46 protein-coding genes and 1 pseudogene (1 of these 47 running past the window's edge) are annotated in these 49,460 nt (G+C 64.2%); 15 read left to right on the top strand and 32 right to left on the bottom strand.

What is annotated here, in order from left to right:
* Positions 1–99, top strand: a pseudogene (locus tag ACZBJS_RS24445) (IS5/IS1182 family transposase); the annotation flags it as partial.
* 9 nt (positions 100–108) lie between these two features.
* Here the strand turns inward: ACZBJS_RS24445 and ACZBJS_RS24440 are convergent.
* Together ACZBJS_RS24440 and ACZBJS_RS24435 are read right to left on the bottom strand one after the other, a co-directional pair.
* Positions 109–1,146 carry a hypothetical protein gene (locus tag ACZBJS_RS24440; protein WP_463439395.1) on the bottom strand — a complete coding sequence of 346 codons (1,038 nt, stop codon included), beginning with the start codon at positions 1,144–1,146 and terminating at the stop codon, positions 109–111.
* Positions 1,147–1,474: 328 nt separating this feature from the next.
* Entirely contained in the window at positions 1,475–1,741 is a 267-nt protein-coding gene (locus tag ACZBJS_RS24435) for a hypothetical protein (RefSeq protein WP_018270931.1), read from the bottom strand.
* 387 nt (positions 1,742–2,128) lie between these two features.
* Between ACZBJS_RS24435 and dinB the strand changes: the two genes are divergently transcribed.
* Together dinB and ACZBJS_RS24425 are read left to right on the top strand one after the other, a co-directional pair.
* Positions 2,129–3,376: a DNA polymerase IV gene (gene dinB, locus ACZBJS_RS24430; protein WP_463439394.1), complete on the top strand. Its 1,248-nt coding sequence runs from the start codon at positions 2,129–2,131 to the stop codon at positions 3,374–3,376.
* 114 nt (positions 3,377–3,490) lie between these two features.
* On the top strand, positions 3,491–3,700 hold the full coding sequence (locus ACZBJS_RS24425) for a hypothetical protein (protein ID WP_092084574.1): 210 nt from the start codon (positions 3,491–3,493) through the stop codon (positions 3,698–3,700).
* 81 nt (positions 3,701–3,781) lie between these two features.
* On the opposite strand, the gene pyk is transcribed toward ACZBJS_RS24425, so the two are convergent.
* The 6 genes from pyk to ACZBJS_RS24395 all read right to left on the bottom strand — a co-directional run bounded on the left by pyk (position 3,782) and on the right by ACZBJS_RS24395 (position 10,269).
* On the bottom strand, positions 3,782–5,197 hold the full coding sequence (pyk, locus tag ACZBJS_RS24420; protein ID WP_463439393.1) for a pyruvate kinase: 1,416 nt from the start codon (positions 5,195–5,197) through the stop codon (positions 3,782–3,784).
* 3 nt (positions 5,198–5,200) lie between these two features.
* Positions 5,201–6,508, bottom strand: coding sequence for a glycerate kinase type-2 family protein (locus ACZBJS_RS24415; RefSeq protein WP_463439392.1), 1,308 nt, complete (start codon positions 6,506–6,508; stop codon positions 5,201–5,203).
* 30 nt (positions 6,509–6,538) lie between these two features.
* A complete protein-coding gene (oxlT, locus tag ACZBJS_RS24410) occupies positions 6,539–7,897 on the bottom strand; it encodes an oxalate/formate MFS antiporter (RefSeq protein ID WP_229190205.1) in 1,359 nt (452 codons plus the stop codon).
* A 65-nt stretch (positions 7,898–7,962) separates the two neighbouring features.
* Positions 7,963–8,745 carry a fumarylacetoacetate hydrolase family protein gene (locus tag ACZBJS_RS24405; protein ID WP_463439391.1) on the bottom strand — a complete coding sequence of 261 codons (783 nt, stop codon included), beginning with the start codon at positions 8,743–8,745 and terminating at the stop codon, positions 7,963–7,965.
* Between the two features lie 5 nt (positions 8,746–8,750).
* A complete protein-coding gene (locus tag ACZBJS_RS24400; RefSeq protein WP_253624013.1) occupies positions 8,751–9,770 on the bottom strand; it encodes a 2-dehydropantoate 2-reductase in 1,020 nt (339 codons plus the stop codon).
* A gap of 85 nt (positions 9,771–9,855) precedes the next feature.
* The gene (locus ACZBJS_RS24395) at positions 9,856–10,269 is read right to left on the bottom strand and encodes a CBS domain-containing protein (protein ID WP_463439401.1); all 414 of its coding nucleotides are present in this window, start codon (positions 10,267–10,269) and stop codon (positions 9,856–9,858) included.
* 238 nt (positions 10,270–10,507) lie between these two features.
* Here ACZBJS_RS24395 and ACZBJS_RS24390 point away from each other — a divergent pair, with 238 nt between their 5' ends.
* From ACZBJS_RS24390 to ACZBJS_RS24375, 4 genes are all read left to right on the top strand, one after another.
* Entirely contained in the window at positions 10,508–11,356 is an 849-nt protein-coding gene (locus ACZBJS_RS24390) for an IclR family transcriptional regulator (RefSeq protein ID WP_253640158.1), read from the top strand.
* 181 nt (positions 11,357–11,537) lie between these two features.
* Positions 11,538–13,325 carry a glyoxylate carboligase gene (gcl, locus tag ACZBJS_RS24385; protein WP_168856846.1) on the top strand — a complete coding sequence of 596 codons (1,788 nt, stop codon included), beginning with the start codon at positions 11,538–11,540 and terminating at the stop codon, positions 13,323–13,325.
* Positions 13,326–13,361: 36 nt separating this feature from the next.
* Positions 13,362–14,147: a hydroxypyruvate isomerase gene (gene hyi / locus ACZBJS_RS24380; protein ID WP_141341031.1), complete on the top strand. Its 786-nt coding sequence runs from the start codon at positions 13,362–13,364 to the stop codon at positions 14,145–14,147.
* A gap of 126 nt (positions 14,148–14,273) precedes the next feature.
* Positions 14,274–15,161 carry a 2-hydroxy-3-oxopropionate reductase gene (locus ACZBJS_RS24375; RefSeq protein WP_253624012.1) on the top strand — a complete coding sequence of 296 codons (888 nt, stop codon included), beginning with the start codon at positions 14,274–14,276 and terminating at the stop codon, positions 15,159–15,161.
* Positions 15,162–15,305: 144 nt separating this feature from the next.
* On the opposite strand, the gene ACZBJS_RS24370 is transcribed toward ACZBJS_RS24375, so the two are convergent.
* The 21 genes from ACZBJS_RS24370 to ACZBJS_RS24270 all read right to left on the bottom strand — a co-directional run bounded on the left by ACZBJS_RS24370 (position 15,306) and on the right by ACZBJS_RS24270 (position 39,381).
* Positions 15,306–17,666: a xanthine dehydrogenase family protein molybdopterin-binding subunit gene (locus tag ACZBJS_RS24370; RefSeq protein ID WP_463439390.1), complete on the bottom strand. Its 2,361-nt coding sequence runs from the start codon at positions 17,664–17,666 to the stop codon at positions 15,306–15,308.
* A gap of 15 nt (positions 17,667–17,681) precedes the next feature.
* On the bottom strand, positions 17,682–18,140 hold the full coding sequence (locus ACZBJS_RS24365; RefSeq protein ID WP_141341052.1) for a (2Fe-2S)-binding protein: 459 nt from the start codon (positions 18,138–18,140) through the stop codon (positions 17,682–17,684).
* Between the two features lie 16 nt (positions 18,141–18,156).
* Complete coding sequence (locus ACZBJS_RS24360; protein WP_316397234.1) at positions 18,157–19,044, bottom strand: FAD binding domain-containing protein; 888 nt, start codon at positions 19,042–19,044, stop codon at positions 18,157–18,159.
* A complete protein-coding gene (locus tag ACZBJS_RS24355) occupies positions 19,041–20,054 on the bottom strand; it encodes an ABC transporter permease (RefSeq protein ID WP_141341033.1) in 1,014 nt (337 codons plus the stop codon). The genes ACZBJS_RS24360 and ACZBJS_RS24355 overlap by 4 nt, the downstream gene beginning before the upstream one ends.
* On the bottom strand, positions 20,047–21,063 hold the full coding sequence (locus ACZBJS_RS24350; protein WP_463439389.1) for an ABC transporter permease: 1,017 nt from the start codon (positions 21,061–21,063) through the stop codon (positions 20,047–20,049). Before ACZBJS_RS24350 ends, ACZBJS_RS24355 begins: the two co-directional genes overlap by 8 nt.
* Entirely contained in the window at positions 21,060–22,598 is a 1,539-nt protein-coding gene (locus ACZBJS_RS24345) for a sugar ABC transporter ATP-binding protein (protein WP_316397237.1), read from the bottom strand. The genes ACZBJS_RS24350 and ACZBJS_RS24345 overlap by 4 nt, the downstream gene beginning before the upstream one ends.
* 72 nt (positions 22,599–22,670) lie before the next feature.
* The gene (torT, locus tag ACZBJS_RS24340) at positions 22,671–23,771 is read right to left on the bottom strand and encodes a TMAO reductase system periplasmic protein TorT (protein WP_316397238.1); all 1,101 of its coding nucleotides are present in this window, start codon (positions 23,769–23,771) and stop codon (positions 22,671–22,673) included.
* Positions 23,772–23,868: 97 nt separating this feature from the next.
* Positions 23,869–25,830, bottom strand: coding sequence for a hydantoinase B/oxoprolinase family protein (locus ACZBJS_RS24335; RefSeq protein ID WP_463439388.1), 1,962 nt, complete (start codon positions 25,828–25,830; stop codon positions 23,869–23,871).
* Between the two features lie 3 nt (positions 25,831–25,833).
* Positions 25,834–27,861, bottom strand: a complete 2,028-nt coding sequence (locus ACZBJS_RS24330; RefSeq protein WP_253587231.1) for a hydantoinase/oxoprolinase family protein — start codon at positions 27,859–27,861, stop codon at positions 25,834–25,836.
* Between the two features lie 165 nt (positions 27,862–28,026).
* Entirely contained in the window at positions 28,027–28,986 is a 960-nt protein-coding gene (locus tag ACZBJS_RS24325; protein ID WP_057017110.1) for an AraC-like ligand-binding domain-containing protein, read from the bottom strand.
* Between the two features lie 105 nt (positions 28,987–29,091).
* A complete protein-coding gene (locus tag ACZBJS_RS24320) occupies positions 29,092–30,057 on the bottom strand; it encodes a LysR family transcriptional regulator (protein ID WP_253587230.1) in 966 nt (321 codons plus the stop codon).
* 219 nt (positions 30,058–30,276) lie between these two features.
* Positions 30,277–31,254: a 5-oxoprolinase subunit C family protein gene (locus ACZBJS_RS24315; RefSeq protein WP_229189496.1), complete on the bottom strand. Its 978-nt coding sequence runs from the start codon at positions 31,252–31,254 to the stop codon at positions 30,277–30,279.
* Complete coding sequence (locus ACZBJS_RS24310; protein WP_225646064.1) at positions 31,244–32,119, bottom strand: 5-oxoprolinase subunit B family protein; 876 nt, start codon at positions 32,117–32,119, stop codon at positions 31,244–31,246. Before ACZBJS_RS24310 ends, ACZBJS_RS24315 begins: the two co-directional genes overlap by 11 nt.
* Positions 32,120–32,161: 42 nt before the next feature.
* On the bottom strand, positions 32,162–33,562 hold the full coding sequence (locus ACZBJS_RS24305) for an acetyl-CoA carboxylase biotin carboxylase subunit (RefSeq protein ID WP_463439387.1): 1,401 nt from the start codon (positions 33,560–33,562) through the stop codon (positions 32,162–32,164).
* A 16-nt stretch (positions 33,563–33,578) separates the two neighbouring features.
* Positions 33,579–33,821 carry an acetyl-CoA carboxylase gene (locus tag ACZBJS_RS24300; protein WP_018270951.1) on the bottom strand — a complete coding sequence of 81 codons (243 nt, stop codon included), beginning with the start codon at positions 33,819–33,821 and terminating at the stop codon, positions 33,579–33,581.
* A 40-nt stretch (positions 33,822–33,861) separates the two neighbouring features.
* On the bottom strand, positions 33,862–34,590 hold the full coding sequence (gene pxpA, locus ACZBJS_RS24295; RefSeq protein WP_463439386.1) for a 5-oxoprolinase subunit PxpA: 729 nt from the start codon (positions 34,588–34,590) through the stop codon (positions 33,862–33,864).
* An 89-nt stretch (positions 34,591–34,679) separates the two neighbouring features.
* The gene (locus ACZBJS_RS24290) at positions 34,680–35,867 is read right to left on the bottom strand and encodes an ABC transporter substrate-binding protein (protein ID WP_028345052.1); all 1,188 of its coding nucleotides are present in this window, start codon (positions 35,865–35,867) and stop codon (positions 34,680–34,682) included.
* 31 nt (positions 35,868–35,898) lie between these two features.
* The gene (locus tag ACZBJS_RS24285) at positions 35,899–36,972 is read right to left on the bottom strand and encodes a branched-chain amino acid ABC transporter permease (protein WP_016846056.1); all 1,074 of its coding nucleotides are present in this window, start codon (positions 36,970–36,972) and stop codon (positions 35,899–35,901) included.
* A gap of 3 nt (positions 36,973–36,975) precedes the next feature.
* Entirely contained in the window at positions 36,976–37,890 is a 915-nt protein-coding gene (locus ACZBJS_RS24280; RefSeq protein WP_057017115.1) for a branched-chain amino acid ABC transporter permease, read from the bottom strand.
* Position 37,891: 1 nt separating this feature from the next.
* Positions 37,892–38,614 (bottom strand): ABC transporter ATP-binding protein, encoded by a 723-nt coding sequence (locus ACZBJS_RS24275; protein ID WP_463439385.1) that lies wholly within the window; start codon positions 38,612–38,614, stop codon positions 37,892–37,894.
* Entirely contained in the window at positions 38,611–39,381 is a 771-nt protein-coding gene (locus tag ACZBJS_RS24270; protein ID WP_253624002.1) for an ABC transporter ATP-binding protein, read from the bottom strand. The genes ACZBJS_RS24275 and ACZBJS_RS24270 overlap by 4 nt, the downstream gene beginning before the upstream one ends.
* A gap of 100 nt (positions 39,382–39,481) precedes the next feature.
* Here ACZBJS_RS24270 and ACZBJS_RS24265 point away from each other — a divergent pair, with 100 nt between their 5' ends.
* Positions 39,482–40,402 carry a LysR substrate-binding domain-containing protein gene (locus tag ACZBJS_RS24265; protein WP_057017118.1) on the top strand — a complete coding sequence of 307 codons (921 nt, stop codon included), beginning with the start codon at positions 39,482–39,484 and terminating at the stop codon, positions 40,400–40,402.
* A gap of 103 nt (positions 40,403–40,505) precedes the next feature.
* Here ACZBJS_RS24265 and ACZBJS_RS24260 read toward each other — a convergent pair whose 3' ends face one another.
* Together ACZBJS_RS24260 and ACZBJS_RS24255 are read right to left on the bottom strand one after the other, a co-directional pair.
* Positions 40,506–40,868 carry a hypothetical protein gene (locus ACZBJS_RS24260; RefSeq protein ID WP_063790083.1) on the bottom strand — a complete coding sequence of 121 codons (363 nt, stop codon included), beginning with the start codon at positions 40,866–40,868 and terminating at the stop codon, positions 40,506–40,508.
* Positions 40,869–40,876: 8 nt separating this feature from the next.
* Positions 40,877–41,407, bottom strand: a complete 531-nt coding sequence (locus tag ACZBJS_RS24255; RefSeq protein WP_463439384.1) for a hypothetical protein — start codon at positions 41,405–41,407, stop codon at positions 40,877–40,879.
* 66 nt (positions 41,408–41,473) lie between these two features.
* On the opposite strand from ACZBJS_RS24255, the gene ACZBJS_RS24250 reads away from it, so the two are divergent.
* Complete coding sequence (locus tag ACZBJS_RS24250; RefSeq protein WP_463439383.1) at positions 41,474–42,085, top strand: exopolysaccharide biosynthesis protein; 612 nt, start codon at positions 41,474–41,476, stop codon at positions 42,083–42,085.
* 109 nt (positions 42,086–42,194) lie between these two features.
* Complete coding sequence (locus ACZBJS_RS24245) at positions 42,195–42,467, top strand: DUF2312 domain-containing protein (RefSeq protein WP_016842183.1); 273 nt, start codon at positions 42,195–42,197, stop codon at positions 42,465–42,467.
* Between the two features lie 216 nt (positions 42,468–42,683).
* Here ACZBJS_RS24245 and ACZBJS_RS24240 read toward each other — a convergent pair whose 3' ends face one another.
* A complete protein-coding gene (locus ACZBJS_RS24240; RefSeq protein WP_463439382.1) occupies positions 42,684–43,277 on the bottom strand; it encodes an alpha-ketoglutarate-dependent dioxygenase AlkB in 594 nt (197 codons plus the stop codon).
* Positions 43,278–43,786: 509 nt separating this feature from the next.
* On the opposite strand from ACZBJS_RS24240, the gene ACZBJS_RS24235 reads away from it, so the two are divergent.
* The 5 genes from ACZBJS_RS24235 to ACZBJS_RS24215 form a co-directional block, all read left to right on the top strand.
* Entirely contained in the window at positions 43,787–44,773 is a 987-nt protein-coding gene (locus ACZBJS_RS24235; RefSeq protein WP_057017121.1) for an ABC transporter permease, read from the top strand.
* Between the two features lie 59 nt (positions 44,774–44,832).
* Positions 44,833–45,855 carry a sugar ABC transporter substrate-binding protein gene (locus ACZBJS_RS24230; RefSeq protein ID WP_028334112.1) on the top strand — a complete coding sequence of 341 codons (1,023 nt, stop codon included), beginning with the start codon at positions 44,833–44,835 and terminating at the stop codon, positions 45,853–45,855.
* A gap of 115 nt (positions 45,856–45,970) precedes the next feature.
* Positions 45,971–48,082 (top strand): ABC transporter permease, encoded by a 2,112-nt coding sequence (locus tag ACZBJS_RS24225; protein ID WP_463439381.1) that lies wholly within the window; start codon positions 45,971–45,973, stop codon positions 48,080–48,082.
* Positions 48,083–48,085: 3 nt separating this feature from the next.
* Positions 48,086–49,204 carry an SMP-30/gluconolactonase/LRE family protein gene (locus tag ACZBJS_RS24220; protein ID WP_463439380.1) on the top strand — a complete coding sequence of 373 codons (1,119 nt, stop codon included), beginning with the start codon at positions 48,086–48,088 and terminating at the stop codon, positions 49,202–49,204.
* Positions 49,201–49,460 carry the beginning of a sugar ABC transporter ATP-binding protein gene (locus ACZBJS_RS24215; RefSeq protein ID WP_463439400.1) on the top strand. The gene runs 1,282 nt beyond the window's last position, so only the first 260 of its 1,542 coding nucleotides appear in the window; it begins with the start codon at positions 49,201–49,203; its stop codon lies off the right edge, out of view. Before ACZBJS_RS24220 ends, ACZBJS_RS24215 begins: the two co-directional genes overlap by 4 nt.

The raw sequence follows: 49,460 nt of genomic DNA, 5'->3' as shown, positions 1-49,460 counted from the left end.
CTCAAGCACTTTCGCGCTATCGCGACCCGCTACGACAAACTCGCCAGAAACTTTCTCGCCGGCATCCACTTGGCCTCAGCTTTCATCTTGCTCAACTGAGGACAGGCTCTAGTTCGGCATCAGCACGACATCGATGCGGCGGCTGTTTCGCGTGCTGATGATGATGGCACCGTTACGGGTCGCAAATCTCGCGCCGACAAGGCGCGGCACCTTCTCCGTCAGCGATGAAGGCAGCGGAATCATTCCGCCGGTGATGGGATCGCCGACGTTGATCGGCGCGACAGCTGCGCCGGCCGAAGGCGCCGCCTTGATGTACTCCCTTATCAACTGAATCTCTTCACGCGAGAGACTGAGCGCGGCCTGTTCGCCTGCGCCGTCAGTCAGCTTCCTTTCCGCCTCGGCCTTGTCTTGCGCATCTTGCTGCTGGGCAGCCTCGCGTTTTGCGACTTCGACCTGTTCGAGTCTGGCGAGGCGTTCCCTCAGCGGCGCGAGCTCCCGCCGCAACGCGGCAATGTCCGACTTCAGCGAAGAGAGCTGACCAAGTGCAATCGCGGCGGCAACGCAAGCGACGACCGAGATCAGGCTGAGGCACGCCACCGCCAGCCCCGTCAATCCGCCTCGACGATCGGCACGACGATCCGGGACATCATCGGCGGATCGTCGTCGCCGCGCGGCGGCGAATTTCGGCTTGATCGTGCCGAGGAAGCTGACCAGACCGGACAGCCGCGCAGCCACCATGCGGTTCGCCTCTTGAAAGGCGCCGAATGCAGGCGCAGGGACGATCGGAGAGTGCGCCGAGGGGATGGCGGGAGCAGTAGCCGAATGACCCGCGCCGGATCGCTGGCCGTCGTCGCGGTCCTCGCGCGTCATGCCGGAGAGCTCGAGATCAACGTCGTCGGGGTGGTCGATCGCAGCATCCGCAAAGTGGCGCGTGTCGGCCGCAGCGGCGTCCAATCGCTCCGTTTCCTGTCGATCGGGTCCTTGTTCGATGCGGGCGGCTTCAAGCGAGCGCCACAGCGAGAGCCCCGAATCGGTGATCTGCAGGCCCGCGTCGTTGATCGATGCCCATCCCGATTGGAAGACGTCGGCGTCGCCAAGCTCGGACGGCCGCTTCGACTGTGTGGCTTCATCGCCGGCCGCGATCATGCGCTTGACCTCGCGGCTGACCTCGTCGATTGCGATCCGCTGCCCGGGCCTTGCGGCCAGCACACTCAAGATCGCCAGATTGAACCTCATGCGGCGCCTCGCGATGCCCCATCAACCGGCCGTGCCGCCGTTCCGCTCCCGTGCAGGCGACGTGCGAGCCTCGGCGGGGTCGAAGCGGATCAATCATGTCGGCACGGACGTCGGTCAGTCAGGGAGTCGAGCAAGTGTACCGGCTCCCCAAAGGGCAAACAATCCGGCACCAGACCTACGACAGATGGATAAGTCGCTCCGCAAACGACACGCGTCGGGATCACGTTCGCCGTGCGCCTCAGAGAAACTCGCGAAGCCTGGAGAGCTCAATCACATGCTCGGGTGACAGCACGTCGGGAACGAGGGGAGGCTGCGACTTGGTCCGGATCTCGTAGAGATGTCGCGTCTTCTCGGGCTTGCCCATGAAATCCCGAATGCATTGGTCGAGCGTTCCGTTGACGACCATATAGGGCGCGCGATCCTCTCGCCTCGCGTTGTTGAGAGAAGGCCATTTGTAAAGGTGGGCCGCAGCTTGGAAGTCCACCTGATGAGATTGGTCGGTCATTGCAAAATATCTAGCCGAAAAAGCCCTGCGCGGCAAAGTCAGCCGGCCGATGAGTGAGCCGGTGCGGCAATACGCGCAAGCTGCGTGCGGTCGTCCATCGCAGAAGCCGCCGACGTGCCGCGTCGACGCCTCGCAGCAACTCCCACTTCGATTTCCCGCGGACCGAGATCGGGGGCGATCGGGCGAAGCCGGCTGAAGGGAACGCCGGCAGATACCCTCGCGCAGTGTGGCAACGCGCGTTGACGACCTCGCTCGTTCGCGGCGCCAGCGGCCGCGACGACGCGTGCTGGATTGACTCGATTCCAAAATGTTCCTATTTTGTTCTATTGTCAATTTCCACGTCCGGAGACGGGCGGCTTCGGTCAGGTCAGGGATGAACGGGTCGAGATGGCAGCCGCAGCCACCATCCTTCATGCGGACCTGGATGCATTTTACGCATCGGTCGAGCAGCTGCTCGAGCCGTCGCTGCGTGGCAAGCCGATCGCCGTCGGGGGCGGGGTTGTGCTGGCGGCGTCCTATGAGGCCAAGGCCTTGGGAGTGCATGGCGGCATGTCGGGGCGGGAAGCGCGCCAACTGTGCCCGCAACTGGTTTTCGTCGGCGGCCATTTCAGCGATTACCAGCGGCTGGGTGACGCGGCCATCAAGGTGATCGGCGACTTCACGCCGCTGGTCGAGCGAATTTCGATCGACGAGGCGTTTGCGGACGTTGCCGGCTGCACTCACCTGTTCGGAACGCCTGCCGAAATAGCCGCGTCGATCCGGTGGCGCGTACGCAGCGAGCTCGGCCTTCCGATCTCGGTCGGCGTCGCCCGCACCAAGCATCTGGCGAAGATCGCCTCGCAGGTCGCAAAGCCCGATGGACTTGTCGTCGTTGATCCCGACGCCGAGCTGAGCTTCCTTCACGAATTGCCGGTTGAGTTGATGTGGGGAGTAGGGCCGGTCACGAGGACCCGGTTGGACGCGATCGGCGTCGCGACGATCGGTCAGCTCGCCAAACTGTCGGAACGGTCGCTGACGCACTTGCTCGGTCCGGCAGCGGGCGAGAAACTCGCCGCGCTGGCCTGGAATCGTGATCCGCGACAGCTCAAGCCACACCGGCGCGCACGATCGGCGGGAGCACAATCGGCGCTTGGCCGAAAGCCTGCGATCGAGCAAGTCATTCGGCCCACGCTGCTTCATCTCGCCGACCGCGTCGCCACGCGGCTTCGGGCGAAGTCGCGGCCCGGACGAACCGTGACGGTGCGCGTCCGTTTCGCCGACCTGAAGTCGGTGACGCGCTCGATGACGCTCGATGCGCCGGTGTGCACGACCATCGTGCTGGCCCGGCTCGCCGAGAATCTGGTGCGCGCGGCTCTTGCCGACCATCCCGGCGAGAAGATCATCTCGCTGCTGGCGATCTCGGTGTCGCATCTCGAGGAGCATTGGGATCTTGCACTGGAGCTTCCGCTCGGGCTGAAGGACGAAGCGCTTCGGCCTGGAAGTCCGACAGGGATGGCCCGCTGGGCGGCGGACCGTGCGATCGACAAGATCCGCGATCGCTTTGGCTGGGAGGCGATCGGATATGGTTCAGCGGCGCTGGAGGCGGTTCATTCGGTGCCCGACGCGTTTCGCAAGCTTGCCGAGAAAGAGCTCTAGCGTTCGCCGGTTCACGTATCCGTCACTGCATTAAGAAAAGGCAATTTGGAATCGCGCGCTTGTGAGTAGCGACCCTGTACGGCCGGCTTATTTTGAGCCCGCGGAGGGACAGCCATGAAGCACAGCGCCGAACTGATCCAGACGATGCGCGATGCGTTGGATGCGGTCATGGCAAGCGTACCGGCGGATCAATCCGTGTTCGGTCTCAAGGCCGCTGTTGCGGAATGCATCCTGCGAGCCGCAGCTCACGGCCAGACCTCGTTCGACGGGCTCGTGACGTCGGCATCCGATCAGCTTCAGTCGATCATCTCGATGCTGACCTAGGCGATCGGGAGGCGCGCGTCCGTCGCGCTCACCTTGCCGCGCGGTGCGCTGATGATGCAATCGCTCGGGCTGACGGTTCTCTCAGGGCAGCGATACGACCCGTAGATTGTTGGTCGTTCCCGCTTGTCCAAAGGGAATGCCGGCGACCACGACCAGCAGATCGCGGCTTGATGCAAACTGCTCTGCATGCGCGAATGTAGTTGCGCGCTCGACCATCTCCTCATAGCTCTGAACGTCGTCGGAAAGCACGCTGTGAGCGCCCCAAAGCAGGCACAGGCGGCGGGACACTTCGCGGCTTGGGGTGATGGCGAGGATCGGGCGGCTCGGCCGCTTGCGCGCGACGCGTGCGGCCGTGGTGCCGCTCGACGTATAGGCCACAATGGCTGCGGCGTGAACGACGGAGGCGAGATCGGCCGCTGCCGTGGCCACGGCATGCGGTGGCGTCTGCTCTTCGCCGGGCTGGGTCGCCTCGACGATCGAGCGGTACATCTTGTGTTGTTCGGTGCTGCGGATGATGCGGTCCATCATCTCGACCGCCTCGCGCGGATATCGGCCTGTCGCGGACTCCGCCGACAGCATCACGGCGTCTGCGCCGTCATAGATGGCGGTCGCAACATCGGAGACTTCCGCACGTGTCGGCGTCGGGGCTGCGACCATCGAGTCCAGCATTTGCGTGGCGACGATCACGGGCTTCACCGCGAGACGGCAGGCCCGCACCAGCTCCTTCTGGCGCCCCGGCACGTCCTCATGCGGGATTTCGACGCCGAGATCTCCCCGCGCAACCATGATGGCGTCGCACAGCTGGATGATATCGTCGATCCGTTCGAGCGCGGCCGGCTTCTCGATCTTGGCCATCAGGCCGGCACGGTCCCCGACGAGGCCTCGCGCCTCGATGATATCCGAGGGCTTCTGCACGAACGACAGCGCAACCCAATCCACGCCAAGTTTCAGGCCGAACTCCAGATCGAGGCGATCCTTCGCGGTCAGCGGTGAAAGATCGAGGACCGTACCCGGCAGATTGACGCCCTTGTGATTCGAGATCGTGCCGCCGACGATCACCTTGGCTTCGATGAAATCGTCACCGAGCCCGGTAACGCGAACGCGGACCCTGCCGTCGTCGATCAGAAGGTCATGGCCGGGGGCAACGGCGGCAAAGATCTCCCGATGCGGGAGGGGAATTGCGGTTCGGTCGCCTTCCGATCCGGACAAGACGAACCGAATGGTCTCTCCGGCCATTGCGGTGATCTTTCCATCGCGCAAGGTGCCGACGCGGATCTTCGGGCCCTGGAGGTCCATCAGGATGCCGATCGGCCGGCCGACGTCCTGTTCCAGCTTTCGGATCGCCGCGTGAATGCGTGCGTGATCGCTCTGCGTTCCGTGACTGAAGTTCAGGCGGAACGTATCGACGCCAGCCAGCAGCAGCGCCTCGAGCATCTCGGGGGAACTGCTTGCTGGACCGACGGTTGCGACGATCTTGGCGCGTCGATGACGGCGCATGGGTCACCTCATTGCTGGCTTGATTCCCGGCTTGCCGGCTGCAATCAGCACGGCGCGGATATCGTTGACATTGGTAAGCGTTGGCCCGGTGCGCACGAGGTCTCCAAGGCGGTCGAAGAACGTGTAGCTGTCATGAGCAGCCAGGTACGCTCGTGCGTCAAGCAGATTCGCGGCGGCGCGCCGCAGCGTATCCGGACCGATCAAAGCGCCAGCCGCATCTTCCGTTCCATCAATTCCATCGCTGTCGCCCGCAACGGCCCAGATATCGGATGCGCCGGACAGGGCGACGGCAAGCCCCAGCAGGAATTCGGTGTTGCGGCCGCCGCGTCCCGCCGGCCCGCGCCCGATCGTCACCGTCGTCTCGCCTCCGGACAGCAGTACCGCGGGGGCAGGGCCCGGCTGCGCATGTCTCGCGACCGACCGGGCGATGCCGGCCATCACGGTTCCGAGTTCCCGTGCCTCGCCCTCGATCGCGTCTCCAAGGATGATCGGCGTCAGGCCTTCGTCCCGGGCGGCGCTGGCCGCAGCGTCAAGCGCATGGAATGGAGCGGCAAGGATGCGGACATCAGCATCGATCTCGCCGGGCTTGGGTGTCTCGTCCGCTTGTTCGAGCACAAGCCGCGCCGCTTCCGGCAGGTCGATTGCAAAGCGGCCAACGATCTCCAGCGCAGCGGCTTTCGTGCTGCTGTCCGGCAGCGAGGGACCGGAGGCAATCGCCGCGGGATCGTCGCCGGGAATGTCTGAGATCACAAGGGTCGTGACGCGGGCGGGACGGGCGGCCAGCGCCAGCCGACCGCCCTTGATCGCGGACAGATGTTTGCGGACGACGTTCATCTCGGCAATCGTCGCGCCGCTTGCAAGGAGTGCCCGGTTGACCGCCTGCTTGTCGGCGAGAGTCATCGGAAATGCCGGCAGGGTCATCAGCGCCGAGCCACCGCCGGACATCAGGGCGATGACGAGATCGTCTGCAGAAAGCCCCTCGACGGCGCGCAGCATGCGAAGGGCCGCGGTCCTGCTCGTGTCATCCGGCACGGGGTGAGACGCTTCGAGCACTTCGATACGGCCGGCTGGAACCGAATGGCCGTGGCGCGTGACGACGACGCCGGAAAGCGCGACGTCAGGCCATGCCGCGTCGAGGCCCGCAGCCATTGCCGCCGACGCCTTACCCGCGCCGACGACGATGCATCTGCCCCTCGGCTTTGCCGGCAGGGCGTCGGCAATCGTGATCCTCGGATCGGCGCTCGCGATGGCGGCGTCGAAGATTCGCCGCAGGGCGGTCCGAGCCCGCACATCCGTCCATCTGTCGTTCAATCGCTTGCGCTCCGGCCGATAGGTCTCTTGTTATGGCGCCTTCTCGAGACGGTCGTAAGACATGGGTGCCTCAAGTCGACCGCCTTCACCGGGAAAGACCTTTGCGCGAGCGATTGCGGCACTTGCCGTCGCTTCACTGCCGAGAATGAACGCGCGCCGCATCGGCTTGATCAGGAACAACGCGGTGAGGGCAGCGGTCGCATTGAGTGCAACCGCGACGATGAACACGGCCTGCCAGCCGAGCTGGGAAGAGATGATGCTCGCGAGCGGCACGAGCAGCGCCGCCGTGCCCTTCGCCGTGTAGAGCATGCCGTTGTTGGTGGTTGCATATTTGGCGCCGAACGTGTCGCCCGACGTCGCGGGAAACAGGCTGTAGATTTCGCCGAAGACGCCGAAATAGATCGCCGTGGCCAGCACGAAGACAACCGGAATGTGACCGTAGGTGGACAGCGTCAGCAACATCAGCGCCGCTGTCGCGAACGCGATGAACATCGTGTGCTCGCGCCCGATATTGTCGGAGACCCAGCCAAAGAGCGGACGGCCGAAACCGTCGAAGACGCGATCGAGCGAGATGGCAAACGTCAGTGCCGCCATCTGGAAGCCCGCCAAGGTGACCGGCGTGTCCGCGATCTTGAAGTCATGGGCGATCGGCCCGATTTGCGCGGCGGTCATCAAGCCGCCGGAAGCCACCATGACGAACACCACGTACATGACCCAGAAGACCGGGGTGCGCAACACCTGGGGCGGAGTGTAGTCGATCGCACTCTGCGGCAGATTGAGACGCTTTTTCCTGGGTGCTTCGACGCCATGTGGTGGCCGGACGAACCAGGCCAGCAGGATGACGATGAGGCCTTGTCCGATCCCGAAGGTCAGGAAGGTGCTCTGGTAGCCGCTGGCGGCAATCATGTTGGCGATCGGTACGACGGTGAGGGCCGCACCGGCGCCAAACCCGGCGGCGGTTGCTCCTGCGGCCAGGCCGCGCCGGTCCGGAAACCATTTCAGGGCATTGCCGACGCAAGTGCCGTAGACGGCGCCGGCACCGATGCCCGCGACGACAGCTGCCGCATAAAGCGTGACGAGAGAGGAGGCGTATGAGTTCATGATCCAGGCCAACCCGATCATCAGCCCGCCGAACATGATGACGATGCGGGGGCCGTATTTGTCCACGAACCAGGCCTCCACCGGCACAAGCCATGTCTCCGTCATCACGAAAATCGTGAAGGCGAGCTGGATGGCCGGACGGCCCCAGTGAAACTTCGCGTCGATCGGATCAACGAACAGCGTCCAGCCATATTGCAGGTTGGCGATCATCGCCATGCAGACGATGCCAATCGCCAGTTGCAGCCAGCGGAAGCCGCCGGGCGATGATGCCGGGTTGGTGGAGATCATGTACGCTCCTAAGGCAGATAATCGTCGTTTGGGCCGGCTGCGTCGGGTTGTCGTCCCGCCGCAGCCTACTGACGGAATTCGTTGGTCAACTCGCCGATTCCGTCGATCGCGACGGTGACCGTGTTGACGGGCTCCTTCATCACCCCGACGCCAATCGATGTCCCGCAGCAGATCAGGTCGCCCGGCAACAGCGTCATGTCGTGCGAGATCTTGCTGACCAGCGTCTGTGCGCTGAAGATCATGTCCGCGATCGGGTAGTTCTGGCGCTCGACGCCGTTCAGGATGGTGCGCACCACAAGGCTTGCGGGGTCGAGGCCTGAGGCAATGACGGGACCGAAGGGTCCATATCCATCGAAGCCCTTGGCCCGTGCCCATTGCGGGAAGGTCGGGTCGCGATTGAGGATGTCCGCGGCGGTGACGTCGTTGGTGCAGGTGTAGCCGAAGATAAAGGCGTCGGCCTGTTCGGGCGCGACCGCGGTGCAGCTCTTGCCGATGACGATGCCGAGCTCGCCTTCGTAGGTCGTCTTGCCATCATAGCCCAAGGGGCGCGTGATGATCGCGCCAGGCGTGGTGACGCTGGTCGGCGCCTTCAACAGGTACAACGGTTCGGCGGGCTCAGGTGATTTCAGCTTCTCCGCAAGCGCGTGAAAATTGTTCCAGAGCGCGATGACCTTGCTCGGTTGCGTCGGGGCGAGCAGCTCGACGTTGTCCAGCGCCAGCGTTTGTCCAGTCGGTCGCATGTCGCCGAACATGTCCCCTTCGTGCACGGAGATGCCGGATGGAATGAGTTGCCCGAAGCCGATTTCGGCATGGTGGCGGAAGCGGACCCAGCGCGTAACATTGCTCATCGGGATCACGCCACCGCCAGCGTTTCTGCTGCTGCGGCGCCCGCCGCCCCGTCATAGAGGCCGGCCAGCCTGGTGCGCTGCGCGACCAGGGCCAGCACCGCATCGAGGGCGGGCGTCGCGATTCCTGTCATCCGGCCCATCTCCTGCACCACGGTGATCAACGGATCGATCTCGACCGGACGTCCGCGCTCGAGATCCTGCAGCATCGAGGTCTTGTGCGCGCCGACCTTGCGCGCACCTTCGATGCGGCGTTCGACATCGACCCGAAACTTGACGCCGAGGCTTTCCGCGATCGCCTGGGCCTCCAGCATGATCGCCCGGGACAGCGCGCGCGTGCCCGGATTGCTGCAGATCACGTCGAGCGTCGCGTGGGTGAGGGCGCTGATCGGGTTGAAACAGACGTTGCCCCACAGCTTGAGCCAGATCTCGTCACGGATACGGTCGAGGACCGGAGCTTTCATGCTCGCGGCCACGAACAGCTCGGAAAGTTTCTGGACGTCGGATGTGATCTCGCCGGAGGGCTCGCCCAGCGGAAAGTTGTTGCCGTAGACATGGCGGATCACGCCGGGCGCCTCGATCTCGGTGGCGGGGTACACCACGCAGCCGATCGCGCGCTCGGGACCGAGCTCGTTCCACTGCTGACCGCCAGGATCGATGCTCTCGAGCGTCGATCCTTCGTGCCGACCACCGTGCTTGTGGAAATACCAATAGGGAATGCCGTTGACGGCGGTGACGATGCGGGTCCGATCGCCCAGCAGCGGCCGCATGGGCTCGATGACACCGGTGATCGAATGCGCCTTGAGGCAAATGATGACGTAATCCTGCTCGCCGAGTTCGGCGGGGTTATCGGTGCAGCGAGGATGCACGACGCGCTCCTCGTCGCCGATCAGGAGTTTCAGGCCGTTCTGCCGCATTGCGGCGAGATGCGCACCCCGCGCGACCAGGCTGACATCGGCACCAGCACGCATAAATTCGACACCGAGATAGCCGCCGATCGCGCCGGCGCCGTAGATGCAGATTCTCATTCGATCCTCGCAAGCAGAGTGGGGACACAGCAGGAGCCGCAGCGGCTCGAACCGAGTAGCGTGGCAATGGCCTTGGGCAAGTCTGTCAGGCCGCGCAGGCGGTTTCCTCGAAAGCAAGGGTGATGTCCCGCATGCTCACGACGCCGACGAGCCGGCCGTTGTCGATGACGGGGACATGGCGGATTCCATGACGGGCCATGAGGCGCTCGACATCCGTGAGCGCATCTTGCGAATTGCAGGACAGCAGCGGCCGCGGCGAGATGAATTGCGCGACTTTCATCGCAAGACCATTAGTGCCGCGCTCGGCGATCACAGCGACGACGTCGCGCTCGCTGAACATCCCGATCACGGCGGCGTCCTTGCTGCGCGAGGCGTTCCTGACCACGAGGGCGCCGACATTGCTCGCGTACATCAGGTTCGCCGCAATGCTCACGGTTTCGTTCGAGCCGATCGTCACCACGTGCGCATTGTTGGCGCGAAGGATGTCCCCGGCGTACATGGCATCGTCCTCCCGGTTGCTTGATTTGGTCGTTGTGAAGCGATCGTGGTATACATTATCCCAGAAGTCAAACAAAAGAATCGAGCCATTTGCCAAGAATAATGGCAAAAATACTGACCTATTCGCGAGTGTTGTCGCCTTGACTCCATGGCCTTTTGGTATGCCATATGCCAATTCTGAAGCTCGCTCTCGACGGGCAATTTCGTTCTGAACCGCAACCGGTTAGGGGCAGGTCGTGATGAAAAGAGAGCCGATCCGGCGCAAGCCGTCCGATCCCGATCTTCGCGCGCAACCGGAGCTGGACGCGCGCGACGGCGGTGTTCAGTCCGTTGATCGCGCCATGCAAATCCTGGAGACACTTGCAGAGGATGATGAAGGCTATCGGCTGACCGATCTGGCGATCCGCACCGGCCTGTCTCCCTCGACCGTACATCGGCTGCTGACCACGCTCGAGAACCGCAGGTTCGTTCAATTCGACCGCGACGAATCCAAGTGGCACATCGGCGCGCAAAGCTTCGTGGTCGGCTCGACCTTCGTGCGCCGGCGGAATTTTGCCGCGCAGGCACTGCCTTATCTGCGCAAGCTGCGCGACCAGACCCGGGAAACGGCCAATCTTGCCGTGGTCGACGATGAATCCATCATCGTCGTGTCCCGCATTGAAAGCCGTGAGATCATGCGCTCGCTGACCAAGGTCGGCGGACGCGTCGCGATGATCGCCTCGGGAGTGGGCAAGGCGGTGCTGGCTACCTATTCCGATGCAGACGTCAACGCGATCATTCGCCGTCAGGGCATGCCGCGGCTGACGGAAAAATCGATCGTGCGGCCCGGCGAGTTGTTCAAGGAATTGGAGAGCGTGCGGCGTCAGGGTTATGCGGTGGATGATGAAGAGGCGCGCCTCGGCCTGCGCTGCGTGGCCGCGGTCGTCTTCAACGATTGCAACGAGCCATATGCCGCAATCTCGGTATCCGGCATGGCGGACAGGCTGACGAACGAACGCTTGCCCGAGATCGGTACGATCGTGCATCGGATCGCAGCCGAACTCACGGCCGAACTTCGCGGGAACCGCACGCAGCAAGCGCAGGCGTAGGGCGGGCTGCAATTCCGTCCGCAACAATTTCCATTTCTACGCTGACGCTAATCGTTTGAAGACGCGCAAGAAATCGCGAGCGTTGCCACAGCGCGGAAATTCCAATCGATTGCGTTGAGATCGATGCTCGCGGGCCTGATGATCCTGCTCAGGCCAACTCATAGCGAAGCGGGATCATCACATGAAGATGCGAGCAGTCGATGCAGCAGTGCGCATTCTCCAACGCGAAGGGATCACGTGCGCATTCGGCGTTCCCGGCGCAGCGATCAATCCGCTTTACTCCGCACTGAAGCGCAACGGCTCGATCCAGCATATTCTGGCGCGGCACGTCGAAGGCGCCTCGCATATGGCGGAAGGCTATACCAGGGCGAAGGCGGGCAATATCGGCGTCTGCATCGGCACATCGGGTCCGGCCGGCACCGACATGATCACCGGCCTCTACTCGGCGATCGCTGATTCCATTCCGATCCTCTGCATCACCGGTCAGGCGCCGCGGGCGCGGCTCTACAAGGAGGATTTCCAGGCCGTCGACATCGAGTCGATCGCAAAACCAGTGACGAAATGGGCCGTCACCGTGCGCGAGCCGGCGCTGGTGCCGCGCGTGTTCAGCCAGGCTTTCCATGTCATGCGGTCGGGGCGGCCGGGACCGGTGCTGATCGACCTTCCGCTCGATGTGCAACTGGCCGAGATCGAGTTCGACGACGAGACCTATTCACCGTTGTCGGTCTACAAGCCGACGGCGACGCGCAAGCAGATCGAGAAGGCACTCGAGATGCTGAACGCCGCGGAGCGGCCGCTGATTGTGGCCGGCGGCGGCGTGATCAACGCCGATGCATCCGAGCTGCTGGTCGCCTTTGCCGAAGCGGTCAACGTTCCGGTCGTTCCGACGCTGATGGCCTGGGGCGCTATTCCTGACGATCATGCGCTGATGGCAGGCATGGTCGGCTTGCAGACCAGCCATCGCTACGCCAACGCCACGATGCTCGAATCCGATTTCGTGCTCGGCATCGGAAATCGCTGGGCCAACCGGCATACCGGCTCGATCGAGACCTACACGAAGGGCCGCAAATTCGTGCATGTCGACATCGAGCCGACGCAGATCGGGCGGGTCTTCAATCCGGACCTCGGTATCGTCTCCGACGCCAAGGCCGCGCTGGAAATGTTCGTGAGCGTCGCCAGGGAGTGGCGGAAGTCCGGGAGGCTGCGCGATCGGCAGGCCTGGCCCGCCGCCTGTCGCGACCGCAAGCGTTCGATGCTGCGCAAGAGCCACTTCGAAAACATCCCGATCAAGCCCCAGCGCGTCTACGAGGAAATGAACAAGGCCTTTGGCCGCGACACCTGCTACGTGACCGTGATCGGATTGTCGCAGATCGCTGGGGCCCAGTTCCTCAACGTCTACAATGCGCGCAACTGGATCAACGCCGGGCAGGCCGGTCCTCTCGGCTGGACACTGCCGGCCGCGCTTGGCGTGCGTGCCGCCGATCCCGACCGCGACATCGTCGCGCTGTCGGGTGACTACGACTTCCAGTTCCTGATCGAGGAGCTCGCGGTCGGGGCGCAGTTCAATCTGCCCTACATCCACGTCGTCGTGAACAATTCATATCTCGGCCTGATCCGGCAGGCGCAGCGCGGCTTCGACATGGACTATCACGTCCAGCTCTCGTTCGAGAACATCAACGCGCCCGAGATCGGCGGTTACGGCGTCGACCATGTGGCCGTCGCAGAGGGTTTGGGCTGCAAGGCGATCCGGGTCACCGATCCGAACGACGCGCAGGCGGCGTTCGCAACCGCACGCGAGCTGATGGCGAAGCATCGCGTGCCCGTGGTGGTGGAGTTCATTCTCGAGCGAGTCACCAATATCGCGATGGGAACGGAGATCGACAACATCGTCGAGTTCGAAGAGGTGCTCGATCTTCCGCTCGATGACGTGCCGAGCGCATCACGATCCGGCACGCTGTTGCCGGCCTGACCACATCTTTCATCGCTTCAAGCGGAGATACGACCCGTGCCTCAATTTGCCGCCAATCTCACCATGCTCTTCAACGAGCTGCCGTTCCTCGATCGGTTCGCGGCCGCCAAGGCGGCCGGCTTCAACGCAGTCGAGTATCTTTTTCCTTATGACTTCGAAAAGGGCGCGTTGCGGGAGGAATTGGCGCGCTGTGGGCTGACCCAGGTGCTGCACAATCTTCCAGCCGGCAACTGGGCCGCCGGTGAGCGTGGCATTGCGATCCTGCGCAATCGGGTCGATGAATTTCGCGACGGCGTGGTGCGCGCGATCGACTACGCAAAGGCGCTGGATTGCCGGCAGCTGAACTGCCTGGTCGGCATCGCTCCAGCCGATACGGATAGGGCGGACCTGCAGGAAGTCCTCGTGTCCAACCTGCGCTTCGCCGCAGGCGCGCTCGCCCAGCATGGCATCAGGCTCCTCGTCGAACCGATCAACACGCTCGATATTCCCGGCTTCTTCCTGAGCCGTACGGAACAGGCGGTGCAGCTCATTTCCGAGGTTGGCTCATCCAATCTGTTCATCCAGTACGACATCTATCACATGCAGATCATGGAAGGTGATATCGCGCGGACCCTGCAGAAGCATCTCGGCCGGATCGCGCATGTCCAGCTCGCCGACAATCCGGGCCGTTATGAACCGGGAACCGGCGAAATCAACTACTGCTATCTGTTCAAGCATCTCGACAGCATCGGGTATCGGGGCTGGATCGGGTGCGAATACAAGCCGCGGACGACCACGCTCGAGAGCCTGGGCTGGCACGCCGCACAGACTTTCGTGACCTAGAGCCTGTTCCGTTCCGATTGAATCGGGACGGAGCTCTGGAATTTTATTTAACGCGGTTTCTTCACGCGAGCCGAGAGTCGCTCGTCCGGAAAAACGCCTTCATCCGGCTGACAGGGAGCAACGACAATGAAAGACATCGGATTCATCGGACTTGGCACCATGGGACGTCCGATGGCCGGCCACCTCCTGGCTGCCGGTTATCGCCTGTTCCTGCACGACGTCGTACCTGTTGCGCCTGAGTTGATCGCGGCCGGCGGCATCGCTTGCGAGTCCGCCAAGCAGGTGGCGCAGGAGTCGGACGCCGTGATCATCATGGTACCGGACACCCCGCATGTCGAAGCCGTGCTGTTCGGTCAAGGCGGCGTCGCGGAGGGCATCTCCAAAGGCATGATCGTGACGGATATGAGCTCGATCTCTCCGCTGGCGACGAAGGAGTTTGCACGCTGGATCGATGCGCTCGGGGCCGATTATCTCGACGCGCCGGTCTCCGGCGGCGAAGTTGGTGCAAAGGCGGCCAGCCTGACCATCATGGTTGGCGGGCGGGAGCGGGCGTTCAATGCGATGAAGCCCCTGTTTGAAACGATGGGAAAGAATGTCACGCATGTCGGCGGCAACGGCGACGGCCAGACCACCAAGGTTGCGAACCAGATCATCGTGGCGCTGACCATCGAGGCGGTGAGCGAGGCGTTGCTGTTCGCCTCCAAGGCCGGGGCCGACCCCGCATTGGTGCGCCAGGCGTTGATGGGCGGCTTCGCGTCGTCCCGGATCCTCGAAGTGCACGGCGATCGCATGCTGAAGCGCAATTTTGATCCGGGCTTCCGCATTGAGCTGCATCAGAAGGACCTCAACCTCGCGCTGGAAGGGGCGCGCGCGCTTGGCTTGTCGCTGCCAGGCACTGCCGCAGCCCAGCAGCTGTTCAACGCCTGTACCGCCCTCGGCGGCAAAAGCTGGGACCATTCCGGCATTCTGAGAGCGCTGGAGGTCATGGCGGGCCACGAGGTCGCGGCTGCCTGAGCGCCGCGGAGGGGAATGGACGAAAATATCGTGGGCCTGGTTGGTGCGGGGACGGTAGCGCCTACCTGCCACGGATCAGGCGCCTGGCGCCCAAGCCGGTCGCTCAGCGTTCGGATCGTTTGCTGGGCATTTTTTCTGATGTCCCTAGGGCCACTGGTGAGGACGAACAAGGTTGTCCGCCCACACCTCGGCAATGTGAGACAGTGCCAGACCCGGCTTGCGCTCGAGCAGAAGCTCGAGCACGCGCGGCGGCGTTAGGGGTAATTCCTGCACCCGCTTTCCTGTCGCGTTGGCAACGGCGCAGGCGACGGTGGCGCCGACATTGAGGATCGGCACCTCGCCGGCGCCCTTGGTGCCGAGCGGCCCCACCGACGCCGCACCCTCATAGAGGCTGATCTCCACCGGTACGACGTCGAGCGCAAGCGGTACGCGGTAAGTCTCAAAGCCGCTTTGACTGACACGGCCATTGCTGCCGATCGTCACCTCCTCGTGCAGGGCGTAGCCCAGGCCCTGCACGACGCCGCCCTGGATCTGGCCGTGGATTGCGCGTGGATTCAGCGCACGGCCGACGTCCTGGACCACGCGATAGCTTAGCACCTCGACATGCCCGGTCTCCGGATCGACGGCGACCTCGCAGTCGTGGACGGCGAAGACGGGGATGTCGATCGCGTCGATGAAATGACCGGCAACGCAACCGGGCATCGCCGGCACGCCGGCGCCGGTGAAGGCGCCGGTGCCGGCGACCGGTCCGCCCAGCGCTTGAGCGCGGGTCGCGACCTCCGCGACGGTGCGGCCGGAGCCCGGCGCGCCCGCGATCTCGATCCGACCATCGCGCATGACGAGATCGCCGGGCGCGGCTTCGATCATCTCGGAGGCGATCCTCAAAAGCTTCGTGCGCACCTCCTGTGCCGCCGACAGGCTGGCGGCGCCGAGCGAGACGGTGGTGCGGCCGCCACCGACGCCGACATCATAACCGGCCGCATCGGTATCGGCGGCGCGGACGATCACCTGCTCGGGCGCGATGCCGAGCGTGCTGGCAACGATCTGCGGCAGGCTCTGCATCATCGAGCCGGAGCCGATCTCGACACCCGACGTGACCAGGGTCGCCGTGCCGTCGGCATTCATGTTCACCGTCGCGGCGGACGGGCCGACGAAGACGAACCAGGTGCCGACGGTGGTCGCGCGTCCAAGGAGCTTGCCGTCGGTGCGCGCCGGCAGCGGCGCAGCCGCGTCGCGCAACGTATCCATCCGGTCGAGCATCGGGCCGAGCACATCGCCTTCGAATACCTGGCCGGTGGCGCCGAGATCCTTGTCGCCGAGCACGTTGCGGCGCCGGAAAGCAAGCGGATTCATTCCGATCCGCGCTGCGATCTCGTCGGTGTGCCGCTCGAGCGCGAAGGTGTTGTAGACGCCATTGCAGCAGCGGAACGCGCCGTTCGGCGCCGTGTTGGTATAGACCGCGCGCGAGACCATGCGCACGCTGCCAAGCCTGTAGTTTCCGCCGAGCGTGTGTGCGGTCATGGTGGTCAGGAAGATCTGTTCGCCGCCATAGGCGCCGCAGTCCATCAGCACGACCGCCTCGCGGCCCACGATTTCTCCGTCGCGCGTCACCGCCGAGCGGATGCGAATATCGGCGTTCTCGCGGAACAGGCAGGTCAGCATCTCGTCCTCGCGGGAATTGACGAGGCGAACCGGCCGGCCGCTGGCGCGGGCGAGGAGGGCGGCGAAGGGCTCAACCGCCAGATCGAATTTGAGACCGAAGCCGCCGCCGACCGGCGGCACAGTGACGCGCACTTGCGATGCCGGCACGCCCAACGCGCGCGCGGTTGCATTGCGGACGCTCCAGGGAACCTGCGTCGACGTCTCGATATGGAAGCGGCCGTCCTCGTAGCTTGCGACGACCGCACGCGGCTCGAAGGCCACGTGGTTCTGCCGGCCGACGCGATAGAAACTTTCGACGATCTCGACGTCAGGCCGCGCAAAGGCGGCGTCGACGTCGCCGCGAACGACGGTCGCCTCCCAGGCGACATTGCCCGCACGCGCGCCGCCTTCGAGCAGCACCTCATAGCTGCGCCAGTCCGGATGAACCAGCCGCGCATCTGGTGCCAGCGCCTCCGCCATGGTCAATATTGCGGGGAGTTGCTCGATTTCCACGTCGATCGCCGCGAGCGCGGCCTGCGCCTGCGCCAACGTGACGGCTGCGACCGCGGCAAGCGGTTCGCCGTCGTAGCGAATGACATCGCGGGCGAACAGCGGGTGATCGGCGATGCCGATGCCGATCATGCCGGGCGCATCCGACGCCGTCACGATCGCACGTACCCCCGGCATGCGGGCAGCCCTCGACGTGTCGAGGCGAATGATCCGGCCCGAAGGCAGGCCGGCACGCAGCACCGCGGCGTGCAGCATGCCGGGCAGATATCGATCGATGGTGTAGCGCGTACGGCCACGCAGCTTGTCGGCGGCGTCCCGCCGGCGCAAATCCATCGTCGCGGAAACGTCGGACATGCTTGCGTCTCCCGATTATGCGTCGGCCAAGGCGAGCAGCGTCGCCTCGACGATGCGTTCGTATCCCGTGCAGCGGCAGATGTTCCCGGTGAGTGCGGCCCGGATATCGTCACGGGTGGCGTCAGGCCGGGTCGTCAAGAGATGCGTCAGGCTCACCACCATGCCGGGAAAGCACATGCCGCATTGGACCGCATCGCTGGCCTCGAGGGCCGCCTGGATGCGGTTCAGTTCGCCGTGAGGCGCAAGGCCTTCGACGGTGCGGATCTCGCGGCCATCGGCGAGCGCGGCGGGCAACAGGCACGATGGCGTCGGCTCGCCGTCGACCAGCACCATGCAGGCACCGCAAAAGCCTTCGCGACAGACCGGTTTCGCGCCGGTCAGATGCATCTCCTCACGCAGAATGTCGATCAGCGGCGTGGCGGGGTCGGCCACGGAAGAGAGGCGATCACCGTTCACTGTCAAGTTGAATCCCATGTCGATCCCCACCGGTTCAGGAGCCAAGCGCTGCGATCGCAGCGCGGCGGACGAGACCGGGTAGCACGCTGACCCGATACCAGGCCGGGGCATCGACGCTGTCGCGGCCGACGAACTCATCCGCCAACGCGGCCGCACTCTGCGCCGCCTCCGCCGCATCGAGCGGGCGTCCGATCAGAGCTGCCTCGAGCCGCTCCCAGCGGCGCGCCACCGGCTCGACTGAACCGACCGCGACGCGCGCCGCCTGGACACGGTTCGCTGCATCGATGCTGACCGACAGGCTGACGATGGCGACCGGGTAGTCACCCGATTTGCGCAGCGGCAGGCGGGCATGGGCGCTTCTGCGCGCCGCCCGCGGCAAGATGATCCGCGTCACCAGATGACCGCGCGGAAGGGACGATCGGATCTTCAGGAAATGCGACAGGCCGATGCGCTCGCGGCCGTCGCGGTCCGACATTTCCACTTGGGCATCGAGGCAGAGCAGCGCCGGTACGCAATCCGCGGCGGCGAATTCCGACGTCGCGAGGTTGCCGCCGATCGTCGCCATCGCGCGGATCGCGGGATTGGCGGAGCGGCCGGCGGCGTCGACCAGGACCGCGAATTCCGCAAGATCAGCCAGGGCCGCCGCGAGTGCCGCATGCGTAACCGCCGCGCCGATCTCGATTGCATCGCTGTCGATACGAACCGTGGTTAGCTCGGCGATCTTGCCGATCGCGACATAGTGCGGCTTCAACCGCTCATGGCGGATCGGTGACCGCATGATCCACGTGCCGCCGGCAAAGGCAGCGCCGGCCGCGCCGAATTCGCTCAGTGCGTCGAGTGCGGAAGCGAGCGAGGGCGCAACGTAGATCGAGGCAGGTGCAGTCTCGCCCGCGACGCTCTGCATGGGAGAACCCGTCATCATTGGCGTCGCTCCAGTCGCAGGCGATCGAGCAGAACGCCGACGATGACGATCGCGCCGAGCACGACCATCTGGACGTATCCGTCGATCCGGGTGAGGTTCATGCCGTTGGACAGAATGGTGATGAACAGGGCGCCGAGCACCGCGGTGCCGACCCCACCGCGCCCGCCCGCCAGGCTTGTTCCGCCGACCACGGCGCCGGCAATCGCCTGCAGTGAAAGCGCCCCGCCGAGGTTCGGCTCGCCCGATCCGGTCCGCGCCGTCATCATGATCGCGCCGAGCGCCGCAAGCCCGGAGCACAGCACATAGGTCGCGATCAGGGTGCGCTTGACCGGCAGGCCGGCGACCGCCGCTGCGCGCGGGTTGGTGCCGATGAGGTAAAGCGAACGGCCGAACACCGTCCGCGTCAGGGTCCAATGGAGCACGGCGCCGACCCCGACCGTGATCGCGATGGCCGCCGGAATTCCGAAGACGCTGCCGCCGTAGAAGATCTGCGAGAACGGCGCCGGCACGCCTTGCACGGGCCGTCCGGACGATAGTGTGGTCGCAATCCCGATCGCGATATTGTAGCTGCCGAGCGTTGCGACGAAGGGGTTGACCCCGAGCAGCGCAATAACCACGCCGTTGAAGAGCCCGCACGCGGTGCCGAGCACGAAGCCGGCAGCGAGCCCGGCGAGCAGCACGGCGCCTGTACCATGGCCCGACGCCGTCGCGCCGGCCATCGCCAGCGCGGTGCCGACGCTCACCATCGATACGGTCGGGCCGAGTGCGAGGTCGAAGCCGCGCGTCAGGATCACCACGGTCTGGGCCATCGCGAACAGGGCCAGATAGCTGCTCTGTTGCGCGATGTTGAGCAGGTTGGCCGGCGACAACACGCCGCGGTCGACCGCGGCGAAGCCGAGCAACAGGGCCGCCAACGCGACCGGCAGCACTGCGCTCCAGAGCCAGCGACCCGGCGCCAATTTCGGGCGATCCGCGTTCTTGGCGGCGACGGACAATTCGAGGTCAGACACGAGCCTTGCTCCGTCGGCTGAGTTCGTCCAGCGCCACGGCCGCGACCATGATGACGCCGAGAAAGACCGGCTGCAGCCGGGAGTCGACGTGCAGGAGGTTGAGCGCATTGCCCAGGATGGTCAGGAACAGGGCGCTGATGGCGACGATTTCGATGCGCCCGACGCCGCCGCGCAAGCTCACCCCGCCGATCACGGCCGCTGCAATCGATTGCAGCATCATCCGGTCGCCGCCGAAGCTGGCCTGGCCGGAGCCGACCTGCGCGGTCAGCAGGATGCCCGTCAATGCCGCGAGCATGCTCGAGACAACGTAGGTGCCGACGACGTGGCGCTGGATCGATACGCCCGAAACGATGGCCGCATCGACATTGCCGCCGATCGCGTAGACGTAACGGCCGAACAGCGTGCGCCGCTGCGCAAACACCATCACGATGATGATGACCAGCGCGACGTGGACGGCGGTCGGCAGGCCGAGCGCCTGGGCGCGCCCAAAGCCCTTCACGAAGATATCGGGCATGCCGTAAACCGGGATTCCGTTAGTGATCATCAGGCCGACGCCCGCAGTCGCCGACATCGTGCCCAGGGTCACCACAAAGCCGGATACCTTGAGCTTCGCCACGCAGAATCCGTTGATGAGCCCGACCACGGCTCCGGAGCCGAGTCCGGCCGCCATCCCGCTGGCAATGATGAGGGCGTTGTTGCCGGGAGACGCGGTGGCTGCGGCGGCCATGGTCTTGGCGGTGACGACGCTCGCGAGCGCCACGACGGCGCCGACTGAGAGATCGAAGCCACCCGCGATGATGACCAGCGCCTGACCGCAGGCGACGATCGCGAGCAGCGACGCGTTGCGCAGGATGTTGAGGATGTTGATGATGCCGTAGAACTGCGGATCGATCGCCGACATGCCGGCGACGAGCAAGACCAGCAGGGCCGGCAGGAACCCGACACGGCCTGCGATCGATCGCAGGCCGATCGCGCCTTGCGGGTTTGCGCTGACCAGCGCGGTGTTCACGCGACCTCCGCGGCGAGATGGTCGCGGAAGAAGCTGGACAGCACGTTCTGCTCGGTCTTCTCGGAGTCCGTCAGTTCGGCGGCGATGCGGCCGTGATGCATGACGTAGAGCCGGTTCGACAGCGCCAGAACCTCCGGCAATTCCGACGACACCACGATCACGGCGGCGCCGGCCTCGACCAGCCGCTTCATGAACTGGTAGACCTCGAGCTTGGCGCCGACGTCGATCCCGACGCTCGGCTCGTCGAACAGGAACACGGTCAGCTCACGCGTGAGCGCGCGTGCCAGCATCACTTTTTGACGGTTGCCGCCGGACAGCGCGCCGGCGCTCCGTTCGATGTTCGGCGGCCTCAGCTGCAACCGCTCCATGATGTCCGCGATCGTGGCGCGTTCGGCGGCCTGCCGCAGCACGCCGAAGCGCGCGAAGGCGGGCAGGTCGAGCACCGTCATCGATGCGTTCTCGCGGATCGGACGGGACAGCGCGAGCCCTTCGGCAACCCGATTGGCAGGAAAATAGGCGATGCCGCGCTTCAGGCTTTGCCTCGGGGTCGGGAATTCGTAAGGCAGACCGTCGATCCGGATCACGCCTGATGCCGCGGCCTCGATGCCGTAGACCGCGCGGATCAGCTCCGATTTGCCGCAGCCGACGAGACCGGCGATGCCGGTGATCTCGCCGGCGCGGGCATGGAAATTCACCTCCTGAACGCTGCCGTCCGCGAGCGTCAGGTTTTCGATGTCGACCATCACCTTGTCAGGCCGGTGGGCGATGGCCGGGAACAGCAGGTCGATCCTGCGGCCGGTCATCAGCTCCACCAGCTCGCCGTCGGTCGAGCCGGGGGCGTCGAGGGTCTGGATGTGGCGGCCGTCGCGCAGCACCGTCACACGGTCGGCAAGGGCGCGGATTTCGCGCATGCGATGCGAGACATAGATCAGCCCGACATTCTGGCTCTTCAGGCGCGCGATCAGCTCGAACAGCCGTCCGGTCTCGCGCTCGGTCAACGAGGCAGTCGGCTCGTCAAGGATCAAAAGGCGGACGCGGCCGAGCAGGGCCTTGGCGATTTCGGCCATCTGCTGGTGCGCGCGGGAAAGGTCGTCGATCCGCTGCGCCGGATCGAGATCGAAGCCGAGCTCGTCGATCAGCGCCCTGGCGCGCTTGCGCATCTCGCGCGAGCGCAGCACGCCGCCATGGGTGACCTCGCGGCCGAGGAACAGGTTCTCTTCCACCGTGAGGCTCGGGATCAGCGAGAACTCCTGAAAGACCGGGCTGATGCCGATCGTACGGGCCCGCTGCGGCGTGAGATGATGGATCTCCTCGTCGCCAAAATGGAACGTGCCTTCGTCCGGCGGAAACGTTCCCGAGATGACATTGATCAGGGTCGATTTGCCGGCGCCGTTCTCGCCGAACAGGACATGAAGCTCGCCGGCACGAACGTCGAGGTCGACCCGGTCGAGCGCGCGAACGCCGGTGAAGCGCTTTGATATCCCCCGCAATCGAAGCAGAGGCTCGGCAGGCTTCGGGTCAATCTCGACATCCATCCGCGTCTCCGTTGGGCCGTGAGCAAGACGGGTGGGAGCAGGTGCTCCCACCCGGCATCATTCGCGAGCGGCTTACTTGGCCTTGACCGAATAGACCGGTGTCCAACTCGCCGGAGCCAGCACGAGGTCCATCTGCAATTTCGGTACGGTGGTCTTGTCGATGACAGCGGCGATCGGCTGGACAAGGCTCATGACCGGCTTCTTCTCGATGAGACGCACTGCCTGATCGATCGCGACGGCGCCTTCTCCGACCGGATACTGGGTTGCGAAGGCGAGGATGTCGCCGCGGTTGAGCGCGTCAAGCATGGCCTGGTTTTCGTAAGACGATACGATCTTCAGGTCGCTTCGGCCGGCCTCGGCAACGGCGCCGATGGCGGCTTCAGCGGTGGGGGCGGTGCCCCAGATCACGTTCATGCCGGGATAGGCCTGCAAGGCGTCCTGAATGAGCTGAAGCTGCACGGCGACGCCGGAGTCGCCGAATTTCTCGGCCAGAATCTTGGCGTTCGGGTTCTTGGCAACGGCCTTCTTGAAGCCTTCGTTGAACGACTCCGCCCAGCCAGAGCCGGCCGGACCGGGGAACGTCACGATGTTGAGCTTGTCGCCAGGCTTGGATTGCGCCAGCAGGCCGGCGCCGGTGACTTCGCCCATGGCGACGAAGTCGACGTAGTTGGCCGCGGGCAGCGCGTTCGGCGGCAGCGGGTTGGTGACGCCGACGACCGGCACGCCCTTGGCCTTGGCTTCCTCGAACTTCTTGCTGAGGCCTGCGCCGGAGATGGCGCCGACGATGATGGCGTCCGGCCCGCTCGCCATGCAGTCATCGAATTGCGACAGCTGTTTCGGCAGGTTCTCGTAACCTCCGGCCTCGTAGAGGTTCATGTTGACGTTCATCGCCTCGGCCTGTTTGGCGATGCCATAGGCGACGGCGACCCAGAAACTGTCCTTCATGTGCGGAAACAGCACGCAGAGCCTGTACGGCTTCTCGGCCTTCGGGAGCGGCGTGTACTCGGCCGGCTTCGGTGTGCCGGACGACGCGTCGTAGACCTTCATCGGAAACCACGGCGTCTCGGCCGCGGCCGGCGCGACCGCAGCGGCAAGGGCGAGGCCGGCGGCAAGGCCGAGCGCGGGGCGGATTGGCCAAACTCGATTAGGGGAAAGGCACGTCGTACTCGTCATAGCACAATCCTCATGGCTCGAATGAAAGTGGAGGGGCGGTGTCGGATCCAGTTTTTCGTGAACGCTCTGTGCGGCTTGCCGGCGTCGCGGCCGGCATTCAGCCTGCTTTCCACGTTGCGACCGAGCGCCGCTCAAACACCTCGCGGAACTGGCGCGTCGATTCGGGAAGCAAGGCACCGGTGCCCCAATCGAGGATCACCGCGTGCTTGCGGATCGCGTCGAGCGCGTCGATTGCCCCGCTGCGATAGCGTTGCGCCACCAGCTCCGGATCGAGCCGGACATTGGCGACACGCTCGGAGCGGATCTTCGCACGGAGCGCCTCGGTCGCGACCTTGTCGACCTCGTAGTTACAGAGCTCGGCGTCGATGGTGTGCACCACGACGCCATAGTCCTTGGCGGCACGCTCGACCGAGACATAGTCGTCCTTGATATCCTCGACGACGAGGTTCGGATCGCGCTCCAGCGGATCGCCAAATCCGCCGCCGCCGGCGGTCGGACGCGAGAAAGTGTCGCCTTCGCCGATCGGGACGTCCGAGAAGATCGAGCCGAGCCGCTCCTCGGCCGTGCTGCCGGCGCGCTTCAGGGTCAGGCCGTGGGGCATCGACGGCAGGCCGCCCTCGATGCCCCACACGATCGCACGCTCGCGGTCGCAGATATAGGAGATCACGGTTTTCTCGGCCTGCAGCATCCGCGACGTCTTCACCACGCCGGCGCCGCCGCGCCACTTGCCGGGGCCGGGCGAGTCCTTGAGGATCTCGCATTCGGTGGTCAGGATCGGGTTGGCGCGCTCCTGGCCTTCGACCGGCTGCGACATCAGGCCGGTGCCGAAGCAGGCGGTCGTGACATTGCTGCCATCCTTGCCGTTGCGCCCGCCCCAGCCGCCCGGCAGCCAGTCATAGAACATGAAGATCGGCTTGTCGGAGCTGCGGGCATCGATCCCGCCGGTGAGCAGATATTCGAGATTGAACGCGCAAGCGAGCGCGCGCTCCGGCATCAGCTTCGACCACATTTCGTAGATCGAGTTCATGATCTTCTCGAACGGCATCAGAAAGCCGGTGACCGCGATCGGCCATTTGGCGTCGACGATCGATCCTTCGGGGGCGATGATCTCGAAGCAGCGGTAGAAACCGGAATTGAGCGGCAGGTCGGGGAAGAAAGTCTTCATGCCGGCGGCGACGGCAGAGAAGGTTGCACCGAACGCCGAATTGTAGATCGAGCCGATGGTTGGATGGCTGCCGGTGAAGTCGTAGATTGCGCGATCGCCCTTGATCGTCATCTTGATGCGGATCGGGATCATGCCTTCGCCACCGGCCGGATCGCGGTCGATGAAGTCGACGGTTTCCCATTCGCCGTCCGGCAGCGCCGCGATGCGCTGGCGCGCCGAACGCTCCACATAGTCCTGGACGGCGGCAAGCCCGGTCTCGACGGTATCACGGCCATATTTGCCGACCAGGCGCAGGATCTCCCGTTCGCAGACGGCGGTGGCTTCGGCCTGTGCCTGGATGTCGCCGATGATCGAGGCCGGATCGCGCGTATTCGACGCGATCAGATGCGCGACGTCCTTGCGCAGGCCGTTCTTGTCGAACAGCCGGACTGGCGTGATGCGCAGGCCCTCGCGGAACATCTCGCGGGCGGCGACGTCGAACGATCCCGGCACGCTGCCGCCGACGTCGGACCAGTGTCCGTTGGACTGGCTGAAAGCGATGATCTTGCCGTCGGCGAAGATCGGACGGATCAGCCGCACGTCGGAGAAGTGCGTGCCGCCGGCATAGGGATCGTTGATGGCGAAAACGTCGCCCTCATGCATGTCGCCTTCGAAATGGCGCATGACATCCTTGCAGGTGAAATGCAGCGTGCCGACGTGGACGGCAATATCCTGGTTGCCCTGCGCCGCGCATTCACCGTTGGCGTCGTGCAGCGCGCTCGAGAAGTCGCGATTGTAGATGACGAAGGAGTAGCAGGTCCTCAGGACCTGCTCGCCCATCTGGTCGACGCTGGTGATGAAGGAGTTCTTCAAAACCTCGAAGGTCACGGGGTCGAGCGGGAGAGCTCCGGCCATGGTTCACTCCTTCACGCGGATGATGATGTTGAGATATCTGTCGACCTCGGCGGCGGCGCCGGGCGGAACGACGGTGGTGGCATCGACCTGCTCGATGATCGCGGGGCCTTGAAAGGAGAAGCCGCAGGGCAGGTTGTCGCGCCGATAGACGGGTGTATCGAGCCCGCTGCCCTCGAACCAGACCCTGCGGCGGCTGACCGGCTCGGGGCTAGCGCCGGTCGGCTCGTGGACGGCAAACTCGGCCTTGGGGACCACGCCTACTGCCTTCAGATTGAGACGGAAGAAGCTGACCGGCGCGCTGTCGCGGCGGAAATTGTATTCGCGCTGATGCTCGGCATGGAAGCTCTGCACCAGATCGGCGATCGCGCCGATCGGCCGCGGCGCGTTGACGGCAAGCGAACGCCACTGGCCGCGATACATCATGTCGATCGAGCGCTGCAGCACGATGTCCTGCTGCGCGACGCCCTCATGGATCAACCGTGCGAGCGCAGCCTTCTCGAGCTCGGCGAACTGTGCCTCGATCTCGGTGGCGTCGGCCTCGGCGGCGTCGACCATGCAGCTCTGCGAAAAATCGTGCTGCATGTCGACGAGCAGGCAACCGAGCGCTGAGGTCACGCCGGGATTGAGCGGAACGATCACGACGGGAATCGCCAGCTCACGTGCGACGTCGACCCCATGCAGGGCACCGGCGCCGCCGAACGCCACCAGCGCAAAGTCGCGCGGATCGTAGCCGCGACTGATCGAGATCAGGCGCACCGCATCCGACATGTTGGCATTGGCGACCTTGACGATTGCATCTGCGGCTTCGTGCAGGCCGAGGCCGAACGGCTTAGCGACGCCGCCCTCGACCGCTTGCCGCGCCAGCTCGGGGTCGAGCTTGACCTTGCCGCCGGCGAGATCGGTGCCAAGCCGGCCGAGCGTCACATTGGCATCGGTGTTGGTCGGCTGCGTATTGCCGTTGCCGTAGCAGGCCGGTCCCGGATAGGCGCCGGCCGATTGCGGGCCGTTGCGCAGCGAGCCGGCCGGATCGGTCCAGGCCAGCGAGCCGCCGCCGGCACCGATGGTGAGCACCTCGATCGATGCGAAGCGGATCGGATAGCCGAACTCGATGTGCCAGTCCTTGGTAATCCGCGACTGGCCCTCATAGGCGAGCGACACGTCGGTCGACGTGCCGCCCATGTCGAGGCCGATCGAATTGGGGAAACCGCAAAGACCGGCGATATGGCGGCTGGCTATGGCCCCGGCGGCGATGCCGGAGCCGGCAAGGCGCGCCGCGAAATCCTTCACGCTCGCCGGCGTCATCACGCCGCCGCCGGTGTGCAGCAGCAGAAGATCGCGGGTGTAGCCCTCGTCTGAGAGGCGTTCGCCGAGCCGGCTCGTGTAGTTGACGACGACCGGGCTCACCACAGCATTGGCGACCGTCGTCGAGAACCGCTCGTGCTCGAAGATTTCGGGAAGCACCTGCGAGGAGATCGAGACCGGAATATCGGGCATCTCGGCCAGCAGAATATCGCGCATGGCGCGCTCATTGGTGCCGTTGAGATAGGCGTTCATGAAGCACACCGCGACCGCGGCGACGCCGCGACGCTTGAGGATGCGTGCGACGCTGCGCGCAGCTTCGACGTCGAGCGGCTCGATCACCGTGCCGGCAGCATCGACGCGTTCGGGCACGGTGAGGCGGTCGCGCCGTGGCACATAGGGCCGGACCACGTCCTTGTAGGTGTCCCAGAGGTCCTCCTTGTTGGCGCGCCGGATCTCGATGACGTCGCGGAACCCCTTGGTCGTAACCACCGCGGTGCGCGGCAGGCGGCGCGTGATCAGCGCGTTGGTGGCAATCGTGGTGCCGTGCGAGAACAGCGCCACCTTGGACAGGTCGATGCCGGCCTTGGATACGCCGCCCATGATCCCTTCGATCGGATCGCGCGTGGAGGAGGTCTTCTCGATGCGCACGAGACCGGTCGTCTCGTCCATGATGCAGATGTCGGTGAAGGTGCCACCGACGTCGACGGCCACACGAAGGTTCTGCGCCATGCCTCTTCCTTTCGAACGAGCGTTTCGCCGATCTTAGGCAGAGCGGCGGCCTTCGTTCTTGACGCTGAGCGCAGGAAGGTTTGTGCGAGAGAGCGAACCGTGCCGGTGCTCATACATGCCCAGGCCGGCGGCGGTGTGCCTAAGAATCGATCAGCAGGCCAGTCTTCAGGAGTTGGCGGTGCGCGAAATGGCGCGGGCCTCGCTCGGGGTGCATCCGAACCGGCCGCGATAATTGCGGCTGAACTGCGCCTGGTCGGCAAAGCCCCATTGATAGGCGATTTCCGAAATGCTCTTGCGGCAGTTCGCATCGCGCAGCAGCGCGTCGCACATTGAAAGGCGCTGGTTGCGGATGTAGGCGCAGACGGTCAGGCCTTCGCCCTCGAAGATCTGGTGCAAATAGCGCAGCGAGATGCCGCAGCCGTCGGCAATCATCTGCGGCGTGAGCCGCATGTCGTCGAGACGGGCCCGGATGAATTGCTCGCAACGCAGCAAATGGCCGTTGCGCACGGAGGACGAGTGACCGGTCAACACACGGTCGTCGGATTCAATGGCCATCGCAAGCAGCTCGATCAGGTGCTTGCCCATCATCGTGCGCGCCGTCTCGTCCATTTCCTCGATCCGTTCACCGGACAGGCGCAGCGTGTCGACGAACAGCGCGCCGACGCTGCGGCTGGCGTCGAATTGCAGCGTCGCGAGGCGCTCGGGCCGGGAAATGCGGGCGCGCAGCACCGCGCTCGGGATCTTCAGACACCACAGCGCCGTCGGATCCTGATGGCTGAACTCGTAGGGTAGGTGGCTGCGCTCGATCAGGAACGCGCCCGGGCGGCAATGCACGACCTTGCCGTCCTGCTCGAAACGGATTTCGGCGAGTTCGGGCACCGTGATCAGGAAGGATTCCTCCCGCTCGCTCAGGAGATGCCGCTCATGCCGCTTGTACAGCAGGCCATTGGCGATGTTGCGGGACACCGAGACAGGGCCCATCGACCAGGCGCCAAGGCGCGCATTGAAGTCGCGCGTGCTCGGGAAGCGCAGGTCGAGCGAGTAATAGGTCTTCGAGACGACCTCCTGCCAGTACTGGCGGCGGGTCTGCAACGGGATGTCGTTGGTCGTGTAGGTGACTTGCATGTCTCACTCCCGCCGCCGGCTGTGCCTCCGGTCGTCGTGTCCCCGGGCAAAGTTTGGCGAGGACAGCCGGACGGCGTCAATTCGAATAAAACGGAAACTGATATTCTAGATTTCGATGGCCTCCTCGGCCTGATGTCGGTGGTCCATGCTGACCGGCGGCCGGGCCGGCCCGACGCCGGCAACCGCAAAGCGCATGAAATCGCGAAAAGCCATCGCAGCCTCCGATGGCTTGGTGTCGCGACGCCAGGCAAGACCGATGTCCATGCTGGGCACCTCGTCCTCGATGACGCGGGTCTCGATCCGCTGTCCTTCCAGCGACCAGGGCCGGTAGATCAGGTCGGACAGAATGGCGATCCCCATGCCGCCGGCGACCATGGAGCGGACGGCTTCGACCGAGGAGGTACGGAACACCGTCTTCGGTTCGAGTGAGGCGTTGTTCCAATAGCGCATCGAGGTGTGCTTGGCCTCGTCGACCGTGAGCATGACATAGGGATAGGTCGCGATGTCAGCGAGGTGGACCCGCTCGGCGCGGGTCAGGGGATGCTCGGGCGCAAGCCACAGCCGGCGCGGCGATCGCAGCAAGGTCTCGCTGGTGAGCATGGCGTTGTCGCGCAGGTTCGAGACCAGCATCACCGCGAGGTCGAGCGCACCATCGACGAGTGCGCGCTCGAGCACGTCGCGCGGCGCCTCGAACAGCTCGATCGTGATCCCGGGGAAACTCGCCTTGAAGCGCATCTGATGACGCGGCAGGAAGTAGCCCGACACGGTGTAGGTGACGCCGACGCGGATCGTCCCGAACAGGGGGCCGGCGGACATCTGCGTGTCGCGCACCGCCTCGGCGACGGCGGCGAGGATATGACGGCCCTGGGAGAGGAAGCGGCTGCCCTCCATGGTGACGGTTACGCCGTTCGGCGCGCGCTCCAGCAAGCGGGCGCAGACGGTGGCCTCGAGCTGCTGGATCGCCGCGGTGACCGCGGATTGCGAGACGTTGAGATCGATGGCCGCCTGGCTGATCCGCCCGGTCTCGGCGGCGGCGACGAAGTAGCGGATCTGTTTCAGAGAAACGGACATCGCGGTTGTTCCGATGTTTGCACAACTCATGAGCAGTGTTTCTCAGCCCGAGTGTGTCCGCTGCAACTCTCGTGCCGTCCGGCGGACAGCACACCGTGGCACAGACCTCAGATGTGCGAGCGCGCAATCGACAGCCACAGGTTTAGACTTGACCATGCGCGATCGCTCCGGCGCCGGCGGCCGAGGTCCGTTGGCAGATGCAGTGGGCCCCCCTCGCGATTACGCCATGGCACTGCGAAGCTTGCCCAGCAGCTCAGTCCGGCTCTTGCGTGCCGCAAGCGCCTGATCCATGTCGACCTTGACGAACTTTACCGGTGTGTTGGGCTGGAGCTGACCGATCAGATCCATATCGGCGGCGATCACAGTGCCGACCATGAAGTAGCCGCCGCCGGATACGGCGTCGCGATGCAGCACGATCGGCTCGGTGCCGCCGGGAACCTGGATCGAGCCGTAGGGATAGCAGGCATCGGTGATGTTGGACGGGTCAGAGCCGGCGCCGAACGGCGGTTCGCGCGGAACGAATTCGAGCGCCTTGCCACCCTTGAAGCGGTAGCCGATCCGGTCGGCTTCCGGCGCGACCTTCCAGGTGTCGGAGAAGAAGCCGTTGCCGGCGGCCTCGGTGATGCGGTGCCAATAGAGGCCGGGCATTGCGCGCAGCTCCGTCGGCATTCCCGCCGGTTGCCCGCGCAAATCGTTGGCGACGGTGCGGCCGTCCTTGACCGTCACGCTGGCATGGCCGACCGGCAATTCGTCGCCGGCCTCGAGCTTGCGGCCCTTGAAGCCGCCGAGCGCGCCGAGTGCGTAGGTCGATCGCGAGCCGAGCACCACGGGCACATCGATGCCGCCGGCGACCGCGATGTAGCCGCGTGCGCCTCGCTTGAGGAAGTCGAAGGAGAGAATCTGGCCACGCTTCACCTTGAAGCTGGTCCAGGTCTCGCGCGGCTCGCCGTCGAGTTTCGGCGGCAGCTCCGCGCCGGTGACGGCGACCGTGGCGTCTTCGGTGAATTCGAGCTCGGGCCCCATGAACACCGCTTCAAGCACGGCTGCGCCCGCATCATTGCCGACGAGCAGATTTGCGGCGACCAGCGCGTGACGGTCCATGCCGCCGGAGAGCGGGATGCCGATGTGATAATAGCCGGGACGTCCGAGGTCCTGGACGGTGGTCGCAAGACCCGGCTTCAAAACCCTAACGGCCATGGAGAACTCCATCGAGCTTGCTGTTGTAGCCATCAATGTCGCGGTTGAACTCGGTCAGCGAGAATGAGACGTCGCGGATCACAGGCGCAAACCGGCCGGCGTCGACGTCGGCGACCGCGGCGTCATAGGCTGCCCGGTCGATCGGTTTCCATTTCACGATGTCGCCCGGCTTGAATAGGCACATGAAGTCGCGCAAATAGCTGATGGTCTGGTTGGGATCATAGATCGGCATCGGCGTGATGCCGAACATCTGGTAACCGCCGGCGCCGCGCACCGAATAGATGCAGCTGAAACAGCCGCCATGTCCGACGGTGAGCTTCGGCGTATCCGTGCGCGGGCGCAGATATTTCGGGGCCTGAAGCTGCCGCTTGCGCTCGACCATCTGGTAGAGGAAGGGCAGGCCGGCGACGAAGCCGACCATCGAGACGAACCAGGGCGCACTGGAATGCGCCTTGATGAAGGCATCGACGCTGTCGAGGCCGTTGATCCGCGCGGCGTATTCGAGGTCGGTGCCGTCAGGATCCTGGTGACGCTCGCGGAAGCGCATCAAGGTCTCACGGGTCCAGGGGTCGTTGTAGAGCACGGGAATCTCGATGATCCGCGTCTTGATCACCGGTTCTGATTTCTCGGATGCGGAATCCAGCCGCTTCAGCTCGGCGAGGAGATCGTCGGGCTTGATCCGCTCTGGATCGAACTTGACCTGATAGGACGCGTTCGCCGGGCAGATCTCGGTGACGCCCTTGATCCTGGCATCGCGCACCGCATTGGTGATGAACAGGCTCTTGAAAAAGGCCTCGAGCGACATCGCTTCGCCGACCTCGGCGAAAATGTGCTCATCGCCGCCGAAGGAAAATCGAGTTTGCATGCTAGCGGCCTCCTGTTGCTGACGGGGCGGATTCTCTCGCCATCATGAGGCGACCTTCGCGGCTGATGGCGGCTGAGCGGTGGCAAGCGTGGCGGCATGGGACTCAAGCCAGGATTCGAGCCATGCCGTATGGAAGCGCCCAGCCTGGACGTCGGCGTCGCGCGCCAGCGCCTGGTGTAGGGGCTTGGTCGTGAAAATGCCTTCGACGCTGAGCTCGGCGAGCGCGCGCTCGAGTTTCTTCATGGCGCTCGGCCGATCCTTGTCGTGCACGATCAGCTTGCCGAGCAGGCTGTCGTAGAAGGGCGGCACCGTGTATCCCTCATAGAGCATGCTGTCGAAGCGAACGCCGTCGCCGACGGGCAGGTTGAGCGCGCTCACCGTGCCCGGGTTGGGCAGGAAGTTTCTGGCGGGATCCTCGGCGTTGATACGGACCTCGATCGAATGGCCGCTGACGCACATCTCGTTCTGGCTGATGCGCAAACGTTCGCCGCCGGCGATCCGGATCATCTCGCGGACGAGGTCGATGCCGGTGATCATCTCCGTGACCGGATGCTCGACCTGGATGCGGGTGTTCATCTCCAGGAAGTAGAATTCACCGGTGGCGTCGTCGTAGAGATATTCGAGCGTGCCGGCGCCGCGATAATTGACCGCTCGGGCGAGTGCCACAGCCGAGGTGCAGAGCCTCTCCCGCACGGCCTGGGTGAGCGAGGGCGAGGGGGCTTCTTCCCAGACCTTCTGGCGGCGGCGCTGCAATGAGCATTCGCGTTCGAAGCAATGGATCACGTCGTGTCCGTCGCCGAGCACCTGCACCTCGATATGCCGCGCGCCTTCGATCAGCTTTTCGACGTAAAGCCCGCCGTCGCCAAAGGCCGCGAGTGCCTCGGCCTGTGCCTGCGGCATCAGATGCTGAAACTCCCCGGGGGACCGCGCGATGCGGATGCCGCGTCCGCCACCCCCGGCGGCGGCCTTGATCATCACTGGGAAGCCGGTCTTCTCGACCAGCGCGAAGGCCGCTTCGGCCGATTCCACCCGCCCCTGGCTGCCAGGGACGGTCGGCACGCCGGCCGCGGCGGCGGCCTCGCGTGCCGCGACCTTGTCGCCCATCAGCCGGATCGATTGCGCGGTCGGGCCGACAAAGATCAATTCCGCCGCTTCGACTGCGGCGGCGAACTCGGCGTTCTCGGCCAGGAAGCCGTAGCCGGGATGGATAGCGTCGGCACCAGTGCTCCGCGCCGCGGCGAGGATGGCGGCCTGGTTGAGATAGGATTTCGACGCCTGCGGCGGACCGATATCGACCGCTTCGTCGGCGAGCCTGACCGCAAGCGAGGCCTGGTCGGCCTTGCTGTAGACCTGCACGGTTGCAATGCCGAGATCGCGCGCTGCGCGGATGATGCGCACCGCGATCTCGCCGCGATTGGCTATGAGGAGCTTCTTGATCGCCATGGCTGGTCGAAGAGCCCTAAACGTCGATTTCGGCGATCGGCTGGCCGGCCATCACGGCATCTTCATTCTCGGCCAGGAAGCGGACGATCTTGCCGGCGATGCCGGCTTTCACCTCGTTGAACGATTTCATCACCTCGATAAGCCCGATCGTGTCGCTCTCGGCGACGGCGTCGCCGTCGTTCTTGTAGACCGGCTTGTCGGGTGCGGGCTTGCGATAAAAGATGCCTGGGAGCGGCGAGAAGATCTGCTGCGTTGCCATTGTTTCCTCTTGAGAGTCTTTGGTTCGTTGCCGTGACGGTTCAGCGCGCGGTGAGATAGGGGCGCACCGCCTCGCGGACGGCTTCGGCGATGGCGACGGCGTTCGGCGTGTCGGAGTGGATGCAGATCGAATCGGAGCCGACCACGATGTCGTTTCCGGCCACCGTGCGCGTCTTGCCTTCATTGACCGCCCTTGCGCATCGGGTTGCGGCGTCGGCCGGATCCTTCGCCTCGTGCTCGCGGGTGATGATCAGGCTGCCGTCGGCATTGTAGTCGAGGTCGGCATAGTATTCGGCGACGAAGGCATGACCGCGCCGCTCGTAGACCTTCTCGTGCAACGTTCCCTTCATGCCGAGCAACGGCACCTTGTAGACGTCAGCGGCATCAGCCACGGCTTCGGCGATCTCCTCGTTGCGCGATGCCATGCCGTAAAGTGCGCCGTGCGGCTTGATGTGATTGAGCGCCATGCCTTCGGCATCCAGGAAGGCCTTGAGTGCGCCGATCTGATAGAGCAGGCAATTGGCCAGCTCCTCGCGGTCGATCTTCATCTCCCGGCGACCAAATCCCTGCAGATCGGGCAGCGACGGGTGCGCCCCGACCTTGACGCCAAATTGCTTGGCAAGCTGCACGGTCTTGCGCATGTGATTGAAGTCGGAGGCATGAAAGCCGCAGGCGACGTTCGCGACGTCGATATGAGGCATCAATGCCTTGTCGTCGCCCATCTTGTAGAGGCCGTAGGCCTCGCCCATGTCGCAGTTGATCACGACCATCTCCTGATTTCCTTCCAACTGGCTTTGCATATGACCGGCGAAGGCCGCCCCGGGTATGACTGGCGCACCCAGGGCGGCGCATTGCCGGGTTACTTGGACACCAGATAGTCGAGCGGGATCTTTTCCGAGATCGTCCACTGGTCGATCACCTGCGGCTTGCCGGCCTCGGTGTCGACGATCAGGTAGCGACCCTGGTTCTGGTGGTGGATGTCCTTGGTGAAGGTGCGCGGCCCGAACAGCGTGGACTCGTTGTTCATCTTCTCGAGCTCGGCCACGACGGCTGCCGCATCGGTCGATTTGGCGCGTTCGACCGCCTTGGCCCAGACGTCGATCAGGACGTAACCCGGATAGACGTACTGGCTGGAGGGGTCACCGCCGGTGACCTCCTTGTACTTCTTGTTGAACTCGTTGACCTTCGGGTTCGGATCGTCGCCATAGACCGAGCCCTGCACCGGGACGTAGAAGTTCGAGAGGTCAGGAACGGCGTTCATCCAGTAGCTGCCGTCGACACCCGACCCGTTGAGGATCATCGACTTGATGCCGGCGGCGCGGATCTGCTTGATGGCGGAGACAGCGCCCGGCATCATCGTGCAGAGCATGATTGCGTCAGGCTCCTTCGGCAGGCTCTTGATGCGCGTGATCTGCGAGGCGATCGAGGCATCGTCGTTCTTGAAGGTGTCGCTGCCGACCAGCTTGGCCTCCTTGAGGCGCGGCAGCATCCAGTCGAAGCCGTCGCAGATGCCCTTGTTGTAGACGGTCCAGCTGTCGAGCAGCCGATAGAAGCTGCGTGCGTTCTTCTTGGTGTAAGCCCATTCCGACATGGTCGCTCCCTGCACCGGTGCCAGCACCGAGGCCGAGAACGAGAACGGGCCGACGCCGGGGATGCCGGCCTTGATCGATTCGGCGCAGAGGAAGAAGGAAACCTTGCCGGCAGCCTGCGCCTGCAGCGCCGCGGGCGCGCCGAAATCGTAGTCGCAGGAGACGATGACGAGGTCGGCACCCTGGTCGAGCACCGCAAGGCCGGCCTTGGCACCCTCGGCCTGATCGGTCTTGGTGTCGGCAAAGACGGGCTTGATCTTCTTGCCGAGCAGGCCGCCGGCCTTGTTGATCTCCTCGATCCGGATCAGTGCCGCGTCCTGCGCCGGCTTGTCGTAGGCTTGCATGAATCCGGATGCCGCGGTCGCAAACCCAACAACGATCTCGTTGGCTGCCCGGGCAGGCGTGAACCAGAGCGCGGATGCTCCGGCCAAGATGCTGAGTAATGTCGTAAAGCGCATATCCCCACTCCTCCAATTGTACAAACAAGCGTCAGTGCAGTTCCTTCAGCGCGGTCTGGACCGGTGGCGTCAGGCGGCGCTGCAACGGCCATCGACGCCAGGAGAATTCCTGGTTGCGGGTCAGTCCCGTCGGCAAGTACATCAGGATCGCGATGGTGATGATGCCGATCGCGATTTCCTGGACACCGTTCGGCAGGCCGACGGTGTGACCGCCGAGGCTGATGCCCTTCTCGAGATTGCGGAACAGCTCGATCAACACGGAGATCGCGACCACGCCCGAGACGGCTCCGCTGAGGCTGTACATGCCGCCGACCACCAGCATCGACAGCGTGATGAACGTCGTCCGCAGATAGAATGCGCCGGGATTGACGATGCTCAGGAAATGCGCGTAGAGCGCGCCGGCGAGCCCGATGATGAAGGCGCTGACGACGAAGGCGATCAGCCGTTCGCGGACGATGTCGATGCCGGAGGCGCTGGCCGCGACCGCTTCGTCTCGCGTGGCGCGAAGTGCCAGTCCGGAGCGCGAAATCGAGTAGAGATAGGCGATCGCGATGGCCACGGCGCCGCCGATCCATCCGGTCCAGACATTCATGGTGGGCGGAATGCCGACGATCGAACCCTGTCCGCCCGTCACCGAATCCCAGTTCGAATAGACATTGTTGATGACGCCGAGCAGGCCGAAGGTCGCGATCGAGGCGGCGATGCCCGAAAGGCGCATGATGACACGCCCGACGATCAGCGCGAACAGTGCCGCAAACAGTCCGGATATCGGCGTCGCTACCCACATCGGCAGTTGCGCGTGGAGCAGCCATGCCGGCAGGCCCTTGAGCGTGATCGACTTCATCACCGGCGGAATCGTGAGCCAGGCGGTCATATAGGCGCCGAGGCACATGAAGCTGATATGGCCGAACGACAGCAGGCCCGAATTGCCGACGAAGACGTAGAGCCCGACCACCACCATGATGTTGATGAACATCTCGACCACGGTGCGGTTGAAGGCCCGGCTACCGAATTGATAGGAGAGGGCCGCCATGATGAGCAGCGCCACGATCAGCACGATCGGCGTGATGATCGTTTGCCGGATGACGGACGGCCGCTGCGACATCGATCAGACCCTCTGCTTGGCGGATTTCGGTGCGAACAGGCCCTGCGGCCGCACCAGAAGGACGACGATGACGGCGCCGTAGACGAAGGCGTCGCGGAATACCCTGGCGTCATGCGGCAGAGTCGCCTGGAACACGACGCTGGCCGCACCGATCAGGAAGCCGGCGGCAACGGCGCCGGGAATGCTGCCGAGGCCGCCGATCACGGTCGCGATGAACGCGATCAGCATCACGTTGGCGCCCATGCCGATGTCGGCGGTGCCGGAATTGGTCGCCAGGATCAGGCCGATCGCCGCCGCCAGCATGCCGCTGATGGCGAAGGCCAGCAGGATCACGCCGTTGGCGCGGACCCCGAGCATGCGCGCCATGGTGAAATTGTCGGCGGCCGCGCGCATCTCGAGCCCGTAGCGCGTGCGCTTGAGGAACAGGACGAGGACCACCAGCACGGCCAGCGTGATGATGATGGTCACGACCTGGAGCATCGGGATGTGAGCGCCGAGGAATTCGACCGGCAGGCCGAGGCTCGGCCACAGCGTGATCGACTTCGGCCGGCTGGAAAACAGCATCAGCAGGAGATGCCGGATCACGAAGCCGAGTGCGAAGGATGCGATCATCATCGTCGCCGGATTGGCATTGCGGAAGCGGCGGAAGACGACGATCTCCGACAGGATCGACAGCGCGGCGCCGATCAAGAGCAGCAGCGGGATCAGCAGATAGAACGGTAGCTGCCCGGCAAAGACGATCGCCGCCGCATCGATCGACGGCCACAGCATGGCGAAGACGCAAAACGCGATGAAATCGCCGTGCGCGAAGTTGACGAGCCGCATCACGCCGAAGATCAGGGCGATACCGAGCGCGCCAAGGGCGTAGAGGCTGCCGAGGCTGAGGGCATCGAAGATGATCTGGAGCAACTCGCGCATCTCAATGATCTCCGAAGCCGAAATAGGACTGCTTCAGACGATCATCCCTGACCATATCGGCCGCTGGGCCCTCGAGCACGATGCGGCCGCCGCGGATCAGGACCATCCGTCCGCCCGTCATCATGGCGCGTGTCGAGCTCTGCTCGACGATCAGGAGGGTGAGCTTGCGCTGCGTCCGCAGCCGCACCAGGATCTCGTAGATCTGGTCGATGATCTTTGGCGCAAGGCCGAGCGACGGCTCGTCGATCGCCATGATGCGGGGCGCGGCCATCAAGGCGCGGCCAATGACGAGCATCTGCTGCTGGCCGCCGGAGAGCATGCCCGCCGGGGTGTGGCGGCGCTCGGCCAGCATCGGGAATTCCTCGTAGACCTGATCCAGGTCGTCGGCGATCTTCTTGCGGTCGGTGCGCATGCCGGTTCCGACCTTCAGATTCTCCTCGATCGTCAGCGCGCCAAAGACATTGCGTCCCTCGGGAACCAGGGAGAATCCGCGCCGGGCGATGTCTTCGGGTGCGGCACCCGTGATCTTTGCGCCATCGATCATGATGGACCCGGAGCCCGGTGGCACGACGCCTGCGATGGCGTTGAGCAAGGTCGACTTGCCGGCGCCGTTCGGGCCGGTCACGAACAGGATTTCGCCTTCATCGATCTTCAGCGTCAGGCCGCGGAGAGCCGTCAGGCGGCCATAGCTGACGGTGATGTCGTCGACGGCAAGCAGCGTCATGACGCGACGGCCTCTTCGGCGGCGACCGGAAGCAGCTCGTCGCGCTGCGTGCCCATATAGGCGTGCCTGACCGCGTCGCTGTCACGGATCTGAGCGGGCGGGCCAGCTTCGATGACTTCGCCGGAATCGAGGACGTAGATGCGCTCGCAGAGCTCGAGCACGAGGCCGATATTGTGCTCGATCAGCAGCACCCCGACATTGAGCTCGCCCGCGATCCGCCGGATGATGGCGGCAAGTTCGTGGCTCTCATGCTCCGACATTCCTGCCGCCGGTTCGTCGAGCAGCAGATAGCGCGGTGTGCACATGATGGCGCGGCCGATCGCGACGCGGCGCTCGTCGGTATAGGGCAGGGCGCCGGCGATGGTGTTGGACAGATGCGAAATGCCGAGCCAAGCCATGACGCGCTCGGCTTCACCGATCGCCTCCGGACGGGATTGGCCCAGGCCGACGCCGGTGACCTCAAGGTTGTCCATCACCGGCAGGTCGCGGAAAAGTCGGCCCGACTGGAAGGTTCGCGCCACGCCTTTGCGACGCAACTTGTGCGCTGCAATGCCACTCAGCGTCTCGCCTTCCAGTTCCACGGTTCCGGCGCCAACCGGCTGGAAACCCGTCAGCACATTAATAAGGGTGGTCTTGCCGGCTCCGTTCGGACCAATCAGTCCGGCGATACGTCCCCGCGGTACGGTCAAGGTCACGTTGGACAGCGCCTTCAGGCCTTCGAATTGGACGCTGATATCGCGAGCGACCAACTCCAAACCATCGGACATGACCTCAATGCCTCTCACTCGCGAACCGATGGATTGATTTTTCCGGTCCGCCGGGGGATTGTAAAATTCGAAATATCGTTCGCTGATATCGGAAATTTTTATGTCTCTGACGTTCCGTCAGGTTCGGCATTTCATCGCAACCGCCGAGACCGGGCGCGTTTCGGCTGCCGCGGCGGCGCTCAGCGTGACGCAGTCTGCGGTCACCGCGTCCATCAAGGCGCTCGAGGCCGAGCTCGGCCACAAGCTGTTCGACCGTCACTCGAACGGCGTGACGCTGACCTTTGACGGACGGGAGTTCTTGCAGCGTGCCCGCGCCATCGAGGCCAGCGTATCGGATGCGATACGCGGGCCGCATCGCTGGGGCATGCAGGTGGACGGCACCGTCGATGTCGCCGTCAGCTACACCATCGCCGGATATTTCTTGCCGCCTTTGTTGTCGCGCTTCTGGCGATCATTCCCGGGCATCACGGTGCGTCTCCACGAGTTTCCGCGCGACGCGATCGAGCAGAGCTTGATCAGCGGTAGCGTCGATGCGGCCATCATGCTGGTTGCGAACTTGCATGACCGGGACTCCATTCGCTCGCGGCTCTTGTTGCGCTCGCCGCGTCGCTTGTGGACTTGCGTCAATCATCCGTTGCTTCGCAAGGACAGCATCAAGCTGGCGGACCTGGTGAGCGAGCCCTATCTGATGTTGACCGTCGATGAAGCCGAACGCTCCGCGATGCGTTACTGGCAGCATACGGCGTACGTGCCGAACGTCATCTTCCGGACCCTGTCGGTCGAAGCGGTTCGCAGCATGGTCGCAACCGGCATGGGAATTACAATCCTGTCCGACATGGTCTACCGTCCCTGGTCGCTCGAAGGACATCGCATCGATCTCAAGACGCTCGATGACGACGTCCACACCATGGATGTCGGGCTTGCCTGGAAGGACAAGGCGAAGCTTTCTCCGGCGGCTCGCGCGTTCTGCGAGTTCGTCGCTCATTCCTATCCCGGATCCGAGCCGGTCCAATTTGAATAGCGGACTTGCACGTGCCAAGGCAGGTTTGATGATGGATTGGACCGAAGGTTGCCGACACGTGCCTCTGCGCCAACGTCGAACAGGGCAAAGGCGGCGCAGGACGTCAGGAGGTACCTGTCGGCTTGGACATCGCTGAAAGCGCGCGTCTCAGGGCATTGGCGGCGACAACGCCTGCGCAGCAGCCGGCACCTTTGACGAATATGTCTTTTATGTAGCCATGCCTGCCGGCGAGCAGCTTTTGAATGAGTTCGAAGCCGACGATGACGGCGAGCAGTGCCAGCAGGATCGGCAGGACATGCTTCGGATAGGCGAGCGAAAAGACGGCTCCGACAACGAAGAGCGCGGCAAAGCGATCGGCGTTTGGCGATATCAACGTGTGGGGACGAAATGCCAGCGTCGTATCGGTGACGATGAAGAGGCCCAGGATCAAACCCCAAGCCAAAAATCGGAATGCAGTTTGGGGCATTTCTGAGCTCAACGGGCCATGCTGCCGGGCGCGGCATTGAGCGGTGCGCCGCCAATCGAAACGGGACCTGAAGGCCTGGCGGCCCGAGGCGGCGGCTTTCTCGGCTGCGGGGTAGTTGGCGCGATCGGGGCACGCGGCACCTCGGCCGTAACGGGTGGCGGCGGCGCTGCCGGCGGGGGCAGATGCTGCAACTCTTCGACCTTCGAGGTCAGGACCGCCAACTGGTCGGTAATGGCCTTCAACTGCGCCTGCCCGTCGGCTACCGACCGATCGAGTGCGGCGAGGTCTTCCTCGAGCTTCTGCTGGGCCGCGAGGAGAGTTGGCAATGCCTCCTTGTCGCTCGTCGTCGTCGCCCCGCCGGACGATTCGTGGCTTATGGCGGGGACCAACGCCGCGACTTCAGGCCAAGTGTAGACGCCGCCGGCGCCGACAAGGGCGACAACGACGATCAGAAGAAACCACGGCCAGCGGCGGCGACCGGCGGGCAGGGGGCTGTTCGGCGCATGGCCGTGCCACGCCTGGTCGGAATCGTTGTCCATCAATGCTTCCTAGGCGCCTCTGGCATTCGTTGCAATCGATACGGAGTTCGACCATGTTACCGGGTAATGCTTCATTTGCCCGTTCCCCGCTCAGCGCCTACCCGTACTTCCCAGCTCCTCGAAGAACTCGTCGCGCAAGCACCTGACGGCCCCGTCGACCTCGAATGGCTCCTCAGCCATCTGGACAGGCGCTCGTTCGGGCTGCTCCTGCTGTTGCTGGGGCTGCTTGTGATCGTCCCCGGCGTGGCCACAATTGCGACGCTGGCCCTCCTGTTTCCGGCGGTCGAGATGATGTTGGGGCACAGTGCTCCATCTTTTCCTCGCTTCCTGTCGAAGCGGCCGTTCGACTTCAAGCGATTCAAGCGGTTCACCGTCAGGGCGGGCCCGCTGCTGCGCGCGATCGAGAGCATCAGCCGGCCGCGCTGGAACGCGCGCCATGACGTGACTGACCGGCTTGTTGGGTTGGTCGTGTTCCTGCTGGGTCTGTTGGCGGGCTGGCCCCTGCCTCTGGTCAATGTCATTCCCGGGATTGTGGTCGTCCTGATCGCGATCGCTTACCTGCAGGAAGATGGTCTGCTGCTGGCCGTAGCAATGGCGGCCGCGGTGATGTCCCTGCTTGGCCTTGGATGGACGCTCTGGACGTCGGCCGCGGCCGTGATCAGCTGGATCGCGTTCTGAAATACCGCGGCAAGCCGCAGGATAGATGCGCTACAGGAACCGATGAAGCTTAAGACATTGGTTATCACTTTGCTTTCATTTTCACCGCCTCATTCAACAAAGAGGCACCATGTCTGACATCACCATTCCCGGCGGAAAAATTCGTTCCTTCATCGAGCGGATCGAGAATCTGGACGCTGAACTGCAGGAACTGAACGAGCAGAAGAAGGAAGTTTTTTCGGAAGCCAAGGGTGAGGGTTTCGACGTGAAGATCCTCAAGGAGATCGTCAAACTGCGAAAGCAGGATCAGGATGAGCGCGACGAGCGCGAATCGCTGCTCGATCTCTATATGCGCGCCATGGAAACGGCACCGGCCGACAAGGCTGCTGCGAAAGCGGCGTGAGACGCCCGCTGCGTTCCCCGCGATCGACACTCCGGGGACGCGCGATCTCTCGGCGGACGAACTTCCCAAGTTCGTCCGCCCCCGTCCCATCAACCATTCGCGCGGCGTTGGTCGCACCTTCCGCTCAGGATTGCGTCTTCCGATCGGATCGAAGTAGCGCTCGATCAGGGTTGATGCGGCGATGCGCAGCGGAGCGCTGGAACCGGCAATCCTAGGTCATCGCGACGCTTTGGCGCCCCGCGCCGTTTCGACCATGGTTCGAAAGGTGATCGAGTATCTGGGGGCCTCGACCGGCGCAATGCTGTGCTCCCATATCTGCCGTGCATCACCGGCCATCAGATAGAGTGATCGGGGCGCCGCATCGAGCGTGAACCGCTCCCATCCGTTTTCCGTCCGACGACGAAAGCGGAACTTGCATGCGGATCCCAGGGACAGTCCGAAAATCCTGTCGAAATGCGGCTTGTCGCGGTGCCAGCCGATACCGACGCCGCAATCATACTCGGTGCACAGGATCTGCCCGATCTCGGTCGACACGCCGCCGAAGGATTGGATCGCGGCGACGATGCCGTTTAACCAGGACGGGATCGGTTCGGCACATTCCAGTCGGCGCGACCCATAGTCGTACCGGTAACCGAACGAAGCCACGCGGCGCTTGCCTTCGAACTGTCCGAACTGGAAGGGGGCAAGCGGAAGTGCCCGGATGTGGCGGATGAGTTCGCCCTCGGCCGCTTTGGAGATGAAATCCGGCGCGTAGTGCAGACCCGCCGGTCCTGCGGCGGGCGCATCGAACATCGACAGTTGCTCGGACAAATCTGGTACCGTCAGTGTTTGCGAACCTGTCACGCATATGGGCGCGCCGAGACAGAATTCAAACCGGCCGTCAGTTCGCTCGGGCTTCCACCTGGCGCGGCTTCGATGGGCGAAAGGCAGCGTCAAAGCTCGGTCTCGGCATTCTCTTTCGCCACGATCTTCAGGCCTTGGCCAGGAGCGATTGCCGCAACGTCGTCGGCTTCGTTCCGTCGCCGCGGGTGACGGCGCTATGAGGACCAGTTGACCTTAGGGACAGGCTCTCAAGCCGAATGTATCCAATAAAGCAATGTCGGCTTCAAAAGGACCGATCGAACTCGGAAAATGCGCTTCGATCGCGGACGCCAGAACATACATATATCCATGTAGATATAGATAGTTATGGAGGGTTTCAGGTGTGAATATATCCTCCGGTCAAATAGCCGCTGTCCAAAATTTGGATACGGAGATTGACATCTGGATACATTCTGTTCAATTTCCGCTCACAATAAAATCAATCCTGGGAGGACCCGGTGACCGGCAGTTCGGGCGCGCGCGGGGCGAAATTGACGCAGACGACGGCCGTGCTGGTGATGTGCGCGGTCCTGATCGTCATTTTTTCGATCTTCCTGAAGGGCTTCCTGACGCTGGGCAATCTGTTCGCGCTGGCGCGCAACATTTCGATACTCGGCATTCTCGCGCTCGGCATGGCCGTGGTCGTGATCGGACGTGGACTCGATCTGTCGCAAGTCGCCTCCTTTGCCGCTTCCACCGCGATCGCGATCATTCTGATGAACTCGGGCTACGCGACGCCGGTCGCGCTGCTGATCGGCTTCGTGATGGCGATCGCCATCGGCATCCTGAACGGGTTTCTGATCTCGGTGATCGAGATGCCGCCGTTGCTGACGACGCTGGCGTCGAGCCTTGCGGTGCTGGGGATCGTGCGCACCACAGCGGTGCAGCACTATGTCGTCTATCTTTCCAAGGGGCATGACGAATTCCTGCGGCTCGGCGGCAACATCTGGGGCGGCGTTCCGATCTCGATCCTGATCTTCGCGGCCACCGCGGTCGTGGTGCATCTTTTCCTGTCGCGCACCGTGATCGGGCGCTTCGTCTATGCCCATGGCGACAATCCCGACGCCGCGCGTCAGACCGGTCTGCCGACCCGCCCGCTGACCATGATCGAGTACGCGCTGTGCGCCGCGATCGGGTATGTCGGCGGTGTCGTGATGGTCGCGCAGACGGCGCTGATGCATCTCCAGGTCGCGGAATCGACGATCATTTTCGACGTCATCATGGTTGTGGTGCTCGGCGGCGTCAGCCTCGTCGGCGGCCGCGGCAACGTGATGAGCGTCATCGCCGGAACGCTGCTGATCGGCGTGCTGCTGAACGGCATGACCATCATGGACATGGACGTGCAGACCCAGAACATCGTCAAGGGTGTCGTGCTGCTGATCGCGATCCTGCTCGATTCCCGGCTGCATCCGCGCGACGAGGAGACGTCGAAGCAGGGCGATTAAAGCTCTGCATCAACCAACGGGCCGCAACAGTCGGCCGACATAACAGGGGAGGAATTGACATGACGAAAGCTGTGCACAGGAGGGCGTTTGCCGGCATCGGGCTGGCGGCGATGGTGGCAACCGCCGCGCTGGTGGCGGCGCCATCGCAGGCGGCCGGGCCGCGCGACCAGCTGCGCGAGAAATTCGACAAGTCGCTCAAGGGCAAGACGGTGGCCTGGTCGCCGGTCTGGATGGGCGTTCTGGAATCCGAATGGACGCGCGTGATGAAGGATCGTTTCGACGATTACGGCATCAAGCTCGTCACCCGCGACGCCAACATGAAGTCCGACATCCAGCTTCAGACCGTCAGCGACTATATCAACGACAAGCCCGATGTGATCGTGGTGCAAAATCCGAACGTCACGCTGCTCGCCAAGGAGCTGAAGCGTGCGATGGACGCGGGCATCTATGTCGTGCAGGTCAACATGGCATCGAACACCCTGACCGACGCCTATGTCGGCGTCGATGCCAAGGATCTCGGCACCAAGATCGCGCGCGAGGTCATCAATCAGTGTGGCGGCGGCAAGGGCTCCGGCGAGGTTGCGATCCTCGAAGGTGAGGCGACCGCGGCCTATTCGCTCGACATGAAGAATGGCGCGATGGAGGTGTTCAAGACCGACCCGTCGATCAAGGTCGTATCGTCGCAGCCGACCAGCTGGGACGCCAACAAGGCCGGCGACATCACGACAACCGTGTTGCAGCAGCATCCCAAGCTGTGCGGGATCCTCAGCGTCTGGGGACCGCAAACCGCGGGCGCGGCGCAGGCGATCAAGGCGGCCAACATGGGCGACAAGGTGAAGGTGTTCGTCGCCAGCGACGGCCAGCCTGCGGATTGCGATCTGCTCGAGCAAGGCGCGTTCTCCGCGAACCTGTCGTATCGCGCCGACGTGCAGGGCCAGACCATCGCCGACGCGGTGATTGCGCTGTTGCAGAGCGGCGACAAGCCGGGCGCGAAGAACATCGCCTATTACACGACCCCCGCCTGGGTGAAGTCGAAGGACGATCGCATGTACTGCTTCAGCATCCCGAAGGGCGCGAAGTAAGTCGTTCCGGCGCCCGCGCCCACCGCGGCGCGGGCAGGCCGGAGCTGTCGATCCCAATCCCCCGCGTCGTCCCGCCGTTCGGCCGCTGCTGCGCCGAGCCCGCCGGAGTCTGTTGATGAAGAGCCTGCAACGAGCCTGGCACCGCCATTCGCCCCAGTTGTTCCTGGGCGAACTGCTTGAGAAGCGCTGGATGGAGCCGATCATTCCATTCACGCTGACGATCGCGGTTTTCCTGGCCTTCGCGATCATGATCCCGCGCTACCTGACGGCGGGCAGCCTGCAGGAACTGATGCGGAATTTCGCGGAGCAGGGCATGGTCGCGGTCGCGATGGCCTTCTCCGTGCTGTCGGGCGGCATCGACCTGTCGGTCGGCGCGGTGTTCGCGATGTCGAACTTCCTCGCGCTCTATCTGTATCTCATCCTCGGGCTGCCGCTGCCCGTGATGATCGTGCTTGTGGTCCTGTTCGGTGCGGCGATGGGCGCGATCAACGGCGGCCTGATTGCCTACGGCAAGACCCGGCCGTTCCTGACGACGCTCGTCGTCCTCATCATCGTCCGCGCCGCCTACAACAAGGTGACGGTTGCGTTCACGAACGAACTCGCGAGCATCGACAGCGGGTCCAGTACGTGGGACTTCATGGGCTCGGGGAGGGTTCTCGGCATTCCCTTCAACATGCTGGTGCTGATCCTGCTTGCGGTCGGAACCCACTTCTTCCTCACCCGCATCAAGCCCGGCGTCCACATCATGGCGGTCGGGTCGAGCCGCAAGGCGGCCCGCCACGCCGGCGTCAACGTCAAGCGCGTGCTGTTCTCGGCCTATGTGATGTCGGGCGCGATCGCGGCGCTGGCGGGAATCCTCTATGCCGCGCGGCAGAGCAGCTCCGGCACCGACACCGGCGTCGGCTGGGAGATCAACGCGCTGGCCGCGGTGGTGCTCGGCGGCATCAGCCTGTCCGGCGGCCGCGGCACCATCGCGCGCGCCGTCATGGGCGCGGCGATCATCTTCATGCTCACCAGCGGCATGGTCCGGCTCGGCATCTCCGGCAACCTGACGACCGCCATCATCGGCATCATCCTGCTGCTCGCGGTCGGCTTCAACGTGAAGTGGGTCAAGAACAAGGGCAAGGTGCTGCAAAAGGTCTACGTCACCCCAAGCTGGGTTGATTTCGAGCCGCCGCCGTCGGTCGAGCGGGGCAGCGGCACGCCGTTCGCGGAGAACGACCGCCTGAAGAACGCGGAAGCGATCGCGCTCAACATGATCGAGGGCCCGGAAGACATCATCCTTGACCGCAAGGACAACCTCTACACCGTCAACCGCAATGGCTCGATCATCCGCTTTCTCGCACCTGACTATACCGTGCGCGAGGAGTTCGCGCGCATCGGCGGCCGGCCGCTCGGGTTGGCGTTCGATCGGGATCAGAACCTCCTCGTGTGCATCGCGGGCATGGGCGTTTACGGCGTGAAGCCCGATCGCTCGGTCTTCAAGGTCACCGACCGCACCACGCGCACGCGTACGCGCCTCAAGGACGATTCGCGGCTCTATCTCGCTGACGATCTCGACGTCGCGCCCGACGGCAAGATCTATTTCAGCGAGGCCTCGACCCGCTATGAACTGACCGACTGGGCGCTCGACGGCTTCGAGGGACGCGGCAACGGCCGGCTGATCTGCCACGATCCGAAAACCGGGATCACCAGGACGGTCCTCAAGAACCTGACGTTCCCGAATGGCATCTGCATCTCGCATGACGGTCGGTCGGTGCTGTGGGCCAGCACCTGGCTATGCCAGATCAACCGCTTCTGGATCGCCGGCCCGAAGGCGGGCACCAGCGAAATCCTGATCGACAACCTTCCGGGCTATTGCGACAACATCAACCGCGCCTCCGACGGCAAGTACTGGCTCGCCTTCGTCGGCCTGCGCACGCCGGTCTACGACCTTGCGATGCGAAACCCTGTTTTGCGCACCCGCATGGTCAAGCAAATCCCGCCGGACGAGTGGCTGTGTCCCGGCATCAACTATGGCTGCGTGGTCAAGTTCGACGACAACGGCGTGGTGACGGAATCGCTCTGGGATCCAGGCGGGCTTTCGCATCCGACCATCACGTCGGTCCGTGAACACAAGGGCCATCTCTATATCGGGGGTCTGGAGAACAACCGCATCGGCCGCATCCGCCTGCAGGACGCCGACCCGACCTGGGAAGCGCACAAGTCCTATTGGGGAGGGGCCTGAGCCATGTCTCTGCTTGGCGATATCATCGATCGCGTGCTGTCCCCGAACCGGGAAATTCACGGCATTCCGGTGCTCGACGGCGCCTTCTCCCCGAACCAGCGGCTCGATCAGGCCCGCCAGCTCGGCGACGAGATCGAGCGGCCGGACGACATCGCGCTCGGGCAGGACGGTGCGCTCTACGTCTCGACCGGCAACCGCGTCCTGCGTTGCACGGGAGACGACTTCAACACGCGCGCGGCGTTCGCGACACTCGACGGCCCAGTCGGCGGGCTTGCCTGCACGCCGGACGGCAGGCTGCTCGCCTGCGTCTCCGGCGTGGGGCTGGTGGCGCTTTCGCCGGCTGGCGAGGTCATCGGCAAGCTCGAAAGCGTCGGCGGCGAGAAGATTGCCTGTCCGCTGTCGGTGACGGTCGCGCCGGACGGGGCGATCTACCTGACCGACGGCTCGCGAAACAATCGGCCAGAGCAATGGCTGACCGACCTGATGCAGAACCGCGCCCCCTCGGGCCGGCTCATCGCCTGCAATTCCTCGCTCGGCAGTGCGAGCGTGCGCGCGGACAAGCTCGCATGGCCGCTCGGCTTGGTCGTATCCGGCGACGGCAAGGAGGTCTGGGTCGCCGAATCCTGGACCCATCGCTTGACCGCCTTTTCACGCGCGGGTGACGACAGGCGCGTGATCGTCAAGAATCATACCGGCTATCCGGCGCGTCTTGCCCGAGGCGCGAACGGTGAGGTCTGGATGGCCTTTCTCGCGCTGCGCACGCAATTGACCGAATTCGTCCTGCGCGAGCGGACATTCTGCGAAGAGATGATGCGGACGGTGCCACCTGAGCTTTGGATCGGGCCGGCGCTGGATGGCCGCCTCAATCCGCGCGAACCGACCCAGATCGGCCGCATCAAGAAACTCGGTATCCAGAAGCCGTGGGCCCCGCCGCGTTCCTATGGCCTCGTCGCCCGGCTCGACGCCAGGGGCGCGGCGACCGAGACGCTGCACAGCCGCGTCGATGGTCGGGTTCATGGAATCACCGCCGTCCGCCCGGTCGGCTCGCGTGTGCTGGCGGTGTCCAAGGGGCGCGATTGGCTCGTCGAACTGCCGCCTGGTCGCGGCATGCAAGAAGGATGAACGCCATGGCGGCCGAACAACAGGCAGGGACCCCGCTGCTTCAGATCGTCAATGGCAGCAAGGTCTATGGCGGCCTGCACGCCATCGATGGTGTCAATTTCGATCTGCGGCCGGGCGAAATTCACGCGCTGCTGGGAGAAAACGGCGCGGGGAAATCGACGCTCTGCAAGGCGATTGCCGGTGCGATCGTGCTGACCTCCGGCGACTACCTGATCCAGGGGCGCAAGGTCTCGTTCGCGTCGCCAAAGGAAGCGCT

Source organism: Bradyrhizobium sp. KZN70725 (genome assembly GCF_055264925.1).
This window is presented reverse-complemented; position numbering and strand designations above follow the sequence as displayed.

Excerpts from the sequence above, each read along its gene's own strand:
- ACZBJS_RS24440 (WP_463439395.1), bottom strand. The coding sequence starts at position 1,146 with ATGATCGCGGCCGGCGATGAAGCCACACAGTCGAAGCGGCCGTCCGAG.
- ACZBJS_RS24435 (WP_018270931.1), bottom strand. The coding sequence starts at position 1,741 with ATGACCGACCAATCTCATCAGGTGGACTTCCAAGCTGCGGCCCACCTT.
- dinB (WP_463439394.1), top strand. The coding sequence starts at position 2,129 with ATGGCAGCCGCAGCCACCATCCTTCATGCGGACCTGGATGCATTTTAC.
- ACZBJS_RS24425 (WP_092084574.1), top strand. The coding sequence starts at position 3,491 with ATGAAGCACAGCGCCGAACTGATCCAGACGATGCGCGATGCGTTGGAT.
- pyk (WP_463439393.1), bottom strand. The coding sequence starts at position 5,197 with ATGCGCCGTCATCGACGCGCCAAGATCGTCGCAACCGTCGGTCCAGCA.
- oxlT (WP_229190205.1), bottom strand. The coding sequence starts at position 7,897 with ATGATCTCCACCAACCCGGCATCATCGCCCGGCGGCTTCCGCTGGCTG.
- ACZBJS_RS24405 (WP_463439391.1), bottom strand. The coding sequence starts at position 8,745 with ATGAGCAATGTTACGCGCTGGGTCCGCTTCCGCCACCATGCCGAAATC.
- ACZBJS_RS24400 (WP_253624013.1), bottom strand. The coding sequence starts at position 9,770 with ATGAGAATCTGCATCTACGGCGCCGGCGCGATCGGCGGCTATCTCGGT.
- ACZBJS_RS24395 (WP_463439401.1), bottom strand. The coding sequence starts at position 10,269 with ATGTACGCCGGGGACATCCTTCGCGCCAACAATGCGCACGTGGTGACG.
- ACZBJS_RS24390 (WP_253640158.1), top strand. The coding sequence starts at position 10,508 with ATGAAAAGAGAGCCGATCCGGCGCAAGCCGTCCGATCCCGATCTTCGC.
- gcl (WP_168856846.1), top strand. The coding sequence starts at position 11,538 with ATGAAGATGCGAGCAGTCGATGCAGCAGTGCGCATTCTCCAACGCGAA.
- ACZBJS_RS24375 (WP_253624012.1), top strand. The coding sequence starts at position 14,274 with ATGAAAGACATCGGATTCATCGGACTTGGCACCATGGGACGTCCGATG.
- ACZBJS_RS24370 (WP_463439390.1), bottom strand. The coding sequence starts at position 17,666 with ATGTCCGACGTTTCCGCGACGATGGATTTGCGCCGGCGGGACGCCGCC.
- ACZBJS_RS24365 (WP_141341052.1), bottom strand. The coding sequence starts at position 18,140 with ATGGGATTCAACTTGACAGTGAACGGTGATCGCCTCTCTTCCGTGGCC.
- ACZBJS_RS24360 (WP_316397234.1), bottom strand. The coding sequence starts at position 19,044 with ATGATGACGGGTTCTCCCATGCAGAGCGTCGCGGGCGAGACTGCACCT.
- ACZBJS_RS24345 (WP_316397237.1), bottom strand. The coding sequence starts at position 22,598 with ATGGATGTCGAGATTGACCCGAAGCCTGCCGAGCCTCTGCTTCGATTG.
- torT (WP_316397238.1), bottom strand. The coding sequence starts at position 23,771 with ATGACGAGTACGACGTGCCTTTCCCCTAATCGAGTTTGGCCAATCCGC.
- ACZBJS_RS24335 (WP_463439388.1), bottom strand. The coding sequence starts at position 25,830 with ATGGCCGGAGCTCTCCCGCTCGACCCCGTGACCTTCGAGGTTTTGAAG.
- ACZBJS_RS24330 (WP_253587231.1), bottom strand. The coding sequence starts at position 27,861 with ATGGCGCAGAACCTTCGTGTGGCCGTCGACGTCGGTGGCACCTTCACC.
- ACZBJS_RS24325 (WP_057017110.1), bottom strand. The coding sequence starts at position 28,986 with ATGCAAGTCACCTACACGACCAACGACATCCCGTTGCAGACCCGCCGC.
- ACZBJS_RS24320 (WP_253587230.1), bottom strand. The coding sequence starts at position 30,057 with ATGTCCGTTTCTCTGAAACAGATCCGCTACTTCGTCGCCGCCGCCGAG.
- ACZBJS_RS24315 (WP_229189496.1), bottom strand. The coding sequence starts at position 31,254 with ATGGCCGTTAGGGTTTTGAAGCCGGGTCTTGCGACCACCGTCCAGGAC.
- ACZBJS_RS24310 (WP_225646064.1), bottom strand. The coding sequence starts at position 32,119 with ATGCAAACTCGATTTTCCTTCGGCGGCGATGAGCACATTTTCGCCGAG.
- ACZBJS_RS24305 (WP_463439387.1), bottom strand. The coding sequence starts at position 33,562 with ATGGCGATCAAGAAGCTCCTCATAGCCAATCGCGGCGAGATCGCGGTG.
- ACZBJS_RS24300 (WP_018270951.1), bottom strand. The coding sequence starts at position 33,821 with ATGGCAACGCAGCAGATCTTCTCGCCGCTCCCAGGCATCTTTTATCGC.
- pxpA (WP_463439386.1), bottom strand. The coding sequence starts at position 34,590 with ATGGTCGTGATCAACTGCGACATGGGCGAGGCCTACGGCCTCTACAAG.
- ACZBJS_RS24290 (WP_028345052.1), bottom strand. The coding sequence starts at position 35,867 with ATGCGCTTTACGACATTACTCAGCATCTTGGCCGGAGCATCCGCGCTC.
- ACZBJS_RS24285 (WP_016846056.1), bottom strand. The coding sequence starts at position 36,972 with ATGTCGCAGCGGCCGTCCGTCATCCGGCAAACGATCATCACGCCGATC.
- ACZBJS_RS24280 (WP_057017115.1), bottom strand. The coding sequence starts at position 37,890 with ATGCGCGAGTTGCTCCAGATCATCTTCGATGCCCTCAGCCTCGGCAGC.
- ACZBJS_RS24275 (WP_463439385.1), bottom strand. The coding sequence starts at position 38,614 with ATGACGCTGCTTGCCGTCGACGACATCACCGTCAGCTATGGCCGCCTG.
- ACZBJS_RS24270 (WP_253624002.1), bottom strand. The coding sequence starts at position 39,381 with ATGTCCGATGGTTTGGAGTTGGTCGCTCGCGATATCAGCGTCCAATTC.
- ACZBJS_RS24265 (WP_057017118.1), top strand. The coding sequence starts at position 39,482 with ATGTCTCTGACGTTCCGTCAGGTTCGGCATTTCATCGCAACCGCCGAG.
- ACZBJS_RS24260 (WP_063790083.1), bottom strand. The coding sequence starts at position 40,868 with ATGCCCCAAACTGCATTCCGATTTTTGGCTTGGGGTTTGATCCTGGGC.
- ACZBJS_RS24255 (WP_463439384.1), bottom strand. The coding sequence starts at position 41,407 with ATGGACAACGATTCCGACCAGGCGTGGCACGGCCATGCGCCGAACAGC.
- ACZBJS_RS24250 (WP_463439383.1), top strand. The coding sequence starts at position 41,474 with ATGCTTCATTTGCCCGTTCCCCGCTCAGCGCCTACCCGTACTTCCCAG.
- ACZBJS_RS24245 (WP_016842183.1), top strand. The coding sequence starts at position 42,195 with ATGTCTGACATCACCATTCCCGGCGGAAAAATTCGTTCCTTCATCGAG.
- ACZBJS_RS24230 (WP_028334112.1), top strand. The coding sequence starts at position 44,833 with ATGACGAAAGCTGTGCACAGGAGGGCGTTTGCCGGCATCGGGCTGGCG.
- ACZBJS_RS24225 (WP_463439381.1), top strand. The coding sequence starts at position 45,971 with ATGAAGAGCCTGCAACGAGCCTGGCACCGCCATTCGCCCCAGTTGTTC.
- ACZBJS_RS24220 (WP_463439380.1), top strand. The coding sequence starts at position 48,086 with ATGTCTCTGCTTGGCGATATCATCGATCGCGTGCTGTCCCCGAACCGG.